This window comes from Halorubrum xinjiangense, assembly GCF_900102375.1.
Classification (GTDB): domain Archaea; phylum Halobacteriota; class Halobacteria; order Halobacteriales; family Haloferacaceae; genus Halorubrum; species Halorubrum xinjiangense.
In genome coordinates, this window is the sequence record NZ_FNBO01000014.1 from 1 (window position 1) to 57,237 (window position 57,237).

Here is a 57,237-nt window from a genome sequence, read left to right on the forward strand (position 1 = left end):
GATGAGGATCACGCCCCCTGCGCTCCGGCGTAAGCGGTGATCTGATGTGAGCCGTGGTCGTTCGGTGCCATCCAAGCCGTTGGGTGCCCGGACACCACACAGACCAATGCAATGGTGTGTCAACAGCATCGTTGACACCCGCCAACACCCCCTTCAGGCCGGGAATCAGGCCTGAAGGATATTCATTCCGGTTGATCCTGCCGGAGGCCATTGCTATTGGGATCCGATTTAGCCATGCTAGTCGCACGAGTTCAGACTCGTGGCGAATAGCTCAGTAACACGTGGCCAAACTACCCTTCGGAACACAATACCCTCGGGAAACTGAGGCTAATAGTGTATACCATACCACCACTGGAATGAGTGGTATGCCAAACGCTCCGGCGCCGAAGGATGTGGCTGCGGCCGATTAGGTAGACGGTGGGGTAACGGCCCACCGTGCCAATAATCGGTACGGGTCATGAGAGTGAGAACCCGGAGACGGAATCTGAGACAAGATTCCGGGCCCTACGGGGCGCAGCAGGCGCGAAACCTTTACACTGCACGACAGTGCGATAGGGGGATCCCAAGTGCACAGGCATAGCGCCTGTGCTTTTCGGTACCGTAAGGTGGTACCAGAATAAGGGCTGGGCAAGACCGGTGCCAGCCGCCGCGGTAATACCGGCAGCCCAAGTGATGGCCGATCTTATTGGGCCTAAAGCGTCCGTAGCTGGCCGCGCAAGTCCATCGGGAAATCCACCTGCTCAACAGGTGGGCGCCCGGTAGAAACTGCGTGGCTTGGGACCGGAAGGCGCGACGGGTACGTCCGGGGTAGGAGTGAAATCCCGTAATCCTGGACGGACCGCCGATGGCGAAAGCACGTCGCGAGAACGGATCCGACAGTGAGGGACGAAAGCCAGGGTCTCGAACCGGATTAGATACCCGGGTAGTCCTGGCCGTAAACAATGCCTGCTAGGTGTGGCTCCCACTACGAGTGGGTGCTGTGCCGTAGGGAAGCCGCTAAGCAGGCCGCCTGGGAAGTACGTCCGCAAGGATGAAACTTAAAGGAATTGGCGGGGGAGCACTACAACCGGAGGAGCCTGCGGTTTAATTGGACTCAACGCCGGACATCTCACCAGCATCGACTGTAATAATGACGACCAGGTTGATGACCTTGTCCGAGTTTCAGAGAGGAGGTGCATGGCCGCCGTCAGCTCGTACCGTGAGGCGTCCTGTTAAGTCAGGCAACGAGCGAGACCCGCATCCTTACTTGCCAGCAGTACCGCGAGGTAGCTGGGGACAGTAGGGAGACCGCCGTGGCTAACACGGAGGAAGGAACGGGCAACGGTAGGTCAGTATGCCCCGAATGTGCTGGGCAACACGCGGGCTACAATGGTCAGGACAAAGGGTTCCTACTCCGAAAGGAGACGGTAATCTCAGAAACCTGATCGTAGTTCGGATTGTGGGCTGCAACTCGCCCACATGAAGCTGGATTCGGTAGTAATCGCGTGTCACAAGCGCGCGGTGAATACGTCCCTGCTCCTTGCACACACCGCCCGTCAAAGCACCCGAGTGAGGTCCGGATGAGGCGTACCTCGTACGTCGAATCTGGGCTTCGCAAGGGGGCTTAAGTCGTAACAAGGTAGCCGTAGGGGAATCTGCGGCTGGATCACCTCCACCGACCCGAGACCTCCCTTTGGGAGGCTCACCTTACGACCGTCACCACGACGGTCACTACTCATTCGCATTGGACTGTGTCGTCCGCCACCCACCGGCTTGGACACTTTAGAACGACCACGGCTCACACACATCACACACCAGACCTTCCCGCTAGGGAAGGTGGGCTCATAGCTCAGCGGTAGAGTGCCTCCCTTGCAAGGAGGATGCCCTGGGTTCGAATCCCAGTGAGTCCATGTCCGTTCGGACCGAATCCGTCCCCTTAAGTGGGAGACGCGACTCGGTTCGAACACGACGACCGATGCACCATCCCGGGAAACCGCGGATGGGAAGGGTTCGACGAACGCCCCGTCACACCCGGGGCGATTCAATGACAACCGTGTATACGTGCGATCCAGACGTCCACTGAACTCATCCGAGTTCGTGGAACGTCAGTGAACCATATACAGTCGGGTGACACTATGTCACTTGACACCGTCAGCACTCTCTTCGGAGAGTTGGCTGACACACTACTGGCTACTGTGCCAGCTGGTGAATGGCTCGGCTCGAGAGCCGACGACGGACGTGCCAAGCTGCGAAAAGCTCGTGGGACCCGCATGGAGGGAAAGAACACGAGATCTCCCAATCGGAATCCGTTCAACAATTGCCACGCGCAATAGGGAACGCCCTGAATTGAAACATCTCAGTAAGGGCAGGAAAAGAACGCAAACGCGATGTCGTCAGTAACCGCGAGTAAACGCGACACAGCCCAAACCGAAGGTCTTCGGACCAATGTGGTGTTCGGGTTGACAATCAAAACGCGACACTCTCTCAGAAGTCTCCTGGAACGGAGCGTGAAACAGGGTGACAACCCCGTATGAGAGAACAGTACCGTTGGCGTCAAATCCAGAGTAGCAGGGGTCGGATATCCTCTGTGAACATCTCAGGCATCCCCTGAGAAGGCTAAACACTCCTCGAGACCGATAGCGAACAAGTAGCGTGAGCGAACGCTGAAAAGCACCCCGAAAAGGGCGGTGCAATAGGGCCTGAAATCAGCTGGCGATCGAGCGACAGGGCGTACAAGGCGTCTCTCAAAACGACCGAGAAGCGATTCTCTAGTAGGAAGAGAGACGAGCCGGCGTCGTGTCGTGCGTTTTGAAAAACGACCCAGGGAGTGCACTTGATTGGCGAGTCTAACCCGTGAACCGGGGAAGGCGCAGGGAAACCGATACGGCCGCAGCATTGCGAGGGCCACCGTGTTCAAGCGCGGGGAGTCAATTGGGTGCGACCCGAAACCAGGCGATCTACGCGCGAGCAAGGTGAAGCGTGGCGAAAGCCACGTGGAGGCCTGTTAGAGTTGGTATTCTACAATATCCTCTCGTGACTCGTGTGTAGGGGTGAAAGGCCCATCGAGCCTGGCAACAGCTGGTTCCAACCGAAACATGTCGAAGCATGACCTCTTCCGAGGTAGCCCGCGGGGTAGAGCTACCGATTGGATGACCCGCCTCCGAGAGGAGTCGGCCATCCTGTCGAACTCCAAACCCGCAGGCGCCGCAGACGAAGGGAGTCCGGTGCGCGGGGTAAGCCTGTGTACCGTGAGGGGAACAACCCAGAGCCGGGTTAAGGTCCCAAAGTGTAGATTAAGTGCGATTCGAAGGTGGTCTCAAGCCCTAAACAGCCGGGAGGTGAGCTTAGAAGCAGCTACCCGCTAAGAAAAGCGTAACAGCTTACCGGCCGAGGTTTGAGGCGCCCAAAATGATCGGGGCTCAAATCTACCACCGAGACCTGGCCGTGCCCGTGAAAGGGCAACCGCGTAGGTTGGCGTACTGGTCGGACGGAAGCCCGGGCGAGAGCTCGTGTGGACCGTCCAGTAACGACAATCCTGGTCACAGTAGCAGCGATAGTCGGGTGAGAACCTCGACGGCCTGAAGAGCAAGGGTTCCTCGGCACTGCCGTTCAGCCGAGGGTTAGCCGGTCCTAAGGTGTACCACAACTTGACTACACCGACGGGAAGCTGGTTAATATTCCAGCGCCATTATGCAGTAAACGCCGACGCCGTGTGGAACGCTGAGCCGGGCACTCGCCCGGTCAAATCGTGGAAACTCGTGGACGCCGTCACGGCACGAAGCGAGCGAAACGCGAAATAGCGAAAGTCAGCCGTACATAGGGCCCGTGAAAAGGCAAGCATGATGTCCGTACCGAGATCCGACACAGGTGCTCTGCCAGCGCAAGGCAAGGCCTGTCGGGAGAACCGACGTTAGGGAATTCGGCAAGTTAGTCCCGTACCTTCGGAAGAAGGGATGCCTGCTCTCGACGGAGCAGGTCGCAGTGACTCGGGCGCTCCGACTGTCTAGTAACAACACAGGTGACCGCAAATCCGCAAGGACTCGTACGGTCACTGAATCCTGCCCAGTGCGGGTATCTGAACACCTCGTACAAGAGGACGAAGGACCCGTCAACGGCGGGGGTAACTATGACCCTCTTAAGGTAGCGTAGTACCTTGCCGCTTCAGTAGCGGCTTGCATGAATGGATAAACGAGAGCGCCACTGTCCCAACGTTGGACCCGGTGAACTGTACGTTCCAGTGCGGAGTCTGGAGACCCCCAAGGGGAAGCGAAGACCCTATAGAGCTTTACTGCAGGCTGTCGCTGAGACGTGGTCGCCGATGTGCAGCATAGGTAGGAGTCGTTACACAGGTACGTGCGCCAGCACGCCACCGAGACAGCATTGAAATACTACCCGTCGGTGACTGCGACTCTCACTCCGGGAGGAGTACACCGGTAGCCGGGCAGTTTGACTGGGGCGGTACGCGCTCGAAAAGATATCGAGCGCGCCCGAAGATCATCTCAGCCGGGTCGGGAATCCGGCGAAGAGCGCAAGAGCAAAAGATGGTCTGACAGTGTTCTTCCCAACGAGGAACGCTGACGCGAAAGCGTGGTCTAGCGAACCTACGAGGTTCCGGAATGGGACCCGTAGATGACAGAAAAGCTACCTTAGGGATAACAGAGTCGTCACTCGCAAGAGCACATATCGACCGAGTGGCTTGCTACCTCGATGTCGGTTCCCTCCATCCTGCCCGTGCAGACGCGGGCAAGGGTGAGGTTGTTCGCCTATTAAAGGAGGTCGTGAGCTGGGTTTAGACCGTCGTGAGACAGGTCGGCTGCTATCTATTGGGGGTGTGAGGTACCTGACGTGAACGAACGTATAGTACGAGAGGAACTACGTTTGGTCGCCACTGGTGTATCGGTTGTCCGAGAGGGCAGATGCCGAGTAGCCACGCGACACGGGGTAAGAGCTGAACGCATCTAAGCTCGAAACCCACATGGAAAAGAGGTACCACAGAGGTCACTCGTAGAAGACGAGTTCGATAGACTCGGGGTGTACGCACCGAGGCAACGAGGTGTTAAGCCCACGAGCACTAACAGACCGAGCCACATTCATTGGCGCTGACGCGCCACGACTCGCATGAGTTCAGGCGGTATCTGGATCGCACGATTTACACGGTTGGTATCGAACCAGACCGACACAGGCGTCTCGCTTCGTCCGTCACGAGTGACGGTTCGAAGAGAGTCTCGGTTCGACTCCGAGAGTCGGCGTAAAGGCGGCCAGAGCGGTGGGGGAACACCCGTACCCATTCCGAACACGGAAGTTAAGCCCACCAGCGTATCGTGAAGTACTGGAGTGAGCGATCCTCTGGGAACCACGAGTCGCCGCCTGCCCACTCATACGGGAGCCAACTCCCATCCAGCCCACGGACAGCGCGTCCGTGGGCTTTTTTTCATGTACGCCGAGCCCCCAGGCTCGGGAAACAAATATCATGAGTAACTACTGTCCGCGAATCCACCAGCGCCGGTATTCGCAACCCTGCTGAGTAGCGCCGACTCGGTCCGTGTCACCGCTGGTTCAGTTGTGGATACCCATCCCACCTCACAAACGGTCAGCCGGTGATCGTCTCGCCAAGGGACGTATCAGTACTAATAGCTTCATCCGTAAGTTTATCACTTTTGTCGCTGAACCTAACGTATCATGGGAGGACCGGACGACACGACACGACTCGTCTGTGGGGGCCGCTCATCGGTTCGCGACGGAGTCGCCGCCGACCGTGTTGTGTCCGTGTTGTTCGGGACCGACGTTGAGTCGTGGCGTCGCGGTTGGGACCGAACGCCCGCGGGAGCGCCGGACCGCGAGGCGGTAGTAGACGTGAACGACATCGTTCGCAGCGGGGCTGTCTCGTCGACGCAGATGATGCCGAACAACGGGCTTGCGTACACGGTCCTCGGTCGTGCCGCCGAAAGGGAGCATATTCTCGACGCCGTCGCTGACCATTTCGAGGGTGCCCCCTCGGGGACGGTCGACGTCATCGTCGACGATCTTGAACCTCTCGCCGTTCGGGAGGGGGTCGACTCGGCGATGACGTTCGTCGACCGTCTCTTCGAACGCTTTCGGGGGCGAGCTGATGATATCTCGATGGGATGTTCGTTCGAGGGGTCGGAGGAGTTGCTGTCGCGAGTCGGCGCCCGCGTGGACTCCGTGGTCGGTGTGGACGCGGACGCAGCGTCGGCGGTCGAGCAGCTCTCCGGGGAGGATCCAACGACCTTTGGGTACGTCCGTCGGCACTGGGCCGAGGCCAAGCGCGGTATCGAGGCGTGCGACCGCAACTACCCGCAGTCGAAGCAGATCCACGCCGCGCTGGTTGATCCGGAGACGACGCCGCGAACGCTGGGGGCGACCCTGTCGGGGCTGGTCACGCTCGGCGCGCTGGACACGTGGGGAAACACCGTCGGCCCGACCCGATACGATCTCACTGTCTACCGGCCGGACCGGACGTTGGCCGTCGGCGCGGCCCTCGCGGCAAGCATTTCGGACGACTGAGTCCGACGTCCTGTCGAAATCGGCCCGCTAGCCCCCGGTGTCGGGTCGATCGTCGGTCTCCCCGATACGTTTGAGGTCGGCCTCCACGACGGTGCCGTCCGGCTCCAGCGTCACGCTCCCGAGGGCCGCGGTCTCGCCGGTGTCGTACCGCGCGGCGATGGCCTCCAGCGTCGGGCGTCGGTCGAGCCGCTCCCACACGGCCTCCGTGACGAGCGACTGAAACGTCTCGGGGTCGGTCCATCCGGCGTCGATGTCGGAGGGAACGCCGACGACGACGCGGAGTTCCGTCTCGGCGACGCGGATGCCGACGCCGAACGTGTCCGCACACATGAGCGCTCGTTCGCGTCGGGGAGTGAAATCTCCGTCGGCGCCGTCCGTCGGCCGCGCGCTGTGAGGGTCTCTCGCCGTGTCGACCGGTCGGCTCTCGAAACCGGTAAGCGCTCGCCGCGCGAACGACCGCGAGTACCCGATGAGTCCGAAGCCAGCGGTGTCGCCGAAATGGGGGCTAGCGCTCGCGGTCGTCGCGGTGAGCGCGGGTGCGATTCTCGTGCGCCTGAGCGACGCGCCGAGTTCGGTCGCCGCGTTCTACCGGGTGCTGTTCACGACTCTGCCGCTGGCTACGGTTGCGGCGTGGCGGTACCGCGGGGAGTTCGCGCGGATCCGGACCCACGACCTCGCGTTTGCGGTGCTCTCCGGGGTCGCGCTCGCGGTCCACTTCGCTGCCTGGTTCGAGAGCCTCCGGTGGACGAGCGTCGCGGCGAGCGTGACGCTCGTCCAAGCGCAACCGGTGTTCGTCGCGGTCGGCGCGTGGCTGCTGTTGCGCGAACGGGTCACGCGTCGCATGGCCGCGGGTATCGCGGTCGCCGTCGGCGGGATGGCGTCGATGTCGCTCGGGGATCTCCTCGGCGGCGTGGCGGTCGGTCCGCGCCCGCTGTACGGGAACGCGCTGGCGCTGACGGGCGCCGTCGCCGCCGCGGGCTACGTGTTGGCAGGTCGTTCACTGCGGCAGCGGATCTCGCTTATCCCCTACGTCACCGTCGTGTATGGCGTCTGCGTGGCCGTTTTACTCGTGTTTGTCATCGCCGCGGGACACCCGCTCACGGGATACCCCGCCCGGGAGTGGCTTCTGTTCGCCGGGCTCGCGGTCGGGCCGGGGCTGCTCGGTCACACCGTTCTCAACTGGGCGCTCGCGCATCTCGAGTCGAGCGTCGTCTCCGTCTCGCTGCTCGGCGAGCCGGTCGGCGCGACGCTGCTCGCGTTCGCGTTGCTCTCGGAGGCGCCGACGCCAGTGACCGTCGCCGGCGGGTGTGTCGTCCTCGCGGGCATCTACGTCACCGCGACGGCGGCTCCGACGTAGCGTTTTCAGTGCCGATATTTTGCGGTGAAGATTGAAGCCAGTCGAAGGGATTGAAGCGGTATGAACCGGCGAACGGTCGTTGCGTTCGTGAGCGATGACGCGAGCGCGAGCGAACGCGTGTCCCGCGCGGTCGACGCCGTCTGGGGCGGCCCGAACGGGCCGGAACTCCGCACGTTCGCCGCGGCGGATCTGGACGGTGATCGAGACGGCGAGGACCCGCTGAGCGTCGCGTGCGGCGTCGTCGTCACCGCCGCGGCGACGGCCAATGGCGCGGTGACGGAGCGGCTCGCGGCGCTCCCGTCGAACGTCCCCGTGATCGCGCTCGTCGAGGATGCGACGACGAGGACGCTCCGATCCCTGCTGGCGGCGGACGTGGACGACGTGGTCGCGACCGACGACTGGGGATCGAACTCCGACGAGACCGACGCGTCCGACCCGCTCGCCGAGCGCCTCGAGAGTCGGCTGGCTCCTGACTGTGTCAGGCTCGGCAGCGACGACGTCGCTCGCCTCGCCGACGTGTTGCTCGACGCCGGAACGACGCTTATGAGCACGCGCACGGACGAGGTCCAGACGAAGATCGAGTGGACGATAGAGAACGTCGGCGAACACGCCGAGCTCGATCGGATCGTCTGTTATCGGGAGGCCGGCGGGGAGTTCGTCCCAGAGTACGGCTGGTGTCCCGACGGATCCGAGCCGACGCCGAGAGCGTTTGAGGAGTTCCCCGAGCCGGAGCGGCTGTCGACGTTCGGCAACGTCGCCAGCCCCGCGGCTTCGGACGAGAGCACTGACGGCGGTGGCGACAGGGCGGAGAACGCGGACCCGCCGGCGACGGTTCACGTCCCGCTCGTCGTCGACTGGGAGCTGAGCGGGATCGTCGCGTTCGAGTCCGATGCCCCCCGCGTCTGGACGGACGACGAGGTCGATCTGTACCGCACTCTCGGCGATCTGATCGCGCACACGATCGCGCGCAACGATCGCCGAACGGCGCTCCGGCGGCAGGCGGATCAGCTCGAACAGTTCAGCGCGGTCGTCTCCCACGATCTCAGGAATCCGCTGAACGTGCTCTCGGGATACCTCTCCCTCTCCGAGGACGAACTCACGCCGTCGCGGTACGACGCCATGAGCGGCGCAGTCGACCGCATGGAGACGCTGATCGACGATCTCCTCATGCTCGCGCGGCGCGGCGAGGCGATCGGCGAGACCGAGTCGGTGCCGATTGCGGCCGTCGCGGAGGACGCCTGGGAGTCGGTGCGCGCCCCCGACGCGACGCTCACGATTGCGGGCGACGTTGGTCACGTTGAGGCTGACCCGGGTCGGCTGCGGCAGGCGCTGGAGAATCTCTTCCGGAACGCGATCGACCACGGCGGTCACGACGTCGCGATAGAGATCGGGCCGCTCGCCGCGGACGGCGGCGGCGGGATGTACGTCGCGGACGACGGGCCCGGGATCCCGGTCGAACTCGCCGACAGGGTCTTCGACTCCGGCGTTTCCTCGGCCGACAGCTCCGGCATCGGACTGGCGATCGTCGACCGGATCGTCGACGCACACGAGTGGAACATCGAGGCCCGGAACGACGACGGCGCCGTCTTCGAACTCACGTTTGGCGCGGACGCGACGCCGATGGCGTCGCCGTAGCGGTTCCCCCCGCTCGCCGTCGGGCGATCAACCTTCGGAGAACCGCTCGTCGCGGGCGGTCAGTTCTCGGAGAACCGATCGACCGTCCGGCGGTGCCGGTCGCGGAACATCCCCTCGAACCCGACCTTCGCCATCGGGCCGACCGCGTCACCGAGCGGGCCGAGCGGCAGCCGGTAGGCGACCGTGTCCACGAGGAGCGTCTCGTCGCCGTCGGCGTAGAACGCGTGGGTGTGTTCCCACCGTCGGAACGGACCGCCTTCCATCTCGTCGACGAACCGGGCGGAGCGCTCAGGAGAGGTCGTCCCCTCGGGCTCGCGCTCGACGATCCGCGACGTCCACCGCTGTCGCGGTCCGGCCCCGAACGGTCGGATCGACATCTCTATCTCCGACCCGGCGACGAGGACCTCGGGGTCGAGCGAGCCGTCCGGGCCTTTGACGTCACCGACACGGAGACGCATCCAGTCCGGAGTGAGTTCTCGCAGTCCGTCGACCGTGGAGTGAAACTCCCACACGTCTTTGATCGGGGCCGGTACCCGAGTCGTCCGCCTGTACGTCGGCATAGGCGGGATACGAGTCGCGCGGACAAAAACCCGTCCTCGGCGGCGGTTCGGGGACCGAAACCGCCATGCCCGCGCGAGCCCTGACCGAAGACGATGGAACGCGGGGCGATCGACGTCGGCGACCTGGCTGGACCGTTCGACCTTCAGGCGACCCTCGAGAGCGGCCAGAGCTACCTCTGGAACCGCGCGGACGGCGAGACGTACGCCGAGCTCCACGCTCACGGCGGCGACGCGTGGTACGAGACCGTCGTCGATCCGATCCTCGGCGTGACCGACGAGCGCGTCGCGGTCAGAGTCCGACAACAGGGTGGCGTCCACGACGGCACGCTCCGCTGGGAGGCGTCGACGGACGCCGAGCCGCTGTTGACGCACCTGCTCCGGCTCGACGACGACCTGGACGCGATCCTGGACGCCACGCCGGACCTCCCCCTCTTAGAACGGGCGTACGACGCCTACGAGGGAATGCGGTTGACCCGCGATCCCGTCTTCCCCTGTCTGATCTCTTTCATCTGTTCGGCGCAGATGCGGGTCGCGAGGATACACGGGATGCAGCGGCGGCTCCGGGAGACGTACGGCGACGCTGTCGCGCTCGGCGACGAGACGTACCGGTCGTTCCCCACATCCGAGCAGCTGGCCGCGCGCACCGAGGACGAACTCCGCGACCTCTCTTTGGGGTACCGCGCGCCGTACGTCCAACGGACGGCGGAGATGGTCGCGAGCGGCGAGGCGGACCCGCTGGAAGCGGCCGACCTCCCCTACGAGGAGGCGCGCGAGTCGCTCACGCGGTTCGTCGGCGTCGGTGACAAGGTCGCCGACTGCGTGCTGCTGTTCTCGCTGGGGTTCCTCGAAGCGGTCCCGCTCGACACCTGGATCCGCACCACGATCGAGAAGTACTACCCCGACTGCGACCGGGGGAGCTACGCCGCGACCTCGGAGGCGATCCGCGAGCGCTTTGGCGGCGAGTTCGCCGGCTACGCGCAGACGTACGTGTTTTACTACCTCCGCGCCGGCGGCGAGTGATCGGGAATCCCCGGGGGCCGGCCCTTCGGAGCTGAGAGGCGGCGGCTCCGGTGTCAAGAATCGACCGCTTCGTCCCCCGAGAGCCGACCGGTTTGACTCCCGCCTTCCCGACCGTCGGCCGCAGCCGAAGTTTGATACTCGTTCGCGTGGTACTCTCGGTCGTGATGGACTGCCGAGTCGTCGTCGAGGCAGCGGTTCCGGTGTACGACGTGGACACCGCCGACGAAGCGGTCCGTATCGCCATCTCGAAGACCGGTGAGATGCTCAACCCGGACCTCAACTATGTCGAGATCGACACCGGGACGCGGACGTCGCCGAGCGGCGAACAGCTCGACCCGGCGTTCGTCGCGGCCGACGAGGCGCTCGTCGCCTTGGAGCTTCGAATGGACGTGTTCAACGTCGACCGAGGCGAACACGCCAGCCGCGTCGCGCGCAAGGAGATCGGACAGCGGCTCCGAAACATCCCGCTGAAGGTGCTTTCTGTCACCGAGATCGATTCGGCGGAGAGCGACCGCACGGGGGAACCCGCGGCCGCGAAGGAGCCCCCAGCCGGGGAGGAGACCTCCGAGACGGACCCCGACGCTCCCGAATCTGGTGCTCACGGCGACGAGGCGGGCGGCGAGTCCTGAACACCGGTCGCCGTCGTCCGTTGGCGCTCAGGAGCTGTCCGTGACGCTGGCCGGCGTTTGGTACGGTCGGCGAGGAGTAGCGCGCAGTAAACGTCTCAGTCGGCCGTCGGGGCCAGCGGCTCCGATTCGGACGACTCCATCGGCTCAGTGATTCCCTCTGTCAGCTTGAAAACGGCCGCTTTGTGGTCGGTCTTCGATTTGTGAATCGATGTCGGCTTCACGCCCAGTTCCTCGTAGGCTTCGAGGTCGACGTCGTCGTCCCAGAACTCGCACTGTTTTCGTACCTCTGCGAGGAGACCGTGAAGATGGATGAGCTCCTGCTTCTTCATGAGTACCAGTCCTTTGCTACCGGAGGTTTATATTATTATCTTGAGCCACGTTACCACACTATTCGCGTATTTCGCGAGTAGCGGGGCGGAGAAGTGCGTTCTCGATAAATCGTTAAGAATCGGTTTCGCCCGTCTTCGGCGGCCCGCGAACGACGAGCGACAGCGGTCGCTGTACGGTCGGGGCGTGGACGTTCGGGAGGGAAGTCGGGTAGTTGTTCGGGAGGGGGACCGGGTGGTCGTTCGGGAGGGGGACCGGGTGGTCGTTCAGGAATGCGGCGGAGAGGATCTCACTGGAACTGCTTGACGGCCTCAAGGTCGCGCTCCGTTCGCATGAACTCGGTCAGGCGGCGCGTCGCGTGACACGCCGAACAGCTGAAGTTAGACCGGAGATCCTGAAGGTCGGCGGGGTTGTCCTGCCACTCCTTGCCGCACTCCGGACAGACGAGCCTAACGAACGCGTCAACCATGTCCTCTCCTACAGCCGGCGGCGTTAAAAACGTAAGTGACGGTGGGGGTCGACCGCCGAGGCGTTCGTCACGAGCGTCGAACCGGCCCTCGCCGGCGTCTCAGGCGCTTACCGTGCCGCTCGCCTCGAGCAGCTCCTTATACCGGTTCCGGATGGTGACCTCCGAGACGTCGGCGACGCCGCTGACCTGGCTCTGGGTCACCTTCTCGTTCGACAGCAGCGCCGCGGCGTAGACCGCGGCGGCGGCGAGGCCGACCGGCGACTTGCCGCTCGTGATCCCCGCGTTCGCGGCGTCGTCGAGCAGTTCGCGGGCGCGCCGCTCGGTCTCCTCCGAGAGGTCGAGCCGCGAGACGAACCGCGGGACGTAGCTCGTCGGGTCCGCGGGCTGGACGCGGAGTCCGAGTTCGCGGATAACGTAGCGGTACGTCCGGGTGAGCTCCATCTTCTCCACCCGAGAGACCGCCGTGAACTCGTCGAGGCTCCGGGGGTTCCCCACCTGCCGAGCCGCGGCGTACAGCGCCGCGGTCCCGACGCCCTCGATGGATCGCCCGGGGAGGAGGTTCTCGCTCAGCGCGCGGCGGTAGATGACGGAGGCGGTTTCGCGGACGTTATCCGGGAGGCCGAGCGCCGAGGCCATCCGATCGATCTCGCCGAGCGCCTGCTTGAGGTTGCGCTCCTTCGAGTCACGGGTGCGGAACCGCTCGTTCCACGTGCGCAGCCGCTGCATCCGGCGTCGCTGTCGCCCCGAAAGCGACTTGCCGTAGGCGTCTTTGTCCTGCCACCCGATGTTCGTCGAGAGCCCCTTGTCGTGCATCATGTTCGTCGTCGGGGCGCCGACGCGCGACTTGCTGTCCCGCTCGCCGGAGTTGAACGCGCGCCACTCCGGCCCGCGGTCGACCGAGTCCTCCTCGACGACGAGCCCGCAGTCGCTACAGACCGTCTCGCCGTGTTCGGTGTCCGTCGCGAGCCGGCCGCCGCACTCGGGACAGGTCGTGGTCCGCTCGCGGTCGCGCTCGCTCGCCGTCTGCTCTCGGGCGTCCGCCGACTCCTCGGCTGCGGTGTCTGATCTGGTCCGCGTTCGCTCACCGCCTCCGGACGCGCCGTTGGCGTCCGCGAGTCTCTCTCGTTCCGTGCCGCCGTCGCTGTAGGTGTCTGTCTCTGTCATGGGCTTGCTCCGACGATCCCCCGACGAAAATACAGCGAGGTCCGCGAATCGCCAGTCTGTTAACGTATAGTTAGTTGCGAGAGTATATAAATCTACCTACGGACATGCGCGGTGAATACCGACTGAAACCACCTGAGGCGCGGTTTCCGCCGACTCGCCGCCGCGGCCGTGTCGGTGAGGATTCGAGGGATTCGTCGCACGACAGTATATATACTTCACTCTCAGGGCCGCCCCGAGGGGACGGGACCCGCTCGCGGTTTGGGGTGGCCGGCGACTCGCGGTCGAAGGCGGTCGTCAACTCACGGTCGGCACTCCCTCACCGGTTTCGTCTCACCGGGAACGCGACCCTGTTCGGATTCTTGTTGAACCGCTTTACGATCCGCTCGTCCGGTCAGTTCTTCACGCGCTGGCCGCGACGCGCGCGATCGCTCCCGCTAACACCTCGGTCGCGGCGGCGCAGTCCGCCCAGTCGGTCCACTCGCGGGGGTTGTGCGAAATCCCGTCGCGCGAGGGGGCGAAAAGCAGCGACGCGTCCGTGACGCGCGCGACCCGCATCGCGTCGTGGGCGGCCCCCGAGTGGAGATCGATCGCCTCGCGCCCGGCGGCGTCGGCGGCGTCGTGGGCGGCCTCGCGGAGGCGGTCGCTCATCGGCGTCGGCGCGACGTCGAACGGGCGCTCGAACGCCGTCTCGACGCCCCGCTCGCGCTCCAACCGCGCGAGCGAGTCGCGCGCCGCGTCGACGATCGTCTCCATCGACTCGGCCTCGACGTCGCGGACGTCCACGCCCGCCTCCACGCGCCCGGGGACCACGTTCGTCGCGTTCGGCTCGACCGACAGCGACCCGACGGTGCCGACCGCGGAGGGCGAGGAGGACGCCACGACCTCGTTCGCGGCGGCCTCCACGTCTAACACGAACTCGCTCGCGGCCGCGAGCGCGTCCGTCCGCTCGCCCATCGCGGTCGCGCCCGCGTGGTTCGCCTCGCCCTCGATCGTCGCCTCGCAGTGGGTGATCCCGGTGATCGTCGTCACGACGCCCGCCGCGGCGCCCGCGTCCTCGAGCGTCGTGTCCTGCTCGACGTGGAGCTCGTAGAACGCCGCCCACGACGCGGGGTCGATCGTCGCCGGGGCGCTGTCGGCGTCGGTCGGCATGGCGGCGTCGACCGCGCTTCCCCCGCGGTAGCCGATCCGATCGAGCGCCTCGCCGAGCGTCTCCCCCTCCGCGTTCGACAGCGCGAGCGCCTCGTCGAGCGTCGACTCTCCGGTCGCGACCGTCGAGCCCAGCAGCCCGTTACCGAACGTGCCGCCCTCCTCTTCGGTGAAGCTGACGACGCCGACCGGCCGGTCGGGCTCGAAGCCGTCGTCGCGCATCGCGCGGACCGCCTCCAGCGCGGCGTAGACGCCGAGCGGGCCGTCGAAGATCCCGCCCTCGGGGACGCTGTCGAGGTGGCTGCCGGAAACGACCGGCGCCGCGTCCGGGTCGGCGCTCTCTGGGGTCCACGTCCCGAAGACGTTCCCGACGGCGTCGACCGTCACGTCGAGATCGGCGTCGCGGAGCCGCTCGACGAGTCGGTCCCTGGCGCGGCGGTTCGCCTCGGTCCCCGTCCGATTCGTTCGGGCGTGCGCCGCCGGATCGTCCGTCTCGACGCGGCCGAACGCCGCGTTCGCCTCGATGTCCGCGCGGAGCCGGTCCGCGTCGACTGGGAGCTTCATACCGGAGCCGGGCGCCGCGGGATCAAAACGGTTCGGGCTCCGGCGGGGCGCTCGGCGCCGCCCGGATCCCCACCGCGCCGTCCCGGTCACTCCCCGCGCCGCGCGAGCCAGTAGCCCGCCGACCCGAGCCCGAGGCCGGCCGCGAACGATCGGCTCGCCGCGGGGTCGTCGACGGACCGGTCGACCGCGACCCCGAGCGCCGCCCACGCCAGCGCGACGCCGGCGCTCCGCCCCGGCCCGCTCCGGAACCGCCGACAGCCCGCGACCGCCCGCGAGTGCCGATAGAGGTACCCGACGGCGAATCCCACCGCGAGCGGTCTCGCTCGTACCCCTCCGTCGATGGCCCGCGACAGCGCGAGCAGGACGGCGCCGCCGAGACACTCGACCGCGGCGCCGACCGCGCGCACCGCATTCGCCATGGGCTGCGTTCGCACTCGGCGCGAAAATCGGTTTCGCCGAGCGGCCATCGTGGATCCGAAAACACTTGTCGGCGGGCGTCCTCGTTTCGGCCGGCATGTCCCCGTTGCTCCTCCAAGGCGCGGCCGCCGGAATCGCCCTCCTGATCAGCCTCCTCTTCCTCATCGTCCACCTCGCGATGATCGTGTGGACGTACTCGGACGCGCAGTCGCGAAGCGACCACCCGCCGATCCTCTGGGCGCTCGTGGTGTTCTTCGCGCCGATCCTCGGGCTGCTCCTGTACCTCATCATCGGTCGGGACTCCTACTAAGGCTCCGTCGCCGCGGGCGACAGGTCACCGGCGGTGACGGCCTCGGAGGGTGAGCCGCGCTCGCACCGGCTACACGCCTCTGAGAACGCTCGTCGCCCCGACGGTCTCGGCGACGACCCACGCGACGAACAGCCCGTAGGCCGCGAGCAGCGCGTACGACTCGCGGTCGGTGAGCGCGAGGCTCGTCCGGAGCGTCACGAAAAGCAGGACGGTCGCGCCCGTCAACACGCCGAGCATCGGCACCGCCGTCGAGAAGTTCACGGCGACCTCGCCGACGATCAGCACGCCGAGCGGGATCGCGACGAGCAGGTCGAAGGTGTTCGACCCGAGGACGTTGCCGAGGCTGGTCGCACCGCGGTTCTCGCGCGCGGTCCGGACGCTCACCAGCGCGTCCGGCACGCTCGTCGCGGCCGCGACCACTGTGACGCCGGCGAGAAACTCGGGGATCCCGAAGGTGACGCCGAGCGACTCCACCGACGCCACGAGCCGCTCGACGGTGATGACGATGAGCCCGAGCCCGGCCGCCAGCCTCGCCCACTCACGGCGGACGTCGACCCCGTCGCGCACGCGCTCGATCTCGGCGTCGCCGACGTCCTCGTACTGGATGAAGAGGTAGAGCCCGTACAGCGCGAGCGGGATGACCGCGAGGGAGCGGTTCATCGTCCCGACGATCGGGTCCGTCGAGACCGGGAAGTAGATGACCGCGAGCGCGAACGTCACGACCAGCGCCGACACCGCGAGCATGTAGAACTGCGCCTCCTTGTACACGATCGCCCGGTTGGCCTCCAGCTCGCCGTCGCCGCCGAGTCCGGACGCTGCGGGGATCACGAGGACGTTGAAGATGGCCGACCCGACGAGCGCGCCGACTCCCATGTCGAAGACGCCGGTGAGGGCGGTGACGAGCACGCTCACCAGCTCCGGGAAGCTCGACCCGACCGCGACGACGATCGACCCCTGGACCACGGCCGGGAGCCCGTAGTACCCGGAGAGCGATTCGGCCGCCGCCTCCAACCAGCCGCTTCCGAGCCAGATGAGCCCCGTCGCCGCGGCGATCACGAGGACGTGGACGATCGGCGCGTCCGGGAGGACTCCCGTCACGGGTCAGCGAACGTGCTTCCCCGCCAGTTCCCACAGCCGGTCAGCGATCGCGTCGTCGAGCGCGTCGCGCGTGACGCGCCACTCCCAGTTGCCGTCTAGGGTCCCCGGCTCGTTGAACCGCGACTCGCTGCCGAGCCCGAGCAGGTCTTGAACCGTCGTCACGGCGAGGATCGCGTCCGAGCCCCACACCGCGTCGATTATCGCCCACTCGGACGGCTCGTCGGGATCGGAGCCGACGTTGTACCGGAAACAGTCGCGCTGCTCGGCCGGGAGATCCTCGAAGTAGCCGGCCCACGTGTCCGTGTCGTGCGTCGAGGTGTAGCCGACGACGCCCTCGCCGTAGTGCATCGGCTGGTACTCGTCCCCCTCGGCGCACCAGTCGGCGTACTGCGGGACGCGCATCCCCGGGAAGCCGAACTCGGCCATCAGCTCGTCCATCGCCGGATCCTCGAAGCCGAGGTCCTCGGCGATGAACGGGGCCTCACCGAGCTCGCGCTCGACCGTCTCGAACAGGTCGCGGCCCGGGCCGTCGCGCCACTCGCCGTCCGCGGGGTCGTCGCTGTCGGCCGGGATCGCCCAGTAGTTCACGAACCCGAGGAAGTGGTCGAGCCGCGCCACGTCCGCGAGCTCGAACAGCCGGCGGAACCGGTCGAGCCACCAGTCGTACCCCGACTCGGCGAGCCGCTCCCAGTCGTACAGCGGGTTCCCCCAGCGCTGGCCGGTGTCGCCCGCGTTCGGCGGGACGCCCGCCACCGCAGTCGGGCGGTTCCCCTCGTCGAGCCGGAACGCCTCCGGGCTCGCCCATACGTCCGCGGAGTCGAGCGCGACGTAGATGGGCACGTCGCCGACGATCGACACCCCCTCCTCGGCCGCGACCGCGCGCAGGTCGCGCCACTGGCGGTCGAACGTCCACTGGACGAACTCGCGGAACCGGACCTCTCGGGCGTGCTCGTCGCGCGCGTCTGTCAGCGCCTCGGGGTCGCGCGTCCGCAGCGGCTCCGGCCACTCGGTCCAGACGTCCTCCGGCCGCGCGTCGGAGAGCGCCCGGAACAGCGCGTAATCCGCGAGCCACGGCTCGCGCTCGCGGAACTCGTCTATCGCCGCGCGGTCGGCCTCGGTCGCCCGCTCCTCGAACCGCTCGAAGGCAGTTCGCAACAGCGGGAGCTTGTACTCGCGGACGGCGTCGTAGTCGACACGGTCCGCCGGGAAGTCGGGGACCGGCTCCAGGTCCCCCTGGTCGAGCCACCCGTCCTCGACGAGCCCCTCGGGGTCGACGAACAGCGGGTTGCCGGCGAACGCCGACGGCGACTGGTACGGTGACTCGCCGGCGGCGGCGATGGTCGGGCCGATTGGACATATCTGCCAGTGGTCGACGTCGGCGTCGCCGAGGAACGAGAGGAACTCGCGCGCGCCCTCGCCGAGGTCGCCGATCCCGTACGCCCCCGGCAGCGAGGTGACGTGACAGAAGACGCCGTCGGAGCGGTCGAATCGCATACGCCACCCTGCGATCCCCACCGACTCAAGCGTTGCGTCCGGACGGGTCGCGCCGCGACGAGATCGGAGTGTGGGACCGGCCGCCGCCCGAGCGCTTACTCCTTCTCGACGGGCACCACAGCCACCTCGTCGACGCGGATCCGCTCGGTCCCGTCGACGTCCTCCACGACGCACCGGTCGTCGGCGATCAGGTCGCGCTCGCCGTGGTCGACCTCGACTGCGACGCTCGCGTCCGCTGGCGCGAAGTTGAGGACCACGACGAGCTCCTCGTCGCCGTCTCGCCGGCGGAACGCGACCACGTCGTCCGGGTGGACGTCGCCGCTCGCGACGATCGGCCGCTCCGAGAGGTCGCCGCTCGCGACGTGGTAGCCGACGCGAGACACGTCGCCGCCCGGACCGAGCGCGGGGTGGGCCCGCCGCGTCTCGAGCAGGCGCTCGTAGCGGTCGCGGACGTCCTCGCGCGCGTGGTCCCACGCGATCGCGTCCCGGCGGCCCCGCTGGCCGATCTCCTGGCCCGCATACACCATCGGGACGCCCGGCAGCGTCATGATCGCCGCGCCCGCGGCGGCCGCGGCGGCGTCGCCGCACTCGACGCGGTAGCGCGTCTCGTCGTGGTTCTCGATGTACTGGAGGAACTCGGCGTGGTCTGGGAACCCGATCTCGGCGCGTTGGTCGACCGCGTCGAGGACGGTCGCCGCGGGCTCCGCGCCCCGGCCGACCTGCCGGAGCTGGAAGTACAGCGTCGCGTCGAAGTGGACGTCGAACATCCCCTCGTGGAAGCCGGGGATGTACGGGATCGTCTCGTCCATCAGCAGGAACTCCCGGTCGATGTCCTTCACGCGGTCGCGCAGTTCGCGCCAGAAGGAGTCGGGCACGGCCCACGCCATGTCGCACCGGAACCCGTCGACGAGCGGCGCCCACTCGTCGATCACGTCGAGCAGGAACCGCCGCACGTCGAGGTTCGCGTGGTTGAGGTTCGCGATCAGCTCCCAGTCGAAGTAGGTGCCCGGCTCGCCGGACTCCTGCCACTCGTAGCGGTCGCGGAACGGCGAGTCGGGGTTCCGATACGCGTCTCGGAACCACTCGTGGTCGCGCGCGGTGTGGTTGGCGACGAAGTCGAACAGCACGCGCATCCCGTGGTCGTGGGCCGTCTCGACGAGCGCCTCGAACTCCTCCCGCTCGCCGAGGTCCTCGGCGGTGTCGAAGAAGTCGACGATGTTGTAGCCGTGCGGCTTCCCGTCGTGGCCGAGGACCGGCGTGAGCCACAGCGTGTCGACGCCGAGGTCCGCGATCCGCGGGATCCGCTCGGCGATGGCGTCGAACGCCTCTCCCTCCTCGGCGTCCGCGAAGGTGCGGACGAACACCTCGTAGACGGAGGCGTCGCGCGTCCACGCCGGCGGCTCGTTGAGCCGGACCGTCTCGAAGTCGGGCGTGTCCGGCGTCAACACCGCCTCGCCCCCCGAGGCGTCGGGAGCCGCGGACGGGCTACTGCCGGCGCGTTCGACGGCCGCCGCGTCGGCGACGCTGACTCGGGGGTCCTCGCCCGGGTCCCGCGCGACCGCGACGGCGTGAACGCGGAGCCGCTCGGGCACCGCGTCGAGAGGTACGCGGAGCTCGCGGCCATCCTCGCTCACGCGGAGCGCGTCCCGCGGGTTCGTGCGCCCCGCCGCGACGGCGTCGGCGACGTCACGGTCGTCGACGACGAACGTCACGGAGAGGTCCTCGGCGTCGAACGCCGACTCCGGATTCGGCGTCGGCACCGCGGTGAACACCGCCTCGCCGCCGGCTCCCTCGCCCGCCGGCCGGGCGTCGTCGCCGAACGCGACGCTCGCGTCCACCCGCACGCGCGGTCGGCCGACCCCCTCGTGCTGCTCACGGGCGGCGTAGTCGACCGGCGCGTCGATGTCGCCCGCGTCGCGGTCGCGTATCGCGGTGCCGCTCCCGCCCGCGACGTCGACGCCCTCGTAGCTCGCCGGGAACGCGCGGACGGTGAGCAGGTGGTCGCCGTCCGGCGCGTCGAGCCCGAGTAGGTAGCGGCCCGGCACGTCGGGCGTGAACTCGGTCACGGGGCCGTCGCCCACGGTCGCCTCGCTCTCGGGCGGCGCGTCCGCGACGCGCCACGCGTACTGCGCATCGGGGTTCGGGTCTCTCGGGGCCAGTTCCGTCCGCTCGCCGGTCGCGAGGAAGCGCGGGGGTCCGGGGTGGTGCATGTGACGCCCATCGACGCCCGGGGCCTTCGGTGTTGCTCTTGTTTCGGGGTCTCCTCGGGCGGCGACGCTCGGCGTTGCGCGGTCTCCGCCGCGGTCGTCAAGGCTTTTACTCCGGCAGTCGCAGGGCGGGTATGCGACTGCGTACCGCCCTTACGGAGCACGAACGTCGGCGCGGGGAGCGCTACCCGGCGGAGCACTCGATGACCGCCGGCGCGTTCACCGGCGACGACGGCCGACTGGTCCACGTGGGGCCGGACGGGACCGTCCACGACTGTTCGTACTCCCTCTCTGAAGTCGGCGGCGCCGACCGGCTTCGGATGGGGATAACCGCCGGGCGCGGCGTCCGCTGGTTCGACGACCTCGAGACGACCCGCCAGCACTACGACGGCGACACGCCCCTCGTCGAGACGGAGTACGACGCCGGCCGCTACACCATCCACCAGTTCGACCTCGTCGTGAGCGACACCCACCTCACTCACGTCGAACTCCGCGGCTCGCCGCCGGCAGACGCCGAGCTCGTCGCCGCCTACGCGTTCTCGCCGGACATGGTCGAGGGCCGCGTCGGCAACATGGTCCACGACGGCGCCGGCCCCGACGACGGCGGGGTCGTCGAGGTGTACCACCGGACCGAACACGACTTCCTCACCGCCTCCACCGGGCTCTCGAACGCCCACGGGCAGCGCCTGCGGACGATCCCGGAACTGCTCGGCGAGGCCGACGACGGCTTCCCGCACCGCGGCGAGATCGACCGCCGCGAGGACTCGCGGCTCACCCCGGACGTCGTCGTCCGCGCGCCCTTCGAGCGCGACGGGCGCACCGAGCGCGTCACGCTCGCCGGCCGCGCGGTCGTCGACCGCCGGGCGGCGCGCGACACCGGTGACGACGCGAAGGACGCGCTCACCGACGGGATCGACCGCCAGCGCCGCATCGAGACGGTCTCGAACATCGCGACCGCCTACCCCGACGCCGACGACCTCCGCGAGGCCGCGGACGGTCGCGGCCCGAATGTCCCCGAGGACGCTCCGCGTCGCTCGGTGATCGCGAGCGACCTCCGCGCGCTCGATCTGCTCACCGCGGAGTCCGGCGCGCGGATCGCGGCCCCGGAGTTCGACCCGTTCTACTCCACCTCCGGCGGCTACGGCTACACGTGGTTCCGCGACGAGGCGACGGTGTCGACCGCGCTGCTCGACGCGAGCGACGAGCTCGGCCTCGACGCCGACGAGGAGCTGCTCGCGGCCGCGAGCTTCTTCTGCCGGACGCAGGACGCAGACGGCTCGTGGCCGCACCGCGTGTGGGCCGACTCCGGGAAGGTCGCGCCCGGCTGGGCGAACGCCCGGATCGAGGGCGCGAACGCGACGCCGGGCCCCAACGACCAGCTCGACCAGCCTGCCACCGTCGTCGCCTTCCTCGCGACGCTGCGCCGCGAGGCCGACCTCCCCGCCGAGTGGCGCGACCGGATCGACGAGACGATCGCCGACGCCGTCGAGTTCCTCTTAGAAACGACCGAGGACGACGGGCTCCCCCGCCGCTGTCAGAACTGCTGGGAGAACGCGCTCGGCCGGTTCACCCACACCGGCGCCGAGTACCTCCGGGCGTTCGCCGCGGTCGCGCGCGCGCCGGTCGACGAGGACCTCCGCGCCGACGCCGCCGACGCCGCCGAGGCGGCGCTGTCCGGACTGGACGCACGGTGGAACCCCGACACGGAGCGGTTCCTCCAGCGCGCCAGCGACGAGAGCCGGGACGCCCGCGCCGACGCCAGCACCTTCGCGCTCGCGACCGCGGCCGCCGAGTACGCCGCCCTGCTCGACGACGAGTCCGAAGCGGGCGACGACGCGACCGCTGCCGCCGCGACCGGCGACGACGCGGCCGACGAGGACGCGGCGACGACCGACGGCTCCGGCCCCGCCGGCGTCGACTCCGTCGCGACGACCGAGTTCGACCGCTTCCTCGACCGCGTCAACACCCACGTCCGGCAGTCGATCGACGCGCTCCATCGCGAGACCTCTTCGGTGGAGGGGCTCGTCAGGTTCACCGGCGACGACTGGCGCACGGCCGAACAGGGCGCCGCGAAGGTGTGGTCCATCGCGACGCTGTGGGGCGCGACCGCCGCGGCGACGCTCGCGGGCGTCGTCGAGGAGCGCGGCGGGGCCGCGGGCCCGCTGTTCGCGGACGCGCGAGATCTCTATTCTCTCTGTGAACCCGACGGGCACTTCGTCAACGAGGCCGGGCTGTTCGCGGAGCAGGCGTTCGACGACGGCGACCTCGACAGCGCGACCCCCATCGGGTGGTCGCACGCCCTCCGGATCGACGCGACGGTGACGCTGGCGAGCCACGGGGAGCTCCCGGTCCCGCACGACCGCGAGACCGGCCCCGAAGCGGCGCCCCACTGGACGACCGGCCGGAAGTTCGGCGTCGGAACGCCCGCGGACTACGAGTCCGACGAGCCGGTGCCGGTGTGGTTCACGCTCACCGAGGGGGCGCTCACCGAGGCGCGATTCCCCCGGATCGACGTGATGAACGTCCGGACGTTCGACTTCCTCGTCGCGGATCCCGACTCCGGCTACGCGATCCGCACGTTCGACGAGACGGGGCACGTCTCGGCGACGCAGACGGTCGAGCGGACGACGGAGCCGGCGGCCGACGACGCGCTCGCGTACGTCCAGACGATCCGCGAGACCGGCGACGGCCACGGCCACAGCTGGACGCTCACCGTCGAGTACGCGGTCGACACCGACGGGACGGCGATCCTCGCCGACGTCCGCTTCGAGGGGAGCCGCGAGTACGACGTGTTCGCCCTGGTCGACACGACGATCACGAACGTCGGCACGAACGACCGCGGCGAACGCGTGGGCGACGCCGACGGCTACCACCTGATCGCGCGCAAAGACGACGACCGCGATGCGGGCAAGCTCGTCGACGACGACGGCGACCCCTTCGAGGTCGCGCTCGCGCTCGACAGCGCCGGCGGCTTCGACTGGGCGAGCGCGCTCGCGGCGGGCGGCTACGAGATCGACGCGCTGTTCGCCGAGGGAGAACGCGGCCCGGGGATCACGGAGGCGACCGGCAACGTCGTCCTCGCCGGACTCGTCGGGAGCGGGACCGCCGTCTCGGACACGGTCGCGCTCGGATTCGCCGAGAAGGGCGATACTGCGGCCGCACTCGGCGAGGCCCGCGGCGCCATCTCGCGTGGCTTCGACGACGCCGCGAACGCGTACGCCGAGACGTGGCGGTCGTGGCTCGCCGACCGCGACCTCCCCGACTCGGTCGCGGACGACCCGGACCTCGCGGCACAGTACCGCTTCGCGCTGATGACGCTGGCGGCCGTCGAGGACAAGGCCCACGACGGGGCGGGGATCGCGAGCCCCTCGGTGCCGTGGGGCGAAACGGAGTACGCCGCCGAGGACCGTGGCTACGGCTACAACTTCGTCTGGTCGCGCGACCTCTATCAGGTGTTCACGGCGCTGATAGAGATGGACGAGCTCGAGCGCGGCGCCGACGCCTTAGCGTACCTGTACAACACCCAGCAGGACGCCGACGGGTTCCTCCCGCAGAACACCTACATCGACGGGCGGACCCGGTGGGGCGGCGAGCAGATGGACAACATCGGGTTCCCCTCGGTGATGGCGTGGCAGCTGTACGAGCGCGGCGTGACGCTCGACGACGCGGACTACACCTACGACCAGGTGGCCCGCTCGCTCGACTACATCGCCGAGAACGGCCCCGAGACCGCCCAGGAGCGCTGGGAGGAAGAGGCTGGCTACTCGCCGTCGAGCATCGCGGCCGAGATCGCCGGCCTCGTTTGTGGTGCGGCACTCGCCCTCGCGGAGGCCGACCGACGGGACGAGTCCGGCTCCGGGAGCGACGCCGCGGAATCGTCCGACTCGCTCCGCGCCGACGCGCTCGCGTGGCTCGCGCTCGCGGACGACTGGACGGCGCGCGTCGAGGAGTGGTGCGCGACCGCGACCGGAACCGACCGCCACGGCCGGACCCCGTACTACATCCGGATCACGGCCGACGGGAACCCCGACTCCGGCCGCCCGCGGACGATCGCCAACGACGGCCCGACGTACGACGAGCGGGAGATAATCGACGGCGGCTTCCTCGAACTCGTCCGGCTGGGGATCAAGCCCGCCGACGACCCCGTCGTCCGCAACTCCGTCTCGGTCGTCGACGACTCGATTCGCGTCGACACGCCTCACGGCGCCGCCTGGTACCGGTACGTCGGCGACGCGTACGGCGAGATAGCCGTCGGCGACCCCGGCGCGCCCTGGGCCGGCACGGGCGACGGCCGCGGGCGCCTCTGGCCCATCTTCACCGGCGAGCGCGGCGAGTACGAGCTGCGCGCCCGCGCCGACGGGCCGGACGCCTTCGGCGGCACCGACGAGGACGCGCTGGAACCGGAGACGCTGCTGGAGACGATGGCCGGCTTCGGCAACTCCGGGCTAATGCTCCCCGAGCAGGTGTGGGACCGCGAACACCCGACGAAGTACGGCTGGGAGTTCGGCGAGGGCACCGGGGGCGCGACCCCCCTCGCGTGGTCGATGGCCGGCTTCGTCCGGCTGGCACACGGCGTCGACGCGGGCGAGCCGGTCGAGACGCCGACCGCCGTTCGCGACCGCTACGTCGAGCGCGACCGCCCCGCAGGCCCCGACCTGACGGCCACCGCCGAGTTCGTCGAGGACTCGGTCGCCGTCGCCGGGGAGACGGACGCCGAGCGCGTGGCTGTCCACACGCGAAAGACCTCGCGGCTCGTGACGCCCGACGACGACGGCGCGTTCGAGGTGGACCTCGACGCCGACACGGACGCCGACACCGTCGTGGTCGCGGCCGCGACAGACGACGACTTCGAGGCCGCCGGCACCGCGGTCGAGCGGCTGCGCCTCTAGCGCTGGCGTTCGGTTTCTTCCCGGCTCGCCTCACCCGAGTGCGACCACGTCGACTTCTCGGACGTCGCCGTCGACCTCGATTTCGACCGTCGAGCCGACGCGCTCTCGGACGCGCTCGCGCCACCTCTCGACGGCCTCCGCGTGTCGCTCTCGGCGGGTTTCGAGGTCGGCGTCCGGATACTCGCTCGCGGTGTCGTCCGGCTCCGGGTACGGCGGAACCTCCGCGACGAGGTCCCGGGGATCGACGTGGAGGGGTGCGGGCGCGTCGGCGGAATCGGCTGAGTCCCTTTCGCCGCCTTCGTCACTGCCCGCGTCGAGCGCGTGGAGGCGAGCGCGCATTCGTCCGGAGAAGGGCGGTGTCGCGCGGAGGACGACATCGCGGTCGCTCCGGAGGGTGGCCTCGAGGGCGTTCGCCACGTCCTCGCGGTGGACCGCGATCGACCGGATCCGGTCCGGTCCGGGGTCGCGACCGCGTTCCTCCTCAGTCATCGTTCGCCGCCCACTCGGCGTCCGACAGCGTTCGCTGGACCGCCTCCTCGCCGACCGCGCCCGCGAGGTGCTCGAAGCCGGCGCGGACGCCGCGGTCGCCCGCGTTCGCGACCAGTCGCGAGACGATGAACTCCGGCGTCGACTTCCCGACCGTCTCAAACCGCGGCTGGTAGTCGACGCGGAGCTCCAAGTCGTTCGTCAGCCCCTCGGCGAAGATGCCGTCGATCCGGGCGGCGTCGGGCAGCGGACTCAGGTCCTCGGCGAGGTGCGTCACGTAGACGCCGAGCGCGCCGCGGTCGACGGTGAGCGTCACCAGCCCGTTCAGCAGGTCGGCGGCGCGCCCCGGCTCCGTGATCGCCTCGAACTCGTCGACGAGCATGAGCGTGCGGCCGTCCGCGACCAGCGGCGGGACGACGGACTTCAGCGTCGACTCCAGCACGCCGGCGTTGAACGAGGCGTGCCGGCGGTGGAAGACGATCCGGTCGAACGTCCCGACCTCGGCCGCCTCGGCGGGCACGGGCAGCCCCATCGACGCGAGCAGCGCCACCGCACAGAGGGTCTCCAAGAGCGTCGTCTTCCCGCCCGAGTTCGCCCCGGTGAGCACGCTCACGCGGTCGCCGGTCGGCGGCGCGTCCGCGCTCGCGACGCCCGCCTCGTCCGCGAGCGAGTGGGAACCGACGCCGTAGGAGACGGGCTGGACCTCCCCGCCGAGGAAGGGGTTCCGCGCTCCCCGCACCGCGATGCCGTCGTCGACGAGCGTCGGCCGGACGTGGCCGTTCTCGGCCGCGAACCGCCCGAGCGACAGGAGAAACGCGGCGTCGGAGGTCGCCGTCGCAGCGCGGGCGACGGTCGTGTCGCCGTCGCCCGCGGCGGTGCCGTCTTCGTCGGCCTCCGGTTCGTCTCCGAGCCGTTCGCGGATGTCCGCCGCGACGGCGGCCTCACGCTCCTCGACCGCCGCTTCGAGCTCGACGACGAGGTCACGGAGGGTTCCCGAGACGAAGTCGGCCGCGTCGAGCGCCTCGTCGGGCGCCGCGGCTCGCACCGTCGCCGGCTCAACCCCCGACTCGCGCGCGACGTGCTCTATCGTCGCTGCCTCCAGCGCCTCGAAGTCGCGGAGGCTCCCGTCGCGGACCGATTCGAGCACGTCGAACGCTGAGTCCGCGAGGTCGCGCGCGGCCGACAGGTGCTCGCGCAGCCGGTCCAGTTCGTCGTCGGCGCCCGTCGCGATCTCGATGTCGTCGCCGTCGAGCCCGCCGGCGGGGTCGATCGAGCCCCGCACGTCGGCGAGCGCGTCGGCCGCGTCGCGCAGGCGATCGCCGTCGAGCGCGCCGACGTCGGCGAAGGGGCCGTCCGTCAGCCCCGCCTTGCGGAGCACGACTGCGGTCTCGACCGCGGCGAGGTCGGAGCCGTCGGACTCGTCGTACCCGGCGAAGGCGTCCACCACGGCCTCGCGGTCCGCCTCGTCGAGGGCGGCCCACGCGTCGCGGGCGGCGACGACCCGATCCAGTCGCTCCTCGACGGCGTCGCGGTCGAGCAGCGGGGTCAACACCCGGATCCGGTCGGCCGCGTGCGCGGTCAGCGCCTCGCCGGCCGCGAGCGAGAGGAGGTCGTCGTACACCGAGCGTGCGTCCCCCGTCGCGAGGACGTCCATCCCGGCCTCGCCGTTCGCCCGGCGGAGGATGCGGGTCGCGCGGCCGCGGTGGAGACCGGCGTCGACGAGCGCTCGGACGTCGGCCGACTCGATCGCCTCGACCGCCCGCTCGGTCCCGAGGGCCTCGGCGAGCCGCTCGCTCGTCTTGGGCCCGATCCCCCAGTAGTCCTGGAGTCGCATACTCCGTGGTGTCGCCCCGGCGTCTTGGCGCTTTCGTCGCCCGCGCCGTCACTCCGATCCCCGACGGCCGCGTTCCCCTCGCTTCCGCCACGGCAGCGTTCATTCCGCTCCGGGCCGTACCCGTCGCCATGGCGACGGAAATCGCGGACGGCGTCTGGCGGTTCGACTGCCGCGGGGTCAACGCGTACCTCGTCTTCGATGACGTGCCGACCCTCGTCGACGCCGGGACGCCGTGGGACGAGGAGACGATCCGCCGCGGCCTCGACGAGGCCGGGGTCGGGGTCTCGGGGATCGGTCGCGTCCTGATCACTCACTACGACCTCGACCACGTCGGGACGCTGGCGGCGCTGGCATCCGACCTCGACGCGCCGGTCTACGCCTACGGCTTCGACGCGCAGCTGCTCCGGGGGGCTCGGCGGCCACCGTTCCGCAATCATAAGGGACTCATCCAGCGGCTCGGCGGCCGCCTCACGGAGCGGGCAGACCTCGACGTGGTCGGCGTCCGCGACGGCGAGGCGATCGGGTCGTTCACGGCTTACCACACGCCCGGCCACACGCCGGGCCACGTCGCGTACGTTAGCGAGGAACTGGGCGTCGGGCTCCTCGGCGACCTCGTCTCCGAGTCCGACGGCGAACTGTCGCCCTCCGGCTGGCTGATAAGCTACGATACGGACGCGGTCGCGACGAGCGTGCGCGGGCTCGCGGCGCGCGCTCCGCCGTTCGAGGTCGCCTGCGTCGGGCACGGGGACCCGCTCGCGTCGGGCGGGAGCGAGGCGCTGGCCGCGCTCTCGGCGCGGGTCGGATAAAAGTCGATCCGCTCGTCTACCGCGACTGCCGGTAGATGAGGTTCCGCTGGATGTCGTTGGCGCCCTCGTAGATCACCGGGATGCGCACGTCGCGGTAGACGCGGGCGATGCGGCGGTCGGTGAAGTTCGACCGGCCGCCGTGGAGTTTCATGCCCTTCTCGGCGCAGTCGGTGGCCACCTCGGTCGACTTCGTCTTCGCGAGCGCGGCCCAGTAGCCGGCGTCCTCGCCGTTTGCGACCTTTTCGCACGCGCGCCAGTTGAGCGCGCGCGCCGACTCGAACCCGATCCGCATGTCCGAGATGGTGTGCTGGACGGCCTGGAAGTCGTCGATGGTGCGGCCGAACGCCTCGCGGTCGCTGATGAACGCCTCCGCCTCTTCGATGGCGGCGGCGGCGAGGCCGAGCCCGTGCCCGCCGACGATGACGCGCCCGTGGTTGAAGAAGTCCGCGAGGACGTAGAAGCCGCCGCCCTCGCTGCCGACGACGTTCTCCTCGGGGACGAAGCAGTCCTCGAAGACGATGTGGCCCTGCTTGGACGCGCGCATCCCCATCTTCTCCGGGATGTGTTCCGCCTCGTAGCCGTCCGAGTCGGTCTCGACGATGAACAGCGTGTAGTTCGAGTAGCGGTCGTCGCTCTCGCCGGTCTTCGCGTAGACGGTGAGCCAGTCGGCCTCGACCGCGTTGCCGACCCAGTACTTCTCGCCGGTCAGCTCGTAGCCGCCCTCGACCTTCTCCGCCTTCGTCGTCATGCCCGCGAGGTCAGAGCCGGTCTGCGGCTCGGAGACCGCGAGCCCCGAGATCTGCTCGTTCTCGGCGATCGGCCGGAGGTACTTCTCTTTCTGTTCCTCCGTCCCGTAATCCTCGACCATCTCCGCGCCGAAGCTGGCGAGCTGGAGCGTGAGCGCGATACCGGCGTCAGCGCGATAGAACTCCTCGGCGATGGCGAGCACCTGCGCGAGGTCGAACCCCTTGCCGCCGTACTCCTCGCCGATGTCCTGGGCGACGAGCCCGGCGTCCATCCCCGCTTCGAGGACCTCCCAGGGGTACTCGCCCGACTCGTAGTACGACTCGGCGTTCGGGGCGATGTACTCGTCGGCGAACTCGCGGGCCTCTTGTTTGACGTCTCGCGCGTGCTCCGGCACGACGCTGTCGTCGAGTAACTCCATACCGCCACTGCGGCCCCCGCGAACAAAACCTTCGTGGAACAACGAAGAACGCCGTGTGAGTTTACCCTCGTGGGCCGTGTCGGCTGTTCCTCTCAGGCGCCTTCCTTGTCGCCGCCGCCCGAATCGTCTGCGGCGCCGGTGTCGACGGTCTCCGCGGCGTCAGCGGCGTGGTCACCCGATTCCGACGCGACCTCGTCGGCGTCGGCGATGTCGACCCCATCGCTTTCGGTAACGTCGTCCCCGTCGCCGCCCTCGATAGCGTCCTCTTCGCCGCCGCCCTCGATAACGTCTTCTTCGCCGCCGCCTTCGCCCGTCGAGTCAGATTCAGGTTCCGGGGCCTCCGCCTCGTCCGGCGTCCGTGACTCGGACTCCGCCGGCGGTTCGGCGGGGTCTGCCGGCTTGAACCCGGCCGTTTCGAGGTCCGCGTCGAGGCTCGCGCGCGGGTCCGCGCCGCGCTCGTGGAGGATGGCGCGCGTCGCCTCCCTGTCGACCGTTCCCGAGACCGTTCGGGGGAGCTCCTCGACGTAGGCCACCGTCTTCGGGAGCTTGAACCCCGCGAGTCGGTCGCGGGCGAAGTCGACGAACGCCGCCTCGTCGACGGGCGCGGGGCCGATGCCGCCGGCCTCAATGGCCGGCTCCGGGGTCTCGGTGTCTGGTTCTTCCGTCTCGCCGTCCGACTCCGCGCCCTCATCGTCCGCGGCGTCTGCTTCTGGGGCGTCTCCGCCTGCGGCGTCTGCTTCTGGGGCGTCTCCGTTCGCTCCGGAATCGCCCGCCGAGGGGTTGGGATCCGAAGCGGTGTCCGTCTCGGCCTCGGCCGACACCGACGGGAACCGGTCGCCGACGGCCACGAGGGCCGCGACGCGCTCGCCCCACACCTCGTCGTCGAGCCCGACAACCGCCACGTCGTCGACCTCGGCGTACTCCCGGAGCACGTCCGCGACCTCCCCGGGTTCGACGTTCTCGCCGCCGCTGATGATCCGGTCGTCGACGCGGTTGAGCACGTGGAGGTAGCCGTCCTCGTCGAACCGTCCGACGTCGCCCGTGTGGAGACCGTACGGGCCGAACTTTGATCTGTCGAGGCTCTCGGAGCCGATCCCGTTCAGGTCGACCGCGTCGGTGGGAGACGCGTCAGTTTCGTCGATTGCGTCCGGAGCAGGCGCGTCGCCTTCGTCGGCGCCTTCCGTGGAATCGCCCCCGCTCTCGGCGAGATACCCCGGTGTGATCGTCGGCCCCCTGACGACGATCTCACCGGTGTTGCCCGGCTTGGCCGGATCGCCGTCGTCGTCGACGACCGTCACGTCGGTGCCGAAGAGCGGTCTCCCGACCGTCCCGATCCGGCCTCTGGTCTGTCGGGGCGTCGCGGTCGTTATCTGCGAGGCGGCCTCCGTCATCCCGTACGTCGGGTAGACGGGGACAGAGTAGTCGCGACACCGCTCTATCAGCTCCCCCGGCGCGGGCGCGCCCCCGAGCAGGACCACGCGGAGCGAGTCCGACAGCGTCCCGCGTCTGTCGAGCATCCGGCGGAGCATCGTCGGGACGAGCGAGACGCCGGTCACGTCGTACGCGTCGATGTCGTCGGCGGTGCCGCCAGCGTCGAACCCCTCGCGCAACACGAGCGTGGTCCCGTACAGCACCGACCGGTACACCGGGGCGAGCCCGCCCATATGGTGGAGCGACAGCGACACGAGCCATCGGTCGTCGGCCTCGACGCCCAGGCGGAACGCGGAGGCGACCGCCGAGCTGTACACGTTGCCCGCGGTCAGCGGCACGGGCTTGGGCTCGCCGGTGGTCCCCGAGGTGAACAGCACGCAGAGCGGGTCAGCGAACCCCCACTCCGGCGGGTCGAGCGACGCGGGGTCGACGTCATGGATCCCGGTGACCGCGGGGCTCGTCGGGTCGTCGACGGAGTAGACGGGGACCCCCTCGATCTGCGACGCCGCGTCGGTGGCCGTCGGCTCTGTCGGCTCCGCGCAGACGACCGCGTCGAGGTCGGTCCGATCGATCCGCGCCGCGATCTCGCGCGACGTCAGCTCCTGCCCGAGCGGCACAAACGTCGCGCCGATCCGCATCGTCGCGTGGACGAGCCCGACGGTGCCCACGTACGGGGGCGTGAGCACGCCGATTCGGTCGCCCGCTCCGAGTCCGTGGGCCCCGAGCCGGCCCGCCGTCTCGGCGACGAGCCGGTCGAGGTCGGTGTAGCTCCACGCTTCGCCGTCCTCGGCGCGGACGAGAGCGGTGTCGTTCGGCGACGAGACCACGCGGTGAGAGAGCCAGTCGCGCATCGGTGTCACCCGCGTCCGCCGAGCGCGATGCGGTTACTCATCCGCCGGCTGCCGCACGGTCAACACCGGGACGTCCGAGGTCCGGACGACCCGCTCGGTGACGCTTCCGAGGAGGTAGCGGTCGAGCCCCTTCCGCCCGTGGGTCCCCATCACGACGACGTCGATGCCGTGCTCGTCGACGTAGTCGTGGATCGACCGGTAGGCCGTCCCCGACGTGACGCTGGTGACGCAGTCGACGCCGGCGTCCGCGGCGGCGTCGGCCACGCGCTTCGTCGCCTCCGCCCCCTCCGATTCGAGCGCCTCGACGACGACCTCCGCGCCCGCTTCGAGGCTGGAGTACGCCGCGCCGTCGACGACGTACAGTGCGTGGAGGCGCGCGCCGTACTGCTCCGCGAGGTCGATCGCGTGTTCGATCGCGGCGTCCGACGCCGGGCTGCCGTCGGTGGGAACGAGGATCTCTGAGTACATCTCACTCCGTGGTACAGCGGGTATCGATTAAAAACCCGATCAACTTCTCGAACTGTAGTAAGGAACGAATACCGCCGTCTCGATCGGCTCCCCGTCCTACCGGAACCCCATCGCCTCGATCTGCTCTTGGTACCGGTTGCGGATGGTGACCTCGGTGACCTGCGCGACGTCGGCGACCTCACGTTGGGTCTTCTTCTCGTTACAGAGCAGCGAGGCCGCGTAGATGGCGGCCGCCGCGAAGCCGGTTGGGGACTTCCCGGAGAGTAACCCCTGTTCGGCGGAGACGTCGATGATTTCGGTCGCCTTCGACTGGACCTCTTCGGAGAGCTGGAGCGCGGACGCGAACCGGGGGACGAACTGCTTGGGGTCGACCGGCTTCAGCTCGAGTCCCAGCTCCTGGGAGATATACCGATACGTTCGACCGATCTCCTTTTGCGGCACCCGCGAGACGTCCGCGACCTCGTCGAGGCTGCGGGGGATCCCCTCCTGTCGGCAGGCGGCGTACAGGGCGGCGGTGGAGACGCCCTCGATGGAGCGGCCGCGGATCAGGTCCTCGTTGAGCGCGCGTCGATAGATGACGGACGCGACCTCGCGTACCGAGCGGGGGACGCCGAGCGCGCTCGCCATGCGGTCGATCTCCGAGAGCGCGAACTGGAGGTTGCGCTCGCCCGCGTCTTTGGTTCGAATCCGCTCCTGCCACTTCCGGAGGCGATGCATCTGCGAGCGCTTCTCCGAGGAGAGCGACCGCCCATAGGCGTCTTTGTCCTTCCAGTCGATCGTCGTCGTCAGCCCCTTGTCGTGCATCGTCTCCGTGATCGGGGCGCCGACGCGCGATTTCGACTGCCGCTCGTTGTGGTTGAACGCGCGCCACTCCGGGCCGCGGTCGATGTTCCGCTCGTCTAAGACGAGCCCGCAGTCCTCGCAGACGAGCTCTTGGTCGGCGTCGGTGACGATGTTCTCCGAGTCACACTCCGGACAGGAGACCGTCGATTCGTCCGTTTCCTGCTCCGTGTCCCGCTCCTGTTGCCGCTGGCGACTCGGACGTTCCATTAAAAGGTTTGTGGTCAGTCGCGTATTTAAACCTTATCCACGTCTATTAACGATCCTGATGGTTCTCGGTTCGTTCTAATCACGGGATATCGGCTCATAGGGCGCGCATACTGGCAGTATCGAGAATCTATCGGGTATCCGTCGACGACGGCGGCGGCGCTTCCGCGGTCCACCGTGACGCACGAAACGTGACCGTGAGTTGAGGTCGGATTCGCCGCGCCGTTCGCAAACCCCGGGCCCAGTTTAGACTCCGTCGTTCGTCGCCGGTTGCCTGCCCATTGACCGCCGTTTACTCGCCGTTCGCCCGCCATATCCGTCGATTTCGGCCCCGATGCGGTCCGATTCCCGACGCCAAAATATTACTATCAAACATCTATAAAGACTTTTGTATTACCTATGCCAATAGGTCGGTATGAGTACCACCTCGTCCCCGGGCATCGAACGCACGCTGCGCGGCTGTCGTCCCGCCGACGTCGACCCCGTCGTCATCGACGCGGCGGACTTAGACAGCACCGCGCCCGACCACCTCCGCGACCTCAAGCGGGGGCTCGCCGCCCGCGGCTACCAGCCCGCCGCGGTCGCGGCCGAGGCGACGTTCGACGCCGAGAGCACGCTCGAACGCCAGCGCGAGGCCGACCGGCTCCGCGGGCTCGTCCGCGCGGCGTCGTTCCTCGGCGCCGGCCGGGTCGAGGTCAGCGTCGACGGCGAGGCGTCCAAGCAGGCCCGCACCGCCCTCGCGGCGCTCGCCGAGCGGGCCGACCGCGAGGGCGTCGAGTTCGTCCGCGTCGACGGCGACAGCGCCTGACCGATGGCGACGAAGCGGTCGCTCGCGACCAAGCTTGGCGTCGTCGCCGGCTTCGAGCGTCCAGACGCCGCCCTCGAACAGTACCCGACGCCGCCGGAGCTGGCCGCCCACGTCGTCCACCTCGCCGACCTCCACGGCGACGTCGAGGGCCGGACCGTGATCGACCTCGGCGCCGGCACCGGGATGCTCGCACTGGCCGCCGCGCTGCGCGGTCCGGCCCGCGTCGTCGGCCTCGAACTCGACGGCGGCGCGCTCGCGACCGCCCGGGCCAACGAGCGCCGGGTCGCAGCCAGCGCCCCCGTCCACTGGGTCCGCGGCGACGCCACGCGCCCGCCGCTCGCCATTGCGGAGCCCGCGACCGTCGTGATGAACCCGCCGTTCGGCGCGCAGGATGGCAACCGCAACGCTGATCGGGAGTTCCTCGCGGTCGCGAGCGACCTCGCGGACGTCTCCTACTCGGTCCACAACGCCGGAAGCCGGGAGTTCGTTGAGGCGTTCGCCGCCGACGAGGGCGGGGAGGTCACCCACGCGTTCGCGGCGGAATTCCGGATCGACGCGCAGTTCGACCACCACACCGACGAGGCGCGCGAGATCGACACCGAAGTGTACCGGATCGAGTGGGCGTGAGACGCGCGGCTCCCCTTCCCCGCGAGGCGACCGATGCGGGCTACTGCCGGCCCTCGTAGCGCTCCCGCTGCGCGACCCGCACGCGCGTCTCGCCGCGCTCCGCGTACAGGACGTCGCTCTCTCTGACGAGTTCGACGCCCCGGAGCGTCACCGACTCGTTCGCCGCCGGGAGCGGCGCGCTCGCGTTGCCGCCCGGACCGTCGACCCGCAACTCGAATCCCCCTCGCGTCGCCGCGACGGTGACGTTGCGGCCGTCGATCCGGGGCTCGGCCCGCGCCGGCTCGCTCGTGAACAGCGTCCGCCTGGTCTCGTTCCGTATCGCGTCGACCCGGTAAGTCGGACCGCCGTTTGCGGCGACCCAGCCGACCCGCTGGACCCAGACGGTCTCGCGCCAGCCGGCGCCGCCCACGTCGACCGCGCGGTACCCCCAGAACGCGAGGTTCCCCTTCGAGACGGCGGTCGTCCATATCTCGCGGTCCGGGTCGCTGACGATCACCCCCGAGGTGTTTACCGAGGTCGAGCGCCCGAACGCCTCGACGTCGACGACGCCCACCAGCTGGTCTTCCACATCCTCCGCGTAGGTCACCTGATACCCCTCCACCTCGATCGGGTCGCCTGGGAGGTCGCCGTCGTCGACGGCGACGAGGTTCGGGACGACGCCCGGCCCGGCGACAGCCGCCAGCGACGCGACGAGCAGGAAGAGACCGATCGCCGCCGGCATCGCCGACCGGACCCCGCCCCGGATCGTCTCGGGCTCCGGAACCGCTCGACTCGGCCACAGGGGCTCGTCCCGCGAGACGGCCGCGACGGCGACGACCGCGGCCAGCAGGGCGAGCAGCCCGACGCCGACCGCGCGGTACAGCTCGTACCGCTCGTTGCCGAGGTACCAGTACACCGCCCACAGCCGGCGCGAGGCCCCGAACAGCAGCACCGCGCCGAAGACGACGGCCGCCGACCGCTCCGTCGCGTCAGTGCCGGACCCGTCGCCGTCCGCGGTCGCGAACGGGTGGTACCGCCACCGCCCCGCGGTCGTGTGCGGGTCCGCGTGGTGGTCTCCGCCGTTCGACCTCCGGGCTCGCCGTCGCAGGAGGACGACCGCGACCAGCGCGCCGCCGATGAGGCCGAGCGCGTGCCCCTGGATCGCGACGTTCGCCCACCCTGGCACGCCGTAGGAGGGGGACGCCTCCGCGAACGCCACCGGGACGCGGACGGCGTCGTAGAGGACGCTGACGAGCGTCGTCCCCGCCATCGCGACGACCGCGGCGACGGGGCGCGAGACGAGCGCGAACCCCCAGTACGCGAACACCACCACGGAGAAGCCGATCACCGGCCCCAGCGCGAACAGCGCCGAGAGGAGGCCGAACGCGACGGCGGCGCTGGGGACGATCAGGAACGCCCGGACGTAGGGGTTCGCGGCGGGCGACTCGACGGCCGCCACCCGGCTCGGCACCGCTCGGATTCGCTCGGGGAGTCTCCGCAGGCGGCTTGGGAGCCGCCGGAGGCGGACGGCGAGCCGGTCCCCCTCGTCGACCTCGCGTCCGGTGGGGAAGTGGCCGTACGCGTACTCGGCGAGCCCGCCCGCGACGAGCGCGGAGAGGAGGTTTCCAGTGATGTGCCCGCGGCCCGAGTGTGCGAAGCTAGACCAGAAGAGGCCCTCCGGGTAGAAGTACGACCACGACCGGAACGGGATCACGACCGGTCGGTTCGGGTCGTCGACGCCGGACTGGACGAACAGGTACACCCCGAGCACGCCGGCGATCACGACGAGCGTCCCCCACGGGACGCCGAGGAGGAGCCGCGCGCGGAGCGCCCGCGTTCGGCCGGCGCCCGCGCGGTCGACGAGGAACACCGCGGCGAGCGCGACGACGACGGCGACGCCCCCGGCGGCGAGGTGAACGGCGTCCGACGTCAGCGCCTCCGCGACCATATCAGGGTCGAGGGGGCCGCGCGCACATCAATACGGGGGTCGATCCGGGGGTAAAGCGATCCCCGAGATCAGGAGAGCAGCCCGAGCGCTCGGCGCGTCAGATCTTGTTCTCGGCGTCGTCGGCGAGCTCCTCCATCCGCTTGCCGACGCGGCCGGCGGGCGAGAACTCGTCTTCGCTCATCGCGTTCGCTAAGGCGTTGCCGAGAACGAACACGGCGTGTTTGTGCTCGCTCTTCGACTTGTGGACGTGGGAGGGGTCGACGTCGAGCTCGTCGTAGGGGTCGAACAGCGAGCCGTCGACGGACTCCTGCGCGCGGAAGTGCTCCATGATCGTCACCATCTGTTCGTGAAGCTCGAGCAGCTCGTCCTTGTGCATACCCACCGATACGGGTCGTAGGCCCTTTAAGGGTTGTTGAGGTCGAGACGCACGGTTTCGGCGGTCGAGCCTCGGGAAAAACGGTCGCGCGGTCAGAAGACGTACTCGTCTTCGTGGCCCATCATCCCCTCGTCTTCGAACCCGTTGGAGTCGTCGTCGTCCCTCGGGCCGCTCGTCTTGTACGCCTTGATGCCGGTCGACAGCAGCTCCTCGACCGCCTCCTCGCGGTTGAGGAACTCCCCCTCCTCGACCATCTGGGCGATCTGCATCTCCAGATGCTCCGGCACGGTTATCTTCACTCGTGGCATTTGCTGTGCGGGTCTTGTGGGATGGCGTATATAAAATTGGCGTCGGAGATCCGTAGATTTGAAAACTCAAAACGACGGTTCAAAAGTTCATTTTTGATGTGTTAAACATTTATTTGAGAAGTACGAACCAAATAAATCCAAGCCCTCCGCAGTCGGCGCGTCGCTCCCGCGAGTGCGGCGCTCGCGGGCAGCTGCCCGTCTCCGAGAGCGACATCCATACGTCGGTCCGGGCCGAACCGGATGCTATGACCGAATCCGGCGTCGACGCCGCCGAGGACCTCACCGACCTCTACCGCGAGTACGGCGACGACCGGCTCCCGCCGGGACAGCGCGAGACCGACGGGTTCCCGGTGCTCTCGAAGAGCGGCACGCCCTCGTGGGACCCGGAGACGTTCGAGCTCGAGGTGTGGGGCGCCATCGAGGAGTCGCTCTCCCTCTCGCTCGACGAGTTCCGCGACCTCCCGACCGTCACCCAGCGACAGGACTTCCACTGCGTGACGGGGTGGAGCAAGTTCGACTGCGAGTTCACCGGCGTCGCGTTCGCCGACCTGGCCGAGCGCGCGGAGGTCCGCGACGAGGCGGAACACGTGATGTTCCACTCGCTGGACGGCTACACGACCGACCTCCCGCTCGACGAGTGTACGAAGCCGGGCGTCCAGCTCGCGCACGGCTTCGACGGCGACGACCTCCCGGCCGACCACGGCGGCCCGATCCGGGTCGTCACGCCGCACAAGTACGCCTACAAGGGCGCGAAGTGGGTCTCGGGCGTGGAGTTCCTCACCGAGCCCGAGCTCGGCTACTGGGAGAAGCGGGGGTACAGCGACACGGCGAACCCCTGGAACGAGGACCGCTACAGCTAACTGCGGACGGTCGCGGCTTGGATTCCTTTTTCAATTCTCGCTCGATTTCCCCCGTGCGCCCCGCCCCGATAGTCAGGATAAAGGGTCCCCGGCCCCGACTTGATACGTATGAAACGGGCGCGCTCTCGGTCGTCGCCGCCGCTGGTCAGCCGGACCACGGCGGTCGACGAACCGGCGTTCGCGGCGGCGTTCGACGCGCTCCCGTCGCCGCGCACGACATGGAGCGCGCCCGACGACGCGCTGGTGCTCGGCGGCGGCGCGGCGGCGACGCTCACCGCCGCCGGCGGCGACCGGTTCGGGTCGATCCGGGAGGCGGCTGCGGAGCTGTTCGAGTCCGGCGACGTCCACGCCGGCACCGAGGCGGCCCGCCCCCGCGTGTTCGGCGGGTTCGCCTTCCACGAGGGCGCCTGCGACGGCGAGCCGTGGGGGCCCTTTCCCGAAGCGCGGTTCGTGTTACCGCGGGTCCAGCTGACGGTCGCGGACAACGGCGCGTGGCTGACGGTCAACGCGGTCGGCGACGACGCCGACGTGTCCGCCGTCGAGGACCGACTAGCGCGCGAGGTCGACCGGTTCGCCGCGCTCGACCGAAGCGACGACGCGGCCGCGGCCTCCGCCGCTTCTCGCCCGCCCCGCCCGGGAATCCGTGAGAGCCGCCGGACGACGAGCCGCGAGGCGTGGCGCGACAGCGTCGGCGCCGCCGTCGACCGGATCCGCGCCGGCGACCTCCGCAAGGTGGTGCTGGCGCAGGCGCTGGAGGCCGACCTCGCGGCCGACTTCCCGCGCGCGGCGACGCTCGAACGCCTCGCCGAGAAGTACCCCGACTGCCACCGCTACTGGTTCGAGCCCGACGCCGGCGACAGCGCCTTCTTCGGCGCCACGCCCGAGCGGCTGGTCTCGCTGCGCGGCCGGACCGTCGAGACGGACGCGCTCGCCGGGACGACCGGGCGCGGCGAGACGCCGAACGAGGACGAGTGGCTCGCGCGGGAGCTGCTCGACGACGAGAAGAACGTCCACGAGCACGAGCTCGTCGCGGAGACGGTCCGCGACCAGCTGGAGCCGTTCGCGGCGTCGATTGCCGCGGGCGAGCGCCGGGTCCGCCGGCTCGCGACGGTCCAGCACCTCCACACGCCGATCACCGCCGAGCTCGACGCGGACCGGCACGTCCTCGAACTCGTCGAGGCGCTCCACCCGACCCCCGCCGTCGGCGGGCTGCCGCCGGACCGCGCGCTGGCGACGATCCGCGAGACGGAGCCGTTCGACCGCGGCTGGTACGCCGCGCCGGTTGGCTGGATCGACGCCGCGGGCAACGGCGCGTTCGCGGTCGCGATCCGCTCCGCCGTCGCGAGCCCCCGCCGCGCAACGCTGTTCGCGGGGGTCGGCGTCGTCTCCGACTCCGACCCCGACCGCGAGTGGGACGAGGTCCAGCTGAAGTACCGCCCGATCCTCGACGAGCTGGAAGGGGACGGCGCGGGCGGTTCGCTCGATCAGTAGCGCGGCACCGTCACTGGAACATCTTCAGCGGCTCCGCCTGCGAGCTCTCCTCTGTCGCCTGTCGCATCTGCTCGGCGAGCTGCTGTTTCGCGTCCCGGATCTCGGTCGCCTGCTCGACGAGCCCGTCGGTCGGCGTCTCGATGCCGGCGATCGGGTCGATCCCGTCGGCGATGAGCACGCGCGCCGCCTCGGGATCGGGGAACTGCGGGTCGGACTCGACGACGAGCCCGACCGCGTCGCGGCCGTCCTCCAGCGCAGCCGCGAGCATCGCGCCCGTGGGCCCGGAGACGAGCCCGGACTCGGACGGGTCGGACACCTCGGCGCGACCCAGCGCCTCGCCGCCGTCGCCGGTCGCGATCCCGTACAGGTCCGGGGGCGCCTCATCCTTCTCGCGCCCGAGCCCCGACAGGAACACCGGGAACAGGTCGACCTCGTCGAACCACGAGCCGAGACACGCCGCGACCTCCGTCGCCGCGCTCGGGTTCACCGGCACGTCGCTGCGGAGCGCGACGAGGTCCTTTCCGGCGTCGGCGTACAGCCGCACCGGCGTCGTCGCGGCCGTCTCGGACTCGCGGTAGACGGTCACCGGCGGGAGCCCGTCGCAGTGGACGTTCGCGTAGTGGGTCATCTCGTGGACGTCGATCAGGTGGTCGGTCGCGATCTTCCCGACGAGCCCGACGCCGGGGAACCCCTCGATCAGCGTCGGCTCCTCCAGCGAGACGTCGTCGTCGAGGACGGAGATACGTGCCATGCGCGTCGGTACGCTCGGGGCGGACCTAAAGGTGGGGCGCGGGGCGGTTCCGGGTACGGGCGAGGCGCGTCGCCGCCCGAGTCCCGAAACGGTCTAACGGCCCGGCGCGAAAGGAGGGGCATGAATCCGCTCGACCGATACGAATCGCTCGTCGACGACGTCGACGCGTTCCGAGCGGCGTGCGACCGGTCCCTCCCCTCGGTCGTGCGCGCGAACGGGGTCGCGGCGTCTCCCGACCGCGTCCGCGAGGCGTTCGACGAGTCGGGCGTGGCGTACGAGCCGGTCGACTGGCACGACGGGCTCTTCCGGCTGCCCGACGGGAACCCCGGCGGCAACTGGCCGTACGTTCACGGCTGGACGCACGGCCAAGAGGAGGTGTCCGTGCTGCCGACGCTCGCGCTCGACCCGCGGCCCGGCGAGCGGGTCTGGGACGCCTGCGCGGCCCCCGGCAGCAAGACGACCCAGATCGCGGACGCGATGGACGACGAGGGGACCGTCGTCGCCAACGACAACAACCTCGGGCGGCTCTCCGCGCTCCGGCACAACGCCGAGCGCCTCGGGATCACGAACACGATCGTCACGAACCAGGACGCGCGCAACTTCTCGACGAAGCCGCTGGCGTTCGACGAGTTCGACCGCGCGCTCGTCGACGCCCCCTGCTCCTGTGAGGGCACCTGCCGGAAGAACCCGGACGTGCTCGACCAGTGGACGCTCGACCACGTCCACGCGGTCGCGGGCATCCAGAAGGGAGTCTTAGCGCGAGCCGTCCAGGCGACCCGCCCCGGCGGGACCGTCGTCTACTCCACGTGTACGTTCGCGCCCGAGGAGAACGAGGCCGTCCTCGACCACGTCCTCGCGAACGAGGACTGCGGACTGGTCGCGTTCGACCTGCCGCTCGACACCGACCCCGGCGTGACCGAGTGGGAGGGCGAGACGTACGACGAGTCGGTGACGCGCGCGAAGCGCATCTACCCGCACCGCAACGACACGGGCGGGTTCTTCTGCGCGAAGCTGCGCGTGGGCGGGGAGGGCGATGGAAGCGACGGCGAGGGGGTGGCCGCATGAGCGACGACGCGGCGGCCGCCGGCGAAGCGGCGAGCGACGCCCCCACCAACGACGGCCAGCAGTTCGACCGGTTGCCCGAGACGCCCGCCGACCGCGAGGTCCAGGGTCGGGCGAGTCGCGCGGAGGTCCTCGACTGGTGGGCCGAGCGGTTCGGGATCGGCGAGGGAGTGTTCGAGGAATACGGCTTCTGGGAGAAGGGGGCCGGGAAGATCTGGGTCTTCAACGGCGAGGCGACCGACCCGAGCGAGGTGGAGGCGGTCGGGATGACGTTCCTCCGGACGCGACAGGAGCACTGGAAGCCGACAGGGCGGGCGGTCTCGCGGTTCGGGGCGCACGCGACGAAGAACGTGATCGAACTGGACCCGGAGCAGGCGTCTCGGTTCGCTGCCGGGGACGACCAGGACATCCCGGAGTGGGACGGCGACTGGGGGTACCTGATCGCGACGCACGAGGTCGCCGGCGAAAGCGTGCCTATCGGAGTGGGACTGTACTTATACGACGAACTGCGCTCCGTGGTCCCGAAGGGGAGTCGCGCGGATCTGCCCGTCGTGGAGTGACTGAACGCGTTAAACAACCGATTTGCTGCTTATAAATGGCTGATTCCGGATCGACGGAGAACACCTCCAAAGCCCCAGCCGCGAGGGCGGCGCACGCTCGTTGCGCGCTTCAGTCGCTCACTTCGTTCGCTCCTTCCAGTGCTTACGTCGCCTGCGCCGCCCTCGCGACTGCCCCTTTGAGTCCCGCCCCGCACCGCACCGCGACCGCGCCTCACGCCTCCCCAGCCTCGTCAGTCGCCGTCGCTTCGCTCCGGCGACTGACTCCCTCGCACGTGCTCCTCGCGGCCGCCGATGGCGGCCACTCGGAGGCGCGCGCCACCGCATCGGTTTAAATATTCTATTCCGATTTCTCCCGGACCGTCCCGCCGCCGAGCCCCTCCCACTCGACCCGGTAGCCGAGCCGCGAGAGGGCCGCGCTGGCGTCGTCGACGCCGTGCTCGTCGAGAATCGCTTCGGCCTCCGAGAGCGCCATGCCGGCCTCGATTTCGGCGTCGATGGCATCTAACACCGCGGGGCGCACGAGCGTCCGCCCGATCCGCTCGTGGTCGGGGAACGGCTTGTCCTCAATCGCGTCGACGCTCACGCCGTACTCGTCGGCGAGGGCGTCCAAGTCGATCGCGTCGGCGTCCGGCGAGAGGGAATCGGGAAGGTCGGCGGCGGCGTCCGCGACGAACTCGGCCTCGAACTCGCGAAGGACGTCGACCACGTCCTTCACGCGGACCGCTCCCGAGTAGGTGACGACGCGGTGGTCGCGTGCGGCGATCTCCTCGCCGACGCCGAGGCTCTCGTCGACGGCCACGAGCAGGTCCACGTCCTCCACGTCCGCCAGCTGGCCGAGCTTCTTCTCGACGTACTCGGGGGTCCAGAAGCCCATCACCTCGAAGAAGAGCCGGAAGTCGGCGTGTTCGTAGTCGAACGCGAAGTCCGGGATCATGACGCTCGCGCCGGTCTCCAGCGGTTCCGGCTCGCGGACGAGCGCCCAGTCGAGGTCGAGCCCCCGGAACCGCCCGGCGAAGTCGGCCTCGACCCCGCTGTCGAAGTCGGGCTCCGCCACCGGCTCTACGTCCGGCACGGTCACGTCGCCGTCCGAGAGGCGCATCGTGCGCTCGCGGCCGCGGTCGTCGATTGTCGCCTCCAGCGACCACTCCGCGGACTCCGCGACGGTCCGAAGTAGTCTGGCGAACGCGGTCCCGTAGCGGCGCGTGCGTGAGAACAGCCGGTCCGGGCCGGTAACGACGAGCTCGCGCCCCTCCGGCGTCTTCTCCACCTCGTACATCAGCCGGAGGCGCTTGACGGCGGAGACGAGACGTTTGGGGTCGTTCGACCGAACCCGGACCTCGGTGGCGTCGAACAGCGCGGTCTGGGCCAAAGAGAGGTCGTACTGCTCTAGCAGCGAGTCGGGGTCCCAGCGCACGTCGGCGTCGACGAGGACCTCGTTGACGTCGCGGTCGGCGTACAGCGACGCCTCCACGTCTCCGGCGTCGATCCCGAGCGCGTCGGCCGCGCGGTCGACAGCGGTCTCGCGCTCCGCCTCGCTCGCGACGCCGACCGCCTCCGCGGCCTCGAACGCGGCCCGCCGGACGCGACGCGGCGGGACCGGCGCGCGCGTCTCGAACTCGCACTCGCGCTCGACGAGCGCCGCGAGCCCGCGGACGAGCTTGAAGTCGCCGTTCCGCGCGGCGGCGTCGGCCTCCAGCGCCGCCAGCGCGTCGTCGAGGTCGCCGCGGCGCTCCCCGATGTGCGACTCGAACGTCCCGAGGACGCGGGCTGCGAGCGGGCGGTGTTCCCGTCCCGTGAACTGCGGGCGGTAGCCGCCGCCCGCCCGTGAGACGCGCAGGAGGTCCTTCCGTAGCACGGAACGGGGTACGCCGCGCCCGGCCTAAAACGAGCGGATTCGGCTCCCCGAACGTGTGGTCGCGGTGGCGCGTGCCTGCGAGCGGCCGACAGGCCGCGAGCAGCACGCGCGAGGGACGCGGCGACCGGAGGGAGCCGCGAGGCTGGGGAGGTGTGAGGTGCTGTGCGGTCGCGGTCGGGTGGGACTCGAAGGGGCAGCCGGGAGGGCGGCGCAGGCGACGCAAGCACCACAGCGAAGGAGCGAACGAAGTGAGCGACTGAGCGAGGCGCGCAGCGAGCGTGCGCCGCCCTCCCGGCTGGGGCTTCGGTGGTGTCACTCGTCTATTTATCAGATTGGACTCCTTCATACGACCGAGCGGCCGAGGGCTTGGGGTTCGTGTCGTCGAGGCGGGAAACGAGGTGTCGTGTGATCGAACCCGTGGCGCCGACGCTCGCTCTGCTACAGGTACGCGCCCCTCTCATGTATCGGTGCGACACGCTTAACCCCGAAACCCGTCGATCGAAGAGTAATGAGTACCGACGCGGCAGGTGACGCGGCTGCCAAAGGGGAGTCCGACGCCGACTCGGAGGCGTTCGTCCGCACCTGCGAGCACCTCGTCGAGCGCATCCTCGACGGCGAGATCGAGCGCGACGACCTCGAGCGCGCCAAGCTCGACGCCTGCTCGGAGTTCGGCTCCCCGAAGGTGCCGAAGAACACCGAAATTCTGGACCACGCGCCCGCCGAGGCTCGTGACGACGTGATCGAGGTGGTTCAGCGCAAGCCCGTCCGGACGGCCTCGGGCGTCTCCCCGGTCGCGATCATGACCTCGCCGGAGCTGTGCCCGCACGGGAAGTGCCTCTACTGCCCGGGCGGCCCGGCCTCGGAGTTCTCCTCGGCGCAGTCGTACACGGGCCACGAGCCCGCCGCCGCGCGCGGCGAGCAGAACGACTACGACCCGTACGGACAGGTCACCCTCCGACTCGAACAGCTCCGGAAGATCGGCCACCCAGTCGACAAGGTCGAGCTCATCCTCATGGGCGGGACGATGACCGCGCGCTCGCACGACTACCAGGAGTGGTTCGTGAAGCGCGCGCTCCAGGCGATGAACGACTACGACCTCGAGAAGGAACCCGAACCCGCCGAGGGCGAGTCGTTCGCGCCCGCCCCCGAGGAGACTTCGTTCGAGTACCTCGAGGACGTGATCGCCGAAAACGAGACGAACGCGATCCGCAACATCGGGACGACGTTCGAGACGAAGCCCGACTGGTGCGACCCCGAACAGATCGACCGCATGCTCGACCTGGGCGGCACGAAGGTCGAGGTCGGCGTCCAGACCACCTACGAGCGCGTCAACCGCGAGATGCACCGCGGGCACGGCAACGAGGCGAGCCGGAACGCCAACCGCCGCCTGCGCGACGCCGCGTTCAAGGTCGGCTTCCACATGATGCCGGGCCAGCCCGGGATGACGCGGGTGATGTGCGTAGAGGACTTCCGCCAGCTGTTCGACAACCCCGACTGGCGCCCCGACTACCTGAAGATCTACCCCACCCTCGTCGTCGAGGGGACCCGCGTGTACGACCGCTGGCGCCGCGACGACTTCGACCCGCTCACGAGCGAAGAGGCGGCCGACCTCGTCGCCGAGGTGATGGGCCTCATCCCGAAGTACACGCGGCTCCAGCGCGTCCAGCGCGACATCCCCGCGGACTTCATCGACGCCGGCGTCCAGAAGTCGAACCTCCGCCAGCTCGCGGCCCAGCGCGCCGAGGAGAAGGGTATCGTCCAGCGCGACGTCCGCGCCCGCGAGGTCGGCCACAACGACGCCGACCCGGACCCGGACGACGTCGAACTCGACGTGCTGACCTACGAGGCGGGCGGCGGGACGGAGCACTTCATTTCGTTCGAGGACCCGGTCCGCGACCTCCTCGTCGGCTTCTGTCGCCTGCGGTTCCCCTCGTTCGCGCCCGATCAGCCCGGCGCGCCGGGCACCGAGAGCGACCCGATCCGCCCCGAACTCGAAAACGCCGCCTTGGTCCGCGAACTCCACGTGTACGGCAACGAGGTCGGCATCGGCGGCGACGGTGACTGGCAGCATCAGGGGTACGGAACGCGGCTCCTCGAACGCGCCGAGGAGCTATCCCGTGAGGCGGGCTACGAGAAGGTCGCGGTCATCTCCGGCATCGGCGCCCGCGAGTACTACCGGAACAAGCTCGGCTACCGGCAGGACGGGCCGTACGTGTCGAAGCGGCTGTAGCTGGAAAAACTGGAGTTCGGTGGCCGTGAATTAGAGCGCGTCGACGACGTTCAGATAGCCGGCGCCGTAGTACTCTTTCCCGTAGTCGTCGGGCACTTCAGCGGCCTTCTTCAGCGCGGCCTCGACTTGGTTGGCGTTGTAGTCCGGATTTGACGATTTGACGAGGGCGGCCGCGCCCGCGACGTTCGGTGCCGCCATCGAGGTTCCGGCCTTCCAGCCGTAACCCGGAACCTGCTCAGACTCGCCATCTTCGTCTGATTCCACGGAGAACACCGTGTTGAACACGAGATCGTACGCATACGCCGGGACGCCACCGACCGGATCGGTCAGGGAGATATCGTAGTCGCCACCTGGCGCGGCAAGCGTGACCGCGTTGGTCCCGTAGTTGGTGTAGACTGCGGGGCTGTCCGCGGGGCTGTCCACGTCGTCGAGGTCGAACGAGAGGCCGTAGCCGATCGGGCCGGTGGAGGCGACTGACAGCGCCTGTGCTCCCTCGTTGGGGAGGCTTATCCAGTACCCACCGGAGAGCGTCTCGTCTTCTCCGTCGTTATCTAAGTCGACCTGCGTACCGTTGTCGTGCTGGAGGTCGGCACTATCGTTTCCGGCGGCGATGACGAGCAGTGTCCCCTCTTTGTTCGCGTACGTCATCGCGCTGTTGAGAACTTTTCCGTAAAACTGACCCTGTGCCTGTCTAGACACCGGATACGCACCTAGCGAGAGATTCGCAACATCCGCGTCGATGTTCGCGCTGTAGACGACCGCCGCGAGGATGTCGCCGAACGCCGCACCGCCCCCTGCGGAGAACACGCGGCAGTCGACAAGGTCGGTCTTTGGAGCGGTCCCGTTGACCCCGGTGCCGCCGCCGTTGTCCGCGGCGACGATTCCGGCGACGTGCGTCCCGTGGTCGTCGCCGGCGACGGGGTTGTGGTCGCCCCCGTCGTCGGTGAAGTTCTTGGAGAGGTCGACGTTTAGCGGCTCCTTCAAGTCCGGGTGCGTTTCGAGAACGCCCGAGTCGATCACGGCGACCCGTGTCCCCTCGCCCTCGGTCGTCTCGTGCGCCTCCGGAACGTCGAGGTCTGCCTTGTCCCACTGGAGGACGTCCCCGGGGTCTCCCTCGTAGTCGGAGTCCTCCAGCGTCGGTGCCTCCTCGTTCACGTCCGGCGAGTCGAGTTCAATCTGTATGTCCGCCTCGTAGCTCTTGACCGACCGCTTCACCTCGGACTCGTCACCTCGGACGACCGCGTAGTTGATCCCGGGCATCTCGTGGACGACCGTCAGGTCGCTCAAATCGGCCTTGCCCTTCGTCGAGACGATGAACCGGTCGGTCCGCTCCGCGGCGGTAACTGTCGTCCCGGCCGCGATTCCGCCGATTACCGCCCCGCTCACCTTGAGAAACTCACGCTTGGTAACGTCAGGCATGTAATCATTCATAGGATATTGTGAAAATATAATTTTCCCATAACATTTATACAGGATAATAGTAGCAAATACCGACCGGCAGCCAGATGCGGTTCCCACGTGACTGGGATAGCGACAACGACACGCCTTTTTCCGGGCCGCGAGTCTCTATCGAGTATGGACCAGAAGCGGGAGCTGTCGAGCATCGACCTCGCCGCGCTCGTCACCGAGCTCAATCGGTACGAGGGCGCGAAGGTCGACAAGGCGTACCTCTACGACGACGACCTGCTCCGGCTGAAGCTACGCGACTTCGACCGCGGCCGCGTCGAGCTCATGATCGAGGTCGGGGACATCAAACGGGCGCACGCCGCCGACCCGGACAACGTCGCCGACGCGCCGGGGCGCCCGCCGAACTTCGCGAAGATGCTGCGGAACCGGATGTCGGGAGCGGACTTCGCGGGCGTCGAGCAGTACGAGTTCGACCGCATCCTCACCTTCGAGTTCGAGCGCGAGGACCAGAACACAACGCTCGTCGCCGAGCTGTTCGGCCAGGGGAACATCGCCGCGCTCGACGAGACGGGCGAGGTGATCGGGGCGCTTTCGACGGTCCGGCTGAAGTCCCGCACCGTCGCGCCCGGCTCGCAGTACGAGTACCCCGCGTCTCGGCTGAACCCCCTCACCGTGAGCCGCGGCGGGTTCGACCGGCACATGCGCGAGTCGGACAGCGACGTGGTGCGCACGCTCGCCACGCAGCTGAACCTCGGCGGGCTCTACGCCGAGGAGGTGTGTACCCGGGCCGGCGTGCCGAAGGAGACGCCGATCGACGAGGCGACCGACGACCAGCTGGGGGCGCTCCACGACGCGCTCTCGCGGATCGACGAGCGGCTCCGCTCGGGCGACGTCGACCCCCGCGTGTACGAGGAGTCGGTCGACTGTGAGGGGGCCGAGGGAGGCGACGGCGGCGACGCCGACCGCGACCCTCGCGTCGTCGACGTGACGCCGTTCCCGCTCGCGGAACACGAGGACCTGCCGAGCGTCGGGTTCGACTCCTTTAACGCCGCCGTCGACGAGTACTTCCACCGGCTCGACAGCGAGGGGACCGACGAGGGCGAGGCGCCCGCGGACGCGAGCGCGTCGCGGCCCGACTTCGAGGAGGAGATCGCCAAACAGGAGCGGATCATCGAACAACAGCGGGGGGCGATCGAGGGGTTCGAGGAGCAGGCCCAGGCGGAACGGGAGCGCGCGGAGCTCTTGTACGCGAACTACGACCTCGTCGACGAGGTGCTCTCGACCGTGCGCGAGGCCCGCGCGAACGAGGTGGCGTGGGACGAGATCGCGGAGACGCTCGCCGCCGGCGCGGAGCGGGGGATCCCGGCCGCGGAGGCCGTCGTCGACGTCGACGGCGGCGAGGGAACGGTGACGGTCGAACTCGACGAGGAGGGCGACGACGGGGGGACGACCCGCGTCGAGCTCGACGCGAGCGAGGGCGTGGAGGTCAACGCCGACCGGCTCTATCAGGAGGCGAAGCGCGTCGAGGAGAAGAAAGAGGGCGCGATGGCCGCCATCGAGTCGACCCGCGAGGAGCTGGAGGCGGTCAAGGCGCGAAAGGCGGAGTGGGAAGAAAAGCAGGCGGCCGACGACGGCGCGGGGGACGGCGCCGGCAGTGACGGCGACGACGAGGACGACGAAGAGTACGAGACGGACTGGCTCGCCCGCTCGTCGATCCCGATCCGGAGCCCGGACGACTGGTTCGAGCGGTTCCGCTGGTTCCGCACCTCGACCGGCTACCTCGTCATCGGCGGGCGTAACGCCGACCAGAACGAGGAGCTGGTAAAGAAGTACATGAGCAAACACGACCGGTTCTTCCACACGCAGGCGCACGGGGGACCGGTGACGCTACTGAAGGCGTCCGGCCCCTCCGAGTCGTCCGAGCCGGTCGACTTCTCCGAGGAGACCCTGCGGGAGGCCGCGCAGTTCGCGGTCTCCTACTCGTCGGACTGGAAGGACGGTCGCGGCGCGGGCGACGCGTACATGGTCGAGCCCGATCAGGTGTCGAAGACGCCCGAGAGCGGCGAGTACATCGAGAAGGGGAGCTTCGTGATCCGCGGCGACCGCACGTACTTCGAGGACGTCCCCTGCCGGATCGCCGTCGGCGTCCAGTGCGAGCCGGTCACCCGCGCGATCGGCGGCCCGCCGTCGGCGATCGTCGACCGCGCGGCCGCGCACATCACCTTCGAGCCGGGGATGTACGCGCAAAACGACGCCGCGATGATGGCCTACCGGAACCTGAAAGAGCGGTTCACCGACCAGTCGTTCGTGCGCAAGGTCGCGAGCGCGGACCAGCTTCAGGAGTTCCTGCCGCCGGGCGGGTCGGACATCGTCGACTGAGGAACCGGCTCGACCGCGAGTCGTCGTCGACAGAGGGTTGTCGTCGACCGCGGAGCGACTCTCCGCCCCCGAGCGCGACGTTTTCAAGCCTCCGCGACGGAGGAGGCGCATGGCCTTCGAATCGCTGCCGGAGGGGTGGCGGGTGTGGAACGAGGAGCCCAGCGGGCGGGCCATCCTCGTCTACCGCCCCGACGTCTTCGGGACCGGCGACCTCCCGAACGAGTGCCTCCCGACGATCTACCTGACGAACGGCGCCCGGAACGCCCGGCCCGGATCGGGCCAGTACGCGACCGACGAGTGGCACGTCGTCTGCTTCTTAGAGCCCGAGATCGAGGCGGTCGCGGAGACCCACGAGAGCCGCGAGGCGGGCGCGGCCGGCGCGGTCGACGTCGCGGAGCGGTTCGTCGCGGGCGAGGTCGACTACCGAGGGGCGTACCAGGTTCCGCGGGAGGACTACTTCGAGCGCCTCGACGAGTTCGTTGGCGGCGAGGAGACGGCGTGACGGTTCTCAGTCGGACCGCGTGACGGCAGGAGGACGTCCGGATTTTATCCACGATTACGCATAACTCGACGCGAGAAACGGGGGGATACGCCACGAACACGAGGATTTTTATCGCCGCACGCCCGACCCTCGCGTACATGAACGCCGGTGGGGACTACGGCGGCGACGAACCGCGGGAGAAGTGCGGCGTCGTCGGCGTCTCGCTCGAGGACCGGGAGGCCGCCCGACCGCTGTACTACGCGCTGTACGCGCTCCAACACCGCGGCCAGGAGTCGGCCGGGATCGTCACGCACGACGGGTTTCAGCAGCACAGCCACGTCGAGCGGGGCCTCGTCGGCGACGCCTTCGAGGAGGGGGACCTCGCGTCGCTGTCGGGCGGCACGGGCATCGGCCACGTGCGCTACCCGACCGCCGGCAGCCTCGACAAGAGCTGCGCGCAGCCCTTCTCGGTGTCGTTCAAGTCCGGCTCGCTCGGGCTCTCGCACAACGGGAACCTCGTCAACGCCGACGAGGTGCGCGAGGAGCTGGCGGCGGCGGGCCACGCGTTCACCTCCGACGGCGACACCGAGGTGATCGCCCACGACCTCGCGCGCAACCTCCTCGAAGAGGACCTCGTGCGCGCCGTTAAACACACGATGAACCGCATCCACGGCTCCTACTCGCTGGCGATCACCCACGACGACACCGTGCTGGGCGTCCGCGACCCGCTCGGGAACCGCCCGCTCTGTCTCGGGAAGATCGACGGCGGCTACGTCATCGCCAGCGAGTCGGCCGCTATCGACACGCTCGACGGGGAGCTGATCCGCGACGTCCGCCCCGGCGAACTCGTCGTCTTGGACCCCGACGGCACCGGCTACGACACGTATCAGCTCGTCGAGCGAGACTCGACGGCCCACTGCTTCTTCGAACACGTCTACTTCGCCCGTCCCGACTCCGTCATCGACGAGAGCCTCGTCTACGAAGTCCGTCGGAAACTCGGTCGGAAGCTCTGGGAGGAGTCCGGTGTCGAGTCCGACGTGGTGATGCCCGTCCCCGACTCGGGGCGCGCGTTCGCCTCCGGCTACGCGGACGCCGCGAGCGAGACCACGGCCGACGGGGAGCCCCGAGAGGTCGACGGCGGCGGCGTGGAGTTCGCGGAGGGGCTGATGAAGAACCGGTACGTGGGCCGGACGTTCATCATGCCGACGCAGGACGAGCGCGAGCGCGCGGTCCGGCTGAAGCTGAATCCGATCCGCTCGACGGTGGAGGGGAAGTCGGTAACCATCATCGACGACTCCATCGTCCGCGGCACGACCTCCACCCAGCTCGTCGACTTAGTCCGCGAGGCGGGCGCCGAGGAGGTCCACCTCCGGATCGGGGCCCCGCCGATCCTCGCGCCCTGCTACTTCGGCATCGACATGGCGACGCGCGACGAGCTGATCGCGGCCGACGCCTCGACCGAGGAGATCCGGCAGGAGGTCGGCGCGGACTCGCTGTCGTACCTCTCCATCGACGCGGTCGCAGAGGCCCTCGGCGAGAGCCGCGCGGACCTGTGTCTCGGCTGCGTCACCGGCGAGTACCCCTTCGACGTGGAGGGAGAGGCGACCGACCGCGACGTCGACGCTCCGGTCTCGGACCCGACGCCCGCGGACGATTAGGGACCACGGACGGCCAATAACGCGCGGACGATTAGGGACCGCGGACGGCCAATAACTCGCGGACGATTTCGCGCTCTCTTTTCGACTGCGACCCCGCACACGTTCGACGCGGCTCCGACCGCTCGGGACGTATCGGGGGCTTAAATACGCTCACCGTCAGACGTGGAGGTATGACATGGAACGCCGACGCTGCCGAGGACGCCGCCGCGTCGATGAGCCGCCGCGGGTTCTTCCGCGCCGGGGCCGCCGGGGCGGCGGTCGCCGCGGGGGTCGCGGCCGGGAGCGGGACCGCCGCCGCACAGTACGACGGCTGGCTGGACGACGTCAGCAACTACGACGGCACCCACGATTACCGCGGGCAGGACGAGGTCACCGTCGAGGTCGGCGCGGGCGAAAACGGGCTCCGGTTCGGCCCCGCCGCCATCCTGATCGATCCGGGCGCGACCGTGGTCTGGGAGTGGACCGGGCAGGGCGGCGGCCACAACGTGGTCGCCAACGACGGCACCTTCGACAGCGGGTCGGCGGTCGGGGAGGAGGGAACGACCTTCGAGCACACGTTCGAGGACGCCGAGGAGGGCGACACGTTCAACTACCTCTGTGAACCCCACGAGGCGGTCGGGATGAAGGGAGCCGTCGCGGTCGGCGACGTCGACGATGACCTCGTGGACCCGCAGGCTGAGGGCGGCGGCAGCGACGGCGGTGACGGGCCTGCCGGCTACGGCGACTGGTTCGAAGACGTCGGTAACTACGAGGGGACCCGCGACCTCCGCGGCGAGAGCGAGGTCACCGTCTCGGTCGGTGCGGGCGAGAACGGCCTGCTGTTCGACCCGCCCGCGATCCTCGTCGACTCGGGGGCGACCGTGGTCTGGGAGTGGACCGGCGAGGGCGGCGGTCACAACGTCGTCGAGGAGGACGGCACCTTCGAAAGCGGCGAGCCGGTGGCGGAGGAGGGCGAGACCTTCGAGTACACCTTCGAGGACGCCGGCGAAGGCGACGTGTTCCGCTACGTCTGCGAGCCCCACGAGGGGGTCGGGATGAAAGGCGCCGTGGCGGTCGGCGATGTCGACGACGACATCATTGGCGGTGAGGGCGGCTCCGGGGGCGACGGCGGCAGCGGACTCTCCGCGAGCGACATCGGCACGCTCGCGCTCGGCTTCGGCTTCGCCGGCGCGCTGCTCGTCCCGCTGTTCTACGCGGCCCACCAGATGGCCGAGCGGAACGCGGACCGGAACACGTAGTCGGCTCTCTCTTTCTGTCGCGCTCGGTCAGTAGATGTGGTACAGCAGCAGGTAGACGCCGATCCCCATCGAAAAGGAGATCAGCCAGAGGACGGCGCCGACCATCCCGACCTGCGCGTGTCGTGTGTGATAGAGGTCCTCGTACGGGCGGGTCACGGCGAGGAAGAGTGCGTGGAAGACGAACGGGACGCAGACGATCGCGAGCAGGATGTGGGTCGCGAGGAAGGGGAGGTAGACGAACGAGTAGACGCCCTCCGGGCCGGGGAACTCGGTCGTGCCGACGATGATCAGCCGGTAGAGGTACGCGCCGAGGAACGCGGCGAACAGCGCGAACGACGAGATCATGAAGTTCCGGTGGCGCTTCACGTTCCCGCGGGAGATCGCCCGCCAGCCGAGGACGATCGTGGCGATGGCGGTCGCGGAGACGGCGGCGTTGAAGTGCGGGATCGCGGCGAGGACGGCGTCGCTCGCGCGCGGCAGCAGCGAACTCGGAATCACGCCGCCGACCGCGCCGAAGACGAGCGCGAGCGCGACGCCGGAGGCGACGGCGGTCAACACGGAGACGTTCTCGCGGGCCCAGTCGGACATGTTCCGACGTTAGGATGCGACCCCCAAACGCGTGCCGGTTGCGGTCGCCGAGTCGCAGCGCGCTCCGCCGCTCGGTGGTCTGCGAAGCGCCGCCACGGTCCCGCCAAATGGAAGGGCTTTTAATTAGGGGAAGGGTACGTGGAGACGCGACAGAACACCGCGAGCGTGGGTAGCCAAGCCAGGCCAACGGCGCAGCGTTGAGGGCGCTGTCCTGTAGAGGTCCGCCGGTTCAAATCCGGTCCCACGCATCGCAGGGGTACACCCCCGAACGATGCACGGTGTTGTCTCTACGACAGCACCCACGCACAATTCCTTCCGACCGCTACGCGACGAGTGACAGCTTTGATCGGAATGCTGTGGTCGTGAACACCGCCGAAGCCCCAGCCGCTCACTTATAAACATCTCATAACGGATCAGCGGTGAACACCTCCAAAGCCCCAGCCTCGCGGCTGCCCCTTTGAGTCCCGCCCCGCACCGCTCCGCACAGCACCTCACACCTCCCCAGCCTCGTCAGTCGGCCTCCGCTACGCTCCGGCCGACTGACTCCCTCGCGCGTGCTGTCTCGCGGCCGCCGGGGGCGGCCGCTCGCAGGCACGCGCCACCGCTTCAGCCATTTATAAACAACCACAGTTATCTCGCTCCGAATCGCCCGCGCGAACTGCCACCCTTTTAGTCGCGCGCCGTCGGAGTGAGGCGTAATGAGTACGGACGCGACCCCCGAGTACGACTACGAGGAGCTGGGGCTCGTCGCCGGGCTGGAGATCCACCAGCAGCTCGACACCGAGACCAAGCTGTTCTGTGACTCCCCGACCGTCGAGCGCGACCCGGACGAGGCCGAGCGGTCGATCACCCGTAAGCTCCACCCGACGAAGAGCGAGCTGGGCGAGCTCGACGACGCCGCGGTAGAGGAGAGCCGCGTCGACCGCGAGTTCACCTACCTCGCGTACGACACCACCTGCCTCGTCGAGGAGGACGACGAGCCGCCACGGCGCGTCGACGGCGAGGCGCTCTCGGTGGCGCTTCAGATCGCCGACCTGCTCGACCTCTCGGTGGTCGATCAGGCACACGTCATGCGGAAGCTCGTCATCGACGGCTCGAACACCTCCGGCTTCCAGCGCTCGATCCTGCTCGGGCAGGACGGCGATATCGAGACCGACGCCGGCTCGGTGTCGGTCGTCGACCTCATGCTTGAAGAGGAGTCCGCGAAGCGCGTCGAGGAGACCGACGAGGGCGTCGTCTACTCGCTCGACCGCCTCGGCGTCCCCCTCGTCGAAATCGGGACGGGCCCGGACATCCGCAGCCCCGAGGGAGCCCGCGAGGCCGCCGAGCGAATCGGGATGCTACTGCGCTCGACGGGCGCGGTGAAGCGCGGGCTCGGCACGATCCGGCAGGACGTGAACGTCTCCATCGCGGACGGCGCCCGCGTCGAGGTGAAAGGCGTCCAGGACCTCCAGGGGATCGAGGACATCGTCCGCGGCGAGGTCGGCCGGCAGGCCGAGCTGCTCGAGATCCGCGAGGAACTCCGCGAGCGCGACGCGAGCGTGGGCGACGTCGCGGACGTGACCGACGTCTTCGCCGACACCGAGTCGGGGGTCATCCGCGGCGCGCTCGACGCCGGCGGGAAGGTGTCGGCGGTCCCGCTGTTCGGCTTCGACGGGCTCGTCGGCCGCGAGCTCCAGCCGGACCGCCGACTCGGCACCGAACTGTCGGACCACGCGAAGCGCCACGGCGCGGGCGGAGTCTTCCACACCGACGAGCTGCCGGCCTACGGCGTCACGGCCGCGGAGGTCGACGCCCTCCGCGACGCGGTCGGCGCGGGCGAGGGCGACGCGGTCGCCATCGTCGCGGCCGACCCGGAGACCGCCGACCTCGCGATCGAGGCGGCCGCCGACCGCGCCGAGACCGCCATCGAGGGCGTCCCCGAGGAGACTCGTGGCGCGAACGACGATGGGACCACGCGCTACCTCCGGCCGCTGCCGGGCGCCGCGCGGATGTACCCCGAGACGGACGTGCCGCCCGTCGAGCCGGACCCCTCGGACGTGGACCGGCCGGAACTGCTCGACGAGAAGGCCGAGCGGTACGCCGAGGAGTTCGGGCTCGACGCCGGCCTCGCGGAGCAGGTCGCGTTCGGTCAGCGGTTCCCGCTGTTCGAGACCGCGGTCGGGCACGGCGTCGACCCGACCTTCGCCGCGTCGACGCTGGAGTCGACGACGACGGAGATCCGGCGCGACGGCGCGCCCGTCGAGGCCCTCACCGACGACCACTTCCTCGACCTGTTCGACCTCGTGGAGGGCGGCGACCTCGCGAAGGAGGGCGTCCCCGAGGTGCTGACAACGCTCGCCGAGGAGCCTGACCTGACGGCGAGCGAGGCCGTCGAGGAGGCCGGGCTCTCGGGTGTGAGCGAAGACGAGGTCCGCGAGGCGGTCGTCGAGGTCGTCGAGCGCAACGCCGACCAGATCGAGGCGGAAGGGATGGGCGCGTTCTCCGGCCTGATGGGCGAGGCGATGGGTGCGCTCCGCGGGAAGGCCGACGGCGAGGTCGTCTCGGACGTGCTGCGCGAGGAGATCGGCAAGCGCTCGTAGCGCGCACTGTCCCCGTTAGGCCCGTTCTTTACGTGTCGGGAGTCCTCACAGCGATCCGAGTGACTCCAGATGGCTGACTCGCGCCCGGCCGACCCGTCGGACGACTCGGCCGCGTCGGACCGCGCGCCCGGCTCGGCCCCCGCGCAGACGCACGGGGACCGCGTCTCCGAC

General features: G+C 69.0%; 44 protein-coding genes, 2 tRNA genes and 3 rRNA genes (1 of these 49 only partly in view). 26 read left to right on the top strand and 23 right to left on the bottom strand.

Annotation, left to right across the window (positions count from 1 at the left end; genetic code table 11):
- Window positions 1-184 precede the first annotated feature (184 nt).
- The 5 genes from F3H13_RS13730 (at window position 185) to F3H13_RS13750 (ending at window position 6,504) form a co-directional block, all read left to right on the top strand.
- Window positions 185-1,654, top strand: a 16S ribosomal RNA gene (locus tag F3H13_RS13730).
- A gap of 163 nt (window positions 1,655-1,817) precedes the next feature.
- A tRNA-Ala gene (locus F3H13_RS13735) sits at window positions 1,818-1,889 on the top strand.
- A gap of 271 nt (window positions 1,890-2,160) precedes the next feature.
- Window positions 2,161-5,072 (top strand): 23S ribosomal RNA (locus F3H13_RS13740).
- A gap of 157 nt (window positions 5,073-5,229) precedes the next feature.
- A 5S ribosomal RNA gene (gene rrf, locus F3H13_RS13745) occupies window positions 5,230-5,351 on the top strand.
- The 16S, 23S and 5S rRNA genes sit together here with 1 tRNA gene alongside, the layout of an rRNA operon.
- Before the next feature lie 307 nt (window positions 5,352-5,658).
- Complete coding sequence (locus tag F3H13_RS13750; RefSeq protein ID WP_223174429.1) at window positions 5,659-6,504, top strand: hypothetical protein; 846 nt, start codon at window positions 5,659-5,661, stop codon at window positions 6,502-6,504.
- A 27-nt stretch (window positions 6,505-6,531) separates the two neighbouring features.
- On the opposite strand, the gene F3H13_RS13755 is transcribed toward F3H13_RS13750, so the two are convergent.
- Window positions 6,532-6,834, bottom strand: coding sequence for a hypothetical protein (locus tag F3H13_RS13755; protein ID WP_149799580.1), 303 nt, complete (start codon window positions 6,832-6,834; stop codon window positions 6,532-6,534).
- A 139-nt stretch (window positions 6,835-6,973) separates the two neighbouring features.
- Between F3H13_RS13755 and F3H13_RS13760 the strand changes: the two genes are divergently transcribed.
- Together F3H13_RS13760 and F3H13_RS13765 are read left to right on the top strand one after the other, a co-directional pair.
- Complete coding sequence (locus F3H13_RS13760; protein WP_149799581.1) at window positions 6,974-7,861, top strand: DMT family transporter; 888 nt, start codon at window positions 6,974-6,976, stop codon at window positions 7,859-7,861.
- A 60-nt stretch (window positions 7,862-7,921) separates the two neighbouring features.
- Entirely contained in the window at window positions 7,922-9,496 is a 1,575-nt protein-coding gene (locus F3H13_RS13765) for a sensor histidine kinase (RefSeq protein WP_149799582.1), read from the top strand.
- A gap of 59 nt (window positions 9,497-9,555) precedes the next feature.
- On the opposite strand, the gene F3H13_RS13770 is transcribed toward F3H13_RS13765, so the two are convergent.
- Entirely contained in the window at window positions 9,556-10,056 is a 501-nt protein-coding gene (locus tag F3H13_RS13770) for an SRPBCC family protein (RefSeq protein WP_149799583.1), read from the bottom strand.
- Between the two features lie 93 nt (window positions 10,057-10,149).
- Between F3H13_RS13770 and F3H13_RS13775 the strand changes: the two genes are divergently transcribed.
- The gene (locus F3H13_RS13775) at window positions 10,150-11,076 is read left to right on the top strand and encodes a DNA-3-methyladenine glycosylase family protein (RefSeq protein WP_149799584.1); all 927 of its coding nucleotides are present in this window, start codon (window positions 10,150-10,152) and stop codon (window positions 11,074-11,076) included.
- A gap of 164 nt (window positions 11,077-11,240) precedes the next feature.
- Complete coding sequence (locus F3H13_RS13780) at window positions 11,241-11,705, top strand: DUF555 domain-containing protein (RefSeq protein WP_149799585.1); 465 nt, start codon at window positions 11,241-11,243, stop codon at window positions 11,703-11,705.
- Between the two features lie 95 nt (window positions 11,706-11,800).
- Here F3H13_RS13780 and F3H13_RS13785 read toward each other — a convergent pair whose 3' ends face one another.
- The 5 genes from F3H13_RS13785 to F3H13_RS13810 form a co-directional block, all read right to left on the bottom strand.
- Window positions 11,801-12,034, bottom strand: coding sequence for a UPF0058 family protein (locus F3H13_RS13785; protein ID WP_004598519.1), 234 nt, complete (start codon window positions 12,032-12,034; stop codon window positions 11,801-11,803).
- A 287-nt stretch (window positions 12,035-12,321) separates the two neighbouring features.
- Entirely contained in the window at window positions 12,322-12,501 is a 180-nt protein-coding gene (locus F3H13_RS13790; RefSeq protein ID WP_017343474.1) for a DUF7836 family putative zinc-binding protein, read from the bottom strand.
- Window positions 12,502-12,600: 99 nt separating this feature from the next.
- Window positions 12,601-13,665, bottom strand: coding sequence for a transcription initiation factor IIB (locus F3H13_RS13795; RefSeq protein WP_149799586.1), 1,065 nt, complete (start codon window positions 13,663-13,665; stop codon window positions 12,601-12,603).
- Between the two features lie 399 nt (window positions 13,666-14,064).
- A complete protein-coding gene (locus F3H13_RS13805; protein ID WP_149799587.1) occupies window positions 14,065-15,375 on the bottom strand; it encodes a Zn-dependent hydrolase in 1,311 nt (436 codons plus the stop codon).
- 86 nt (window positions 15,376-15,461) lie between these two features.
- On the bottom strand, window positions 15,462-15,794 hold the full coding sequence (locus tag F3H13_RS13810; protein WP_149799588.1) for a hypothetical protein: 333 nt from the start codon (window positions 15,792-15,794) through the stop codon (window positions 15,462-15,464).
- Window positions 15,795-15,889: 95 nt separating this feature from the next.
- Between F3H13_RS13810 and F3H13_RS13815 the strand changes: the two genes are divergently transcribed.
- The gene (locus tag F3H13_RS13815; protein ID WP_149799589.1) at window positions 15,890-16,102 is read left to right on the top strand and encodes a PLDc N-terminal domain-containing protein; all 213 of its coding nucleotides are present in this window, start codon (window positions 15,890-15,892) and stop codon (window positions 16,100-16,102) included.
- A 69-nt stretch (window positions 16,103-16,171) separates the two neighbouring features.
- Here the strand turns inward: F3H13_RS13815 and F3H13_RS13820 are convergent, their stop codons facing one another.
- The 3 genes from F3H13_RS13820 to malA form a co-directional block, all read right to left on the bottom strand.
- Window positions 16,172-17,200: a sodium:calcium antiporter gene (locus F3H13_RS13820; protein WP_149799590.1), complete on the bottom strand. Its 1,029-nt coding sequence runs from the start codon at window positions 17,198-17,200 to the stop codon at window positions 16,172-16,174.
- 3 nt (window positions 17,201-17,203) lie between these two features.
- A complete protein-coding gene (gene malQ / locus F3H13_RS13825) occupies window positions 17,204-18,694 on the bottom strand; it encodes a 4-alpha-glucanotransferase (protein ID WP_149799591.1) in 1,491 nt (496 codons plus the stop codon).
- Window positions 18,695-18,789: 95 nt separating this feature from the next.
- Window positions 18,790-20,904: an alpha-amylase MalA gene (malA, locus tag F3H13_RS13830; RefSeq protein ID WP_149799592.1), complete on the bottom strand. Its 2,115-nt coding sequence runs from the start codon at window positions 20,902-20,904 to the stop codon at window positions 18,790-18,792.
- 131 nt (window positions 20,905-21,035) lie between these two features.
- Here malA and F3H13_RS13835 point away from each other — a divergent pair, with 131 nt between their 5' ends.
- Window positions 21,036-25,790 (top strand): glycoside hydrolase family 15 protein, encoded by a 4,755-nt coding sequence (locus tag F3H13_RS13835; protein ID WP_188128078.1) that lies wholly within the window; start codon window positions 21,036-21,038, stop codon window positions 25,788-25,790.
- A 30-nt stretch (window positions 25,791-25,820) separates the two neighbouring features.
- On the opposite strand, the gene F3H13_RS13840 is transcribed toward F3H13_RS13835, so the two are convergent.
- Both F3H13_RS13840 and F3H13_RS13845 read right to left on the bottom strand, forming a co-directional pair.
- Window positions 25,821-26,279, bottom strand: a complete 459-nt coding sequence (locus tag F3H13_RS13840; RefSeq protein WP_149799593.1) for a hypothetical protein — start codon at window positions 26,277-26,279, stop codon at window positions 25,821-25,823.
- Window positions 26,272-28,110, bottom strand: coding sequence for a MutS-related protein (locus tag F3H13_RS13845; RefSeq protein ID WP_149799594.1), 1,839 nt, complete (start codon window positions 28,108-28,110; stop codon window positions 26,272-26,274). Before F3H13_RS13845 ends, F3H13_RS13840 begins: the two co-directional genes overlap by 8 nt.
- A gap of 128 nt (window positions 28,111-28,238) precedes the next feature.
- On the opposite strand from F3H13_RS13845, the gene F3H13_RS13850 reads away from it, so the two are divergent.
- Window positions 28,239-28,916: an MBL fold metallo-hydrolase gene (locus F3H13_RS13850; RefSeq protein WP_149799595.1), complete on the top strand. Its 678-nt coding sequence runs from the start codon at window positions 28,239-28,241 to the stop codon at window positions 28,914-28,916.
- A gap of 16 nt (window positions 28,917-28,932) precedes the next feature.
- Here the strand turns inward: F3H13_RS13850 and F3H13_RS13855 are convergent, their stop codons facing one another.
- The 4 genes from F3H13_RS13855 to F3H13_RS13870 form a co-directional block, all read right to left on the bottom strand.
- The gene (locus F3H13_RS13855) at window positions 28,933-30,081 is read right to left on the bottom strand and encodes an acyl-CoA dehydrogenase family protein (protein WP_149799596.1); all 1,149 of its coding nucleotides are present in this window, start codon (window positions 30,079-30,081) and stop codon (window positions 28,933-28,935) included.
- A 92-nt stretch (window positions 30,082-30,173) separates the two neighbouring features.
- The gene (locus F3H13_RS13860) at window positions 30,174-32,363 is read right to left on the bottom strand and encodes an AMP-binding protein (RefSeq protein ID WP_149799597.1); all 2,190 of its coding nucleotides are present in this window, start codon (window positions 32,361-32,363) and stop codon (window positions 30,174-30,176) included.
- 33 nt (window positions 32,364-32,396) lie between these two features.
- A complete protein-coding gene (locus F3H13_RS13865) occupies window positions 32,397-32,831 on the bottom strand; it encodes a universal stress protein (RefSeq protein WP_149799598.1) in 435 nt (144 codons plus the stop codon).
- A gap of 96 nt (window positions 32,832-32,927) precedes the next feature.
- Window positions 32,928-33,881 (bottom strand): transcription initiation factor IIB, encoded by a 954-nt coding sequence (locus F3H13_RS13870; RefSeq protein ID WP_006113981.1) that lies wholly within the window; start codon window positions 33,879-33,881, stop codon window positions 32,928-32,930.
- A gap of 412 nt (window positions 33,882-34,293) precedes the next feature.
- Between F3H13_RS13870 and F3H13_RS13875 the strand changes: the two genes are divergently transcribed.
- Complete coding sequence (locus F3H13_RS13875) at window positions 34,294-34,686, top strand: apurinic/apyrimidinic endonuclease family protein (protein WP_149799599.1); 393 nt, start codon at window positions 34,294-34,296, stop codon at window positions 34,684-34,686.
- A 3-nt stretch (window positions 34,687-34,689) separates the two neighbouring features.
- The gene (locus F3H13_RS13880) at window positions 34,690-35,313 is read left to right on the top strand and encodes an METTL5 family protein (RefSeq protein WP_149799600.1); all 624 of its coding nucleotides are present in this window, start codon (window positions 34,690-34,692) and stop codon (window positions 35,311-35,313) included.
- 40 nt (window positions 35,314-35,353) lie between these two features.
- Here F3H13_RS13880 and F3H13_RS13885 read toward each other — a convergent pair whose 3' ends face one another.
- From F3H13_RS13885 to F3H13_RS13895, 3 genes are all read right to left on the bottom strand, one after another.
- Window positions 35,354-37,240 (bottom strand): rhomboid family intramembrane serine protease, encoded by a 1,887-nt coding sequence (locus tag F3H13_RS13885; RefSeq protein ID WP_149799601.1) that lies wholly within the window; start codon window positions 37,238-37,240, stop codon window positions 35,354-35,356.
- Between the two features lie 97 nt (window positions 37,241-37,337).
- Window positions 37,338-37,616 (bottom strand): UPF0058 family protein, encoded by a 279-nt coding sequence (locus F3H13_RS13890; RefSeq protein ID WP_053771458.1) that lies wholly within the window; start codon window positions 37,614-37,616, stop codon window positions 37,338-37,340.
- Between the two features lie 92 nt (window positions 37,617-37,708).
- Window positions 37,709-37,924: a ribbon-helix-helix domain-containing protein gene (locus F3H13_RS13895; protein ID WP_004598554.1), complete on the bottom strand. Its 216-nt coding sequence runs from the start codon at window positions 37,922-37,924 to the stop codon at window positions 37,709-37,711.
- 245 nt (window positions 37,925-38,169) lie between these two features.
- Between F3H13_RS13895 and F3H13_RS13900 the strand changes: the two genes are divergently transcribed.
- Window positions 38,170-38,784 carry a sulfite oxidase-like oxidoreductase gene (locus F3H13_RS13900; protein ID WP_149799602.1) on the top strand — a complete coding sequence of 205 codons (615 nt, stop codon included), beginning with the start codon at window positions 38,170-38,172 and terminating at the stop codon, window positions 38,782-38,784.
- A gap of 108 nt (window positions 38,785-38,892) precedes the next feature.
- A complete protein-coding gene (locus F3H13_RS13905) occupies window positions 38,893-40,275 on the top strand; it encodes an isochorismate synthase (RefSeq protein ID WP_149799603.1) in 1,383 nt (460 codons plus the stop codon).
- A gap of 10 nt (window positions 40,276-40,285) precedes the next feature.
- Here F3H13_RS13905 and F3H13_RS13910 read toward each other — a convergent pair whose 3' ends face one another.
- On the bottom strand, window positions 40,286-41,026 hold the full coding sequence (locus tag F3H13_RS13910; RefSeq protein ID WP_149799604.1) for a proteasome assembly chaperone family protein: 741 nt from the start codon (window positions 41,024-41,026) through the stop codon (window positions 40,286-40,288).
- Between the two features lie 120 nt (window positions 41,027-41,146).
- On the opposite strand from F3H13_RS13910, the gene F3H13_RS13915 reads away from it, so the two are divergent.
- Both F3H13_RS13915 and F3H13_RS13920 read left to right on the top strand, forming a co-directional pair.
- Entirely contained in the window at window positions 41,147-42,091 is a 945-nt protein-coding gene (locus F3H13_RS13915) for an RsmB/NOP family class I SAM-dependent RNA methyltransferase (protein ID WP_149799605.1), read from the top strand.
- Complete coding sequence (locus tag F3H13_RS13920; protein ID WP_149799606.1) at window positions 42,088-42,648, top strand: DUF7122 family protein; 561 nt, start codon at window positions 42,088-42,090, stop codon at window positions 42,646-42,648. Before F3H13_RS13915 ends, F3H13_RS13920 begins: the two co-directional genes overlap by 4 nt.
- A 337-nt stretch (window positions 42,649-42,985) precedes the next feature.
- Here the strand turns inward: F3H13_RS13920 and F3H13_RS13925 are convergent, their stop codons facing one another.
- The gene (locus tag F3H13_RS13925; protein WP_149799607.1) at window positions 42,986-44,503 is read right to left on the bottom strand and encodes a DUF790 family protein; all 1,518 of its coding nucleotides are present in this window, start codon (window positions 44,501-44,503) and stop codon (window positions 42,986-42,988) included.
- 508 nt (window positions 44,504-45,011) lie between these two features.
- Between F3H13_RS13925 and F3H13_RS13930 the strand changes: the two genes are divergently transcribed.
- Window positions 45,012-46,733, top strand: coding sequence for a tRNA uridine(34) 5-carboxymethylaminomethyl modification radical SAM/GNAT enzyme Elp3 (locus F3H13_RS13930; RefSeq protein WP_149799608.1), 1,722 nt, complete (start codon window positions 45,012-45,014; stop codon window positions 46,731-46,733).
- Window positions 46,734-46,763: 30 nt separating this feature from the next.
- On the opposite strand, the gene F3H13_RS13935 is transcribed toward F3H13_RS13930, so the two are convergent.
- Window positions 46,764-48,152 (bottom strand): S8 family peptidase, encoded by a 1,389-nt coding sequence (locus F3H13_RS13935; RefSeq protein WP_188128079.1) that lies wholly within the window; start codon window positions 48,150-48,152, stop codon window positions 46,764-46,766.
- 156 nt (window positions 48,153-48,308) lie between these two features.
- On the opposite strand from F3H13_RS13935, the gene rqcH reads away from it, so the two are divergent.
- The 4 genes from rqcH to F3H13_RS13955 all read left to right on the top strand — a co-directional run bounded on the left by rqcH (window position 48,309) and on the right by F3H13_RS13955 (window position 53,896).
- A complete protein-coding gene (gene rqcH, locus F3H13_RS13940; RefSeq protein ID WP_149799609.1) occupies window positions 48,309-50,519 on the top strand; it encodes a ribosome rescue protein RqcH in 2,211 nt (736 codons plus the stop codon).
- A gap of 109 nt (window positions 50,520-50,628) precedes the next feature.
- A complete protein-coding gene (locus F3H13_RS13945; RefSeq protein ID WP_149799610.1) occupies window positions 50,629-51,021 on the top strand; it encodes a DUF5820 family protein in 393 nt (130 codons plus the stop codon).
- A 137-nt stretch (window positions 51,022-51,158) separates the two neighbouring features.
- Window positions 51,159-52,658 carry an amidophosphoribosyltransferase gene (gene purF / locus F3H13_RS13950; RefSeq protein WP_149799611.1) on the top strand — a complete coding sequence of 500 codons (1,500 nt, stop codon included), beginning with the start codon at window positions 51,159-51,161 and terminating at the stop codon, window positions 52,656-52,658.
- A gap of 170 nt (window positions 52,659-52,828) precedes the next feature.
- Window positions 52,829-53,896 carry a halocyanin domain-containing protein gene (locus F3H13_RS13955; protein ID WP_149799612.1) on the top strand — a complete coding sequence of 356 codons (1,068 nt, stop codon included), beginning with the start codon at window positions 52,829-52,831 and terminating at the stop codon, window positions 53,894-53,896.
- 27 nt (window positions 53,897-53,923) lie between these two features.
- Here the strand turns inward: F3H13_RS13955 and F3H13_RS13960 are convergent, their stop codons facing one another.
- Complete coding sequence (locus F3H13_RS13960; protein WP_149799613.1) at window positions 53,924-54,484, bottom strand: DUF420 domain-containing protein; 561 nt, start codon at window positions 54,482-54,484, stop codon at window positions 53,924-53,926.
- Between the two features lie 163 nt (window positions 54,485-54,647).
- Here F3H13_RS13960 and F3H13_RS13965 point away from each other — a divergent pair.
- The 3 genes from F3H13_RS13965 to F3H13_RS13975 form a co-directional block, all read left to right on the top strand.
- Window positions 54,648-54,732: transfer RNA gene (locus F3H13_RS13965), tRNA-Leu, on the top strand.
- A 450-nt stretch (window positions 54,733-55,182) separates the two neighbouring features.
- Window positions 55,183-57,066: a Glu-tRNA(Gln) amidotransferase subunit GatE gene (gene gatE / locus F3H13_RS13970; RefSeq protein WP_149799614.1), complete on the top strand. Its 1,884-nt coding sequence runs from the start codon at window positions 55,183-55,185 to the stop codon at window positions 57,064-57,066.
- A 69-nt stretch (window positions 57,067-57,135) separates the two neighbouring features.
- Window positions 57,136-57,237 carry the beginning of a phosphate-starvation-inducible PsiE family protein gene (locus F3H13_RS13975; RefSeq protein WP_149799615.1) on the top strand. 423 nt of this gene lie beyond the right edge of the window, so the window shows 102 of its 525 coding nt (coding positions 1-102); the start codon lies at window positions 57,136-57,138; its stop codon lies beyond the right edge, outside the window.

Excerpts from the sequence above, each read along its gene's own strand:
- F3H13_RS13750 (WP_223174429.1), top strand. The coding sequence starts at position 5,659 with ATGGGAGGACCGGACGACACGACACGACTCGTCTGTGGGGGCCGCTCA.
- F3H13_RS13755 (WP_149799580.1), bottom strand. The coding sequence starts at position 6,834 with ATGTGTGCGGACACGTTCGGCGTCGGCATCCGCGTCGCCGAGACGGAA.
- F3H13_RS13905 (WP_149799603.1), top strand. The coding sequence starts at position 38,893 with ATGAAACGGGCGCGCTCTCGGTCGTCGCCGCCGCTGGTCAGCCGGACC.
- purF (WP_149799611.1), top strand. The coding sequence starts at position 51,159 with ATGAACGCCGGTGGGGACTACGGCGGCGACGAACCGCGGGAGAAGTGC.
- F3H13_RS13855 (WP_149799596.1), bottom strand. The coding sequence starts at position 30,081 with ATGGAGTTACTCGACGACAGCGTCGTGCCGGAGCACGCGCGAGACGTC.
- F3H13_RS13770 (WP_149799583.1), bottom strand. The coding sequence starts at position 10,056 with ATGCCGACGTACAGGCGGACGACTCGGGTACCGGCCCCGATCAAAGAC.
- F3H13_RS13875 (WP_149799599.1), top strand. The coding sequence starts at position 34,294 with ATGAGTACCACCTCGTCCCCGGGCATCGAACGCACGCTGCGCGGCTGT.
- F3H13_RS13945 (WP_149799610.1), top strand. The coding sequence starts at position 50,629 with ATGGCCTTCGAATCGCTGCCGGAGGGGTGGCGGGTGTGGAACGAGGAG.
- F3H13_RS13780 (WP_149799585.1), top strand. The coding sequence starts at position 11,241 with ATGGACTGCCGAGTCGTCGTCGAGGCAGCGGTTCCGGTGTACGACGTG.
- F3H13_RS13815 (WP_149799589.1), top strand. The coding sequence starts at position 15,890 with ATGTCCCCGTTGCTCCTCCAAGGCGCGGCCGCCGGAATCGCCCTCCTG.
- F3H13_RS13775 (WP_149799584.1), top strand. The coding sequence starts at position 10,150 with ATGGAACGCGGGGCGATCGACGTCGGCGACCTGGCTGGACCGTTCGAC.
- F3H13_RS13860 (WP_149799597.1), bottom strand. The coding sequence starts at position 32,363 with ATGCGCGACTGGCTCTCTCACCGCGTGGTCTCGTCGCCGAACGACACC.
- F3H13_RS13810 (WP_149799588.1), bottom strand. The coding sequence starts at position 15,794 with ATGGCGAATGCGGTGCGCGCGGTCGGCGCCGCGGTCGAGTGTCTCGGC.
- F3H13_RS13930 (WP_149799608.1), top strand. The coding sequence starts at position 45,012 with ATGAGTACCGACGCGGCAGGTGACGCGGCTGCCAAAGGGGAGTCCGAC.
- F3H13_RS13760 (WP_149799581.1), top strand. The coding sequence starts at position 6,974 with ATGAGTCCGAAGCCAGCGGTGTCGCCGAAATGGGGGCTAGCGCTCGCG.
- F3H13_RS13960 (WP_149799613.1), bottom strand. The coding sequence starts at position 54,484 with ATGTCCGACTGGGCCCGCGAGAACGTCTCCGTGTTGACCGCCGTCGCC.
- F3H13_RS13890 (WP_053771458.1), bottom strand. The coding sequence starts at position 37,616 with ATGCACAAGGACGAGCTGCTCGAGCTTCACGAACAGATGGTGACGATC.
- F3H13_RS13785 (WP_004598519.1), bottom strand. The coding sequence starts at position 12,034 with ATGAAGAAGCAGGAGCTCATCCATCTTCACGGTCTCCTCGCAGAGGTA.
- F3H13_RS13845 (WP_149799594.1), bottom strand. The coding sequence starts at position 28,110 with ATGCGACTCCAGGACTACTGGGGGATCGGGCCCAAGACGAGCGAGCGG.
- F3H13_RS13870 (WP_006113981.1), bottom strand. The coding sequence starts at position 33,881 with ATGGAACGTCCGAGTCGCCAGCGGCAACAGGAGCGGGACACGGAGCAG.
- F3H13_RS13865 (WP_149799598.1), bottom strand. The coding sequence starts at position 32,831 with ATGTACTCAGAGATCCTCGTTCCCACCGACGGCAGCCCGGCGTCGGAC.
- F3H13_RS13880 (WP_149799600.1), top strand. The coding sequence starts at position 34,690 with ATGGCGACGAAGCGGTCGCTCGCGACCAAGCTTGGCGTCGTCGCCGGC.
- F3H13_RS13835 (WP_188128078.1), top strand. The coding sequence starts at position 21,036 with ATGCGACTGCGTACCGCCCTTACGGAGCACGAACGTCGGCGCGGGGAG.
- F3H13_RS13840 (WP_149799593.1), bottom strand. The coding sequence starts at position 26,279 with ATGACTGAGGAGGAACGCGGTCGCGACCCCGGACCGGACCGGATCCGG.
- rqcH (WP_149799609.1), top strand. The coding sequence starts at position 48,309 with ATGGACCAGAAGCGGGAGCTGTCGAGCATCGACCTCGCCGCGCTCGTC.
- F3H13_RS13895 (WP_004598554.1), bottom strand. The coding sequence starts at position 37,924 with ATGCCACGAGTGAAGATAACCGTGCCGGAGCATCTGGAGATGCAGATC.
- F3H13_RS13935 (WP_188128079.1), bottom strand. The coding sequence starts at position 48,152 with ATGCCTGACGTTACCAAGCGTGAGTTTCTCAAGGTGAGCGGGGCGGTA.
- F3H13_RS13900 (WP_149799602.1), top strand. The coding sequence starts at position 38,170 with ATGACCGAATCCGGCGTCGACGCCGCCGAGGACCTCACCGACCTCTAC.
- F3H13_RS13915 (WP_149799605.1), top strand. The coding sequence starts at position 41,147 with ATGAATCCGCTCGACCGATACGAATCGCTCGTCGACGACGTCGACGCG.
- F3H13_RS13910 (WP_149799604.1), bottom strand. The coding sequence starts at position 41,026 with ATGGCACGTATCTCCGTCCTCGACGACGACGTCTCGCTGGAGGAGCCG.
- F3H13_RS13790 (WP_017343474.1), bottom strand. The coding sequence starts at position 12,501 with ATGGTTGACGCGTTCGTTAGGCTCGTCTGTCCGGAGTGCGGCAAGGAG.
- malQ (WP_149799591.1), bottom strand. The coding sequence starts at position 18,694 with ATGCGATTCGACCGCTCCGACGGCGTCTTCTGTCACGTCACCTCGCTG.
- F3H13_RS13805 (WP_149799587.1), bottom strand. The coding sequence starts at position 15,375 with ATGAAGCTCCCAGTCGACGCGGACCGGCTCCGCGCGGACATCGAGGCG.
- F3H13_RS13955 (WP_149799612.1), top strand. The coding sequence starts at position 52,829 with ATGACATGGAACGCCGACGCTGCCGAGGACGCCGCCGCGTCGATGAGC.
- gatE (WP_149799614.1), top strand. The coding sequence starts at position 55,183 with ATGAGTACGGACGCGACCCCCGAGTACGACTACGAGGAGCTGGGGCTC.
- malA (WP_149799592.1), bottom strand. The coding sequence starts at position 20,904 with ATGCACCACCCCGGACCCCCGCGCTTCCTCGCGACCGGCGAGCGGACG.
- F3H13_RS13795 (WP_149799586.1), bottom strand. The coding sequence starts at position 13,665 with ATGACAGAGACAGACACCTACAGCGACGGCGGCACGGAACGAGAGAGA.
- F3H13_RS13850 (WP_149799595.1), top strand. The coding sequence starts at position 28,239 with ATGGCGACGGAAATCGCGGACGGCGTCTGGCGGTTCGACTGCCGCGGG.
- F3H13_RS13885 (WP_149799601.1), bottom strand. The coding sequence starts at position 37,240 with ATGGTCGCGGAGGCGCTGACGTCGGACGCCGTTCACCTCGCCGCCGGG.
- F3H13_RS13765 (WP_149799582.1), top strand. The coding sequence starts at position 7,922 with ATGAACCGGCGAACGGTCGTTGCGTTCGTGAGCGATGACGCGAGCGCG.
- F3H13_RS13920 (WP_149799606.1), top strand. The coding sequence starts at position 42,088 with ATGAGCGACGACGCGGCGGCCGCCGGCGAAGCGGCGAGCGACGCCCCC.